Source organism: Roseburia sp. AM23-20 (genome assembly GCF_003470905.1).
Taxonomy (GTDB): domain Bacteria; phylum Bacillota; class Clostridia; order Lachnospirales; family Lachnospiraceae; genus Roseburia; species Roseburia rectibacter.
Map to the genome: position 1 here is coordinate 1 of NZ_QRHS01000019.1, position 57,671 is coordinate 57,671.

Annotated in this window: 48 protein-coding genes, 1 tRNA gene, 2 pseudogenes and 1 riboswitch (1 of these 52 running past the window's edge); of the genes and pseudogenes, 45 read left to right on the forward strand and 6 right to left on the reverse strand. The window is 41.9% G+C overall.

Going from position 1 to position 57,671, the window contains the following annotated elements; genetic code table 11:
* Window positions 1–75: 75 nt before the first annotated feature.
* Entirely contained in the window at window positions 76–429 is a 354-nt protein-coding gene (locus DW650_RS13785; RefSeq protein WP_118210241.1) for a cupin domain-containing protein, read from the reverse strand.
* A 142-nt stretch (window positions 430–571) separates the two neighbouring features.
* Between DW650_RS13785 and DW650_RS13790 the strand changes: the two genes are divergently transcribed.
* The 29 genes and pseudogenes from DW650_RS13790 (at window position 572) to DW650_RS13950 (ending at window position 31,710) form a co-directional block, all read left to right on the forward strand.
* Window positions 572–904, forward strand: a complete 333-nt coding sequence (locus DW650_RS13790; protein ID WP_072522465.1) for a winged helix-turn-helix transcriptional regulator — start codon at window positions 572–574, stop codon at window positions 902–904.
* Window positions 905–970: 66 nt separating this feature from the next.
* Window positions 971–1,309 carry a hypothetical protein gene (locus DW650_RS13795; protein ID WP_117684373.1) on the forward strand — a complete coding sequence of 113 codons (339 nt, stop codon included), beginning with the start codon at window positions 971–973 and terminating at the stop codon, window positions 1,307–1,309.
* Window positions 1,310–1,439: 130 nt separating this feature from the next.
* Window positions 1,440–2,255, forward strand: a complete 816-nt coding sequence (locus tag DW650_RS13800; protein ID WP_117920226.1) for a class I SAM-dependent methyltransferase — start codon at window positions 1,440–1,442, stop codon at window positions 2,253–2,255.
* Window positions 2,256–2,585: 330 nt separating this feature from the next.
* Window positions 2,586–3,911, forward strand: coding sequence for an ABC transporter permease (locus DW650_RS20505; RefSeq protein ID WP_330414654.1), 1,326 nt, complete (start codon window positions 2,586–2,588; stop codon window positions 3,909–3,911).
* Window positions 3,892–4,707, forward strand: a complete 816-nt coding sequence (locus tag DW650_RS13820; protein WP_118210242.1) for an alpha/beta fold hydrolase — start codon at window positions 3,892–3,894, stop codon at window positions 4,705–4,707. The genes DW650_RS20505 and DW650_RS13820 overlap by 20 nt, the downstream gene beginning before the upstream one ends.
* A gap of 388 nt (window positions 4,708–5,095) precedes the next feature.
* Window positions 5,096–5,467 (forward strand): hypothetical protein, encoded by a 372-nt coding sequence (locus tag DW650_RS20110; protein WP_243102966.1) that lies wholly within the window; start codon window positions 5,096–5,098, stop codon window positions 5,465–5,467.
* Window positions 5,468–5,637: 170 nt separating this feature from the next.
* On the forward strand, window positions 5,638–6,831 hold the full coding sequence (locus DW650_RS13830) for an HNH endonuclease domain-containing protein (protein WP_243102967.1): 1,194 nt from the start codon (window positions 5,638–5,640) through the stop codon (window positions 6,829–6,831).
* Between the two features lie 109 nt (window positions 6,832–6,940).
* Window positions 6,941–7,189, forward strand: a pseudogene (locus DW650_RS20655) (ABC transporter ATP-binding protein); the annotation flags it as partial.
* A 55-nt stretch (window positions 7,190–7,244) separates the two neighbouring features.
* Complete coding sequence (locus DW650_RS13840; RefSeq protein WP_118210243.1) at window positions 7,245–7,478, forward strand: purine biosynthesis protein PurH; 234 nt, start codon at window positions 7,245–7,247, stop codon at window positions 7,476–7,478.
* Window positions 7,479–7,738: 260 nt separating this feature from the next.
* Window positions 7,739–10,471, forward strand: a complete 2,733-nt coding sequence (locus DW650_RS13845; RefSeq protein WP_243102975.1) for a response regulator — start codon at window positions 7,739–7,741, stop codon at window positions 10,469–10,471.
* Window positions 10,464–11,228, forward strand: coding sequence for a response regulator (locus DW650_RS13850; RefSeq protein WP_243102968.1), 765 nt, complete (start codon window positions 10,464–10,466; stop codon window positions 11,226–11,228). Before DW650_RS13845 ends, DW650_RS13850 begins: the two co-directional genes overlap by 8 nt.
* Before the next feature lie 221 nt (window positions 11,229–11,449).
* On the forward strand, window positions 11,450–13,390 hold the full coding sequence (locus DW650_RS13855) for an LTA synthase family protein (protein ID WP_118210244.1): 1,941 nt from the start codon (window positions 11,450–11,452) through the stop codon (window positions 13,388–13,390).
* A gap of 68 nt (window positions 13,391–13,458) precedes the next feature.
* Window positions 13,459–14,487, forward strand: a complete 1,029-nt coding sequence (locus DW650_RS13860) for an aldo/keto reductase (protein ID WP_117920215.1) — start codon at window positions 13,459–13,461, stop codon at window positions 14,485–14,487.
* Between the two features lie 139 nt (window positions 14,488–14,626).
* Complete coding sequence (locus tag DW650_RS13865; protein WP_117920213.1) at window positions 14,627–15,280, forward strand: HAD family hydrolase; 654 nt, start codon at window positions 14,627–14,629, stop codon at window positions 15,278–15,280.
* Between the two features lie 42 nt (window positions 15,281–15,322).
* Window positions 15,323–16,225, forward strand: coding sequence for a PdaC/SigV domain-containing protein (locus tag DW650_RS13870; protein WP_118210245.1), 903 nt, complete (start codon window positions 15,323–15,325; stop codon window positions 16,223–16,225).
* 160 nt (window positions 16,226–16,385) lie between these two features.
* A complete protein-coding gene (gene larE, locus DW650_RS13875) occupies window positions 16,386–17,195 on the forward strand; it encodes an ATP-dependent sacrificial sulfur transferase LarE (protein ID WP_117920306.1) in 810 nt (269 codons plus the stop codon).
* A gap of 37 nt (window positions 17,196–17,232) precedes the next feature.
* Window positions 17,233–17,985, forward strand: coding sequence for a tRNA threonylcarbamoyladenosine dehydratase (locus tag DW650_RS13880; RefSeq protein WP_118210246.1), 753 nt, complete (start codon window positions 17,233–17,235; stop codon window positions 17,983–17,985).
* Window positions 17,986–18,330: 345 nt separating this feature from the next.
* The gene (locus tag DW650_RS13885) at window positions 18,331–20,046 is read left to right on the forward strand and encodes a peptide ABC transporter substrate-binding protein (protein ID WP_118210247.1); all 1,716 of its coding nucleotides are present in this window, start codon (window positions 18,331–18,333) and stop codon (window positions 20,044–20,046) included.
* 272 nt (window positions 20,047–20,318) lie between these two features.
* On the forward strand, window positions 20,319–21,254 hold the full coding sequence (locus DW650_RS13895) for an ABC transporter permease (protein ID WP_006857403.1): 936 nt from the start codon (window positions 20,319–20,321) through the stop codon (window positions 21,252–21,254).
* A 1-nt stretch (window position 21,255) separates the two neighbouring features.
* Window positions 21,256–22,326 (forward strand): ABC transporter permease, encoded by a 1,071-nt coding sequence (locus tag DW650_RS13900; protein ID WP_006857402.1) that lies wholly within the window; start codon window positions 21,256–21,258, stop codon window positions 22,324–22,326.
* A gap of 16 nt (window positions 22,327–22,342) precedes the next feature.
* Window positions 22,343–23,434 carry an ABC transporter ATP-binding protein gene (locus DW650_RS13905; protein ID WP_117920198.1) on the forward strand — a complete coding sequence of 364 codons (1,092 nt, stop codon included), beginning with the start codon at window positions 22,343–22,345 and terminating at the stop codon, window positions 23,432–23,434.
* Window positions 23,421–24,356, forward strand: coding sequence for an ABC transporter ATP-binding protein (locus tag DW650_RS13910; RefSeq protein ID WP_118210249.1), 936 nt, complete (start codon window positions 23,421–23,423; stop codon window positions 24,354–24,356). The genes DW650_RS13905 and DW650_RS13910 overlap by 14 nt, the downstream gene beginning before the upstream one ends.
* 210 nt (window positions 24,357–24,566) lie before the next feature.
* Window positions 24,567–26,288 (forward strand): methyl-accepting chemotaxis protein, encoded by a 1,722-nt coding sequence (locus DW650_RS13920; RefSeq protein ID WP_118210250.1) that lies wholly within the window; start codon window positions 24,567–24,569, stop codon window positions 26,286–26,288.
* A gap of 170 nt (window positions 26,289–26,458) precedes the next feature.
* Entirely contained in the window at window positions 26,459–27,841 is a 1,383-nt protein-coding gene (locus DW650_RS13925; RefSeq protein ID WP_117920305.1) for an alanine/glycine:cation symporter family protein, read from the forward strand.
* Window positions 27,842–27,907: 66 nt separating this feature from the next.
* Entirely contained in the window at window positions 27,908–29,263 is a 1,356-nt protein-coding gene (locus DW650_RS13930) for a sodium-dependent transporter (protein ID WP_117920192.1), read from the forward strand.
* A gap of 123 nt (window positions 29,264–29,386) precedes the next feature.
* Window positions 29,387–30,487, forward strand: a complete 1,101-nt coding sequence (locus tag DW650_RS13935; protein ID WP_118210251.1) for a Fic family protein — start codon at window positions 29,387–29,389, stop codon at window positions 30,485–30,487.
* A gap of 63 nt (window positions 30,488–30,550) precedes the next feature.
* Window positions 30,551–30,979: a DUF4317 family protein gene (locus DW650_RS13940; RefSeq protein ID WP_243102969.1), complete on the forward strand. Its 429-nt coding sequence runs from the start codon at window positions 30,551–30,553 to the stop codon at window positions 30,977–30,979.
* Between the two features lie 183 nt (window positions 30,980–31,162).
* The gene (gene rhuM, locus DW650_RS13945) at window positions 31,163–31,351 is read left to right on the forward strand and encodes a RhuM family protein (protein ID WP_408639574.1); all 189 of its coding nucleotides are present in this window, start codon (window positions 31,163–31,165) and stop codon (window positions 31,349–31,351) included.
* 20 nt (window positions 31,352–31,371) lie between these two features.
* Window positions 31,372–31,710, forward strand: coding sequence for an NAD(P)-dependent oxidoreductase (locus DW650_RS13950; protein WP_243102976.1), 339 nt, complete (start codon window positions 31,372–31,374; stop codon window positions 31,708–31,710).
* A gap of 420 nt (window positions 31,711–32,130) precedes the next feature.
* Here DW650_RS13950 and DW650_RS13955 read toward each other — a convergent pair whose 3' ends face one another.
* Window positions 32,131–32,589 carry an Lrp/AsnC family transcriptional regulator gene (locus tag DW650_RS13955; RefSeq protein ID WP_118210253.1) on the reverse strand — a complete coding sequence of 153 codons (459 nt, stop codon included), beginning with the start codon at window positions 32,587–32,589 and terminating at the stop codon, window positions 32,131–32,133.
* A 216-nt stretch (window positions 32,590–32,805) separates the two neighbouring features.
* Here DW650_RS13955 and DW650_RS13960 point away from each other — a divergent pair, with 216 nt between their 5' ends.
* The 6 genes from DW650_RS13960 (at window position 32,806) to DW650_RS13980 (ending at window position 38,999) form a co-directional block, all read left to right on the forward strand.
* The gene (locus DW650_RS13960) at window positions 32,806–34,149 is read left to right on the forward strand and encodes an MATE family efflux transporter (protein ID WP_118210254.1); all 1,344 of its coding nucleotides are present in this window, start codon (window positions 32,806–32,808) and stop codon (window positions 34,147–34,149) included.
* Window positions 34,150–34,181: 32 nt separating this feature from the next.
* Window positions 34,182–35,138: a 2-hydroxyacid dehydrogenase gene (locus tag DW650_RS13965; RefSeq protein WP_118210255.1), complete on the forward strand. Its 957-nt coding sequence runs from the start codon at window positions 34,182–34,184 to the stop codon at window positions 35,136–35,138.
* A gap of 167 nt (window positions 35,139–35,305) precedes the next feature.
* The gene (locus DW650_RS13970) at window positions 35,306–35,899 is read left to right on the forward strand and encodes a VanZ family protein (protein WP_117920180.1); all 594 of its coding nucleotides are present in this window, start codon (window positions 35,306–35,308) and stop codon (window positions 35,897–35,899) included.
* Between the two features lie 51 nt (window positions 35,900–35,950).
* The gene (locus tag DW650_RS13975; RefSeq protein ID WP_005342549.1) at window positions 35,951–36,553 is read left to right on the forward strand and encodes an alpha/beta fold hydrolase; all 603 of its coding nucleotides are present in this window, start codon (window positions 35,951–35,953) and stop codon (window positions 36,551–36,553) included.
* Window positions 36,554–36,694: 141 nt separating this feature from the next.
* Window positions 36,695–36,859, forward strand: a complete 165-nt coding sequence (locus DW650_RS19775; protein ID WP_006857209.1) for a hypothetical protein — start codon at window positions 36,695–36,697, stop codon at window positions 36,857–36,859.
* Between the two features lie 928 nt (window positions 36,860–37,787).
* Window positions 37,788–38,999: an HD-GYP domain-containing protein gene (locus tag DW650_RS13980; RefSeq protein ID WP_118210256.1), complete on the forward strand. Its 1,212-nt coding sequence runs from the start codon at window positions 37,788–37,790 to the stop codon at window positions 38,997–38,999.
* 145 nt (window positions 39,000–39,144) lie between these two features.
* On the opposite strand, the gene DW650_RS13985 is transcribed toward DW650_RS13980, so the two are convergent.
* Window positions 39,145–40,926 carry a methyl-accepting chemotaxis protein gene (locus DW650_RS13985; RefSeq protein ID WP_118210257.1) on the reverse strand — a complete coding sequence of 594 codons (1,782 nt, stop codon included), beginning with the start codon at window positions 40,924–40,926 and terminating at the stop codon, window positions 39,145–39,147.
* 184 nt (window positions 40,927–41,110) lie between these two features.
* A tRNA-Ser gene (locus DW650_RS13990) sits at window positions 41,111–41,196 on the reverse strand.
* Between the two features lie 176 nt (window positions 41,197–41,372).
* A riboswitch (cobalamin riboswitch) is annotated at window positions 41,373–41,557 on the forward strand.
* A gap of 175 nt (window positions 41,558–41,732) precedes the next feature.
* Between DW650_RS13990 and DW650_RS13995 the strand changes: the two are divergent.
* The 8 genes and pseudogenes from DW650_RS13995 to ilvD all read left to right on the forward strand — a co-directional run.
* Window positions 41,733–42,968, forward strand: a pseudogene (locus tag DW650_RS13995) (sirohydrochlorin cobaltochelatase); the annotation flags it as partial.
* Window positions 42,969–43,403: 435 nt separating this feature from the next.
* Entirely contained in the window at window positions 43,404–45,035 is a 1,632-nt protein-coding gene (locus DW650_RS14000; protein ID WP_243102970.1) for an ABC transporter substrate-binding protein, read from the forward strand.
* Window positions 45,036–45,063: 28 nt separating this feature from the next.
* The gene (locus DW650_RS14005; RefSeq protein WP_022113111.1) at window positions 45,064–46,068 is read left to right on the forward strand and encodes a FecCD family ABC transporter permease; all 1,005 of its coding nucleotides are present in this window, start codon (window positions 45,064–45,066) and stop codon (window positions 46,066–46,068) included.
* Window positions 46,069–46,074: 6 nt separating this feature from the next.
* Window positions 46,075–47,256 carry an ABC transporter ATP-binding protein gene (locus DW650_RS14010; RefSeq protein ID WP_015521041.1) on the forward strand — a complete coding sequence of 394 codons (1,182 nt, stop codon included), beginning with the start codon at window positions 46,075–46,077 and terminating at the stop codon, window positions 47,254–47,256.
* A complete protein-coding gene (locus DW650_RS14015; protein WP_118210260.1) occupies window positions 47,253–50,291 on the forward strand; it encodes an AAA domain-containing protein in 3,039 nt (1,012 codons plus the stop codon). The genes DW650_RS14010 and DW650_RS14015 overlap by 4 nt, the downstream gene beginning before the upstream one ends.
* A gap of 78 nt (window positions 50,292–50,369) precedes the next feature.
* Window positions 50,370–51,074: a FadR/GntR family transcriptional regulator gene (locus DW650_RS14020; RefSeq protein ID WP_006857388.1), complete on the forward strand. Its 705-nt coding sequence runs from the start codon at window positions 50,370–50,372 to the stop codon at window positions 51,072–51,074.
* 225 nt (window positions 51,075–51,299) lie between these two features.
* Window positions 51,300–52,655, forward strand: coding sequence for a GntP family permease (locus DW650_RS14025; RefSeq protein ID WP_118210261.1), 1,356 nt, complete (start codon window positions 51,300–51,302; stop codon window positions 52,653–52,655).
* Between the two features lie 92 nt (window positions 52,656–52,747).
* Window positions 52,748–54,535: a dihydroxy-acid dehydratase gene (gene ilvD / locus DW650_RS14030; protein WP_015559689.1), complete on the forward strand. Its 1,788-nt coding sequence runs from the start codon at window positions 52,748–52,750 to the stop codon at window positions 54,533–54,535.
* Between the two features lie 62 nt (window positions 54,536–54,597).
* Here the strand turns inward: ilvD and DW650_RS14035 are convergent, their stop codons facing one another.
* The gene (locus DW650_RS14035; RefSeq protein ID WP_118210262.1) at window positions 54,598–55,275 is read right to left on the reverse strand and encodes a GntR family transcriptional regulator; all 678 of its coding nucleotides are present in this window, start codon (window positions 55,273–55,275) and stop codon (window positions 54,598–54,600) included.
* Between the two features lie 67 nt (window positions 55,276–55,342).
* A complete protein-coding gene (locus DW650_RS14040) occupies window positions 55,343–56,365 on the reverse strand; it encodes an alcohol dehydrogenase catalytic domain-containing protein (protein WP_118210263.1) in 1,023 nt (340 codons plus the stop codon).
* A 263-nt stretch (window positions 56,366–56,628) separates the two neighbouring features.
* On the opposite strand from DW650_RS14040, the gene DW650_RS14045 reads away from it, so the two are divergent.
* Window positions 56,629–57,657, forward strand: a complete 1,029-nt coding sequence (locus tag DW650_RS14045; RefSeq protein WP_118210264.1) for a TRAP transporter substrate-binding protein — start codon at window positions 56,629–56,631, stop codon at window positions 57,655–57,657.
* 13 nt (window positions 57,658–57,670) lie between these two features.
* Window position 57,671, forward strand: partial view of a TRAP transporter small permease gene (locus DW650_RS14050; protein ID WP_118210265.1) — a 1-nt sliver only. It continues 593 nt past the right edge of the window; just 1 of its 594 coding nucleotides falls inside the window; its start codon straddles the right edge of the window (only 1 of its three bases is visible, at window position 57,671); the stop codon falls past the right edge of the window.

Sequence of the window (57,671 nt, forward strand, 5' to 3'; positions counted from 1 at the left end):
CGGTACGCACGGTGGTGTGAGAGGTCGGGAAATCACTCAGATTTCCCTCCTACTCGATTAAATAAATACTTTTAATTAGCCGATTACGGCATCCTCTGCTGTAAAATGTTCCAGAGAATTTTCTTTTACCTGTATGCAGATATAAGTAATTCCGGAAATATCGGATGCAAAAAACTGACGCTTTGCAGCAGGTGCGATTTTTAGCCAGTCTCCAGTTGAAAGGCTGATTTCTTCTCCATCAATTACGGCTTTGCCGTTACCTGAAAGAATTCCATAGATTTCTTCATTTTCTTTATGAGAATGAACAAATGGGACATTTGCTCCTGCAGGTAGTTCGTTTAAACTGATTTCTGCACCTGTTAAAGACAACTTTTCATGCAGTTCAATTCGGTTTTCCTTTCCAATAGTTGTTTTTGTGTAATTTGTCATAATAATACCTCCATAGTTGATTTGTAGTTTCTGGTTGCTTGGTATTAGTATAGTGTGAGACACATACAAAAACAAGTACGCACCTTTTTGTAACTGTACACTCAAAATTGAATGTGTTACAATAGACTCGGAGGTGAGAATTATGCGAGCAAAAGAAGAATTACCGGAATGCCCAGTTGCAACAGCGGTATCTCTCATCGGAGGAAAATGGAAACTGCTGATTTTGCGTAACTTGAAAGAGCGCCCATGGAGATTCAATGAGCTACAACGAAGTATAGATGGTATTTCACAAAAGGTTTTGACAGATAGTTTAAGACAAATGATGAGTGATGGACTGGCATATCGCCACGATTACCATGAGCAGCCACCGAGAGTCGAATACGGATTAACGGAACTCGGAACAAAAATGCTTCCAATTGTTAATTCACTTGCTGACTTTGGTAACTACTATAAATCACTTATTGAACAGAATTAAGTACGTTAGTATTTGAAAAGCTCGAACAATCGGAATTTACAGAACTACAAAGAAAGGATACATATTATGGAAGGAAGATTAATAGCATTTGTTATTTGGGTAATAATCGGCGTATTATTTATTGTAATGGGCATTTATGATTTTAATTCCAAGAAAGCAAAACCTTTCGGTTTTTGGGCAAATGCTGAGGTAGCGCCCATAGAAGATGTGAAAGGCTATAATCGTGCTTTGGGCATATTGTGGTGCGTGTATGGTGTTTTGTTTACGTTAATTGGATTGCCTTTATTAGATGGGCAGAATTCGGGTTTGATTATTATACCTATATTGGGTGCAATGCTTATTAGTATTGCGGCTATGGTAGCGTATGTAGTAGGTATTGAACCCAAATACCGCAAAAAGAAATAAATGGAAACTTCCAGTTTAAGAAGTTTATGGGGGCTGTCTCCAAGACACGTCAATTTGAATTGTTTATTTTCATAAAATGTGTTACAATCAAGTTAGTCGAAACTAATTATATTGCAAAAAAGGTAAATGTATGAGTGAAAGAATAAAACCTACTATCAGTGGTAGTGCTGAGACAATGCTCCAGAGCTTTTATGCCAGAGCCCAATATTCCAAAAGTAAGCATAATAAATTCTATGATGCAAAGGCGGTAGAATTAGTCGACAGAATTGATTATGATTTTTCTACAGCGGCTAGGGATTCTACGATGGGGAAAGGGGTAATTGCTAGAACGATAGTTTTTGATGAATTAGTAAAGAATTTTATAGAGAAAAATCCTGATTGTACGGTGGTTAATATTGCCTGTGGTCTGGATACGAGATTTTATCGCATGGATAATGGTAAAATCACCTGGTACAATCTGGATCTGCCAGAAACGATAGCAATCCGCAATCAGATTTTCGAGGAATCAGGACGTGTTTCTACGATAGGAATTTCTGCACTTGACCCTGCATGGTCAAAAGAAGTAAAAGTGCGGGGGAAAATGCTTTTTATCATTGAAGGATTATCAATGTATCTGACAGCAGAAGAAAACGGTAAGATATTAAAAATAATAAAGGACAACTTTGATAATGCCTGTATTCTTATGGAATGTCTGGCAAAGGCATGGGTAAAGAAAGAAGGAATAGAAAAATCCATACAGCAAACAGGCTCAAAATTTGTCTTCGGTGCAGATCATTTTGAAGACCTTGGGAATATGACAACAGGGTATCATAAAATAAAAGATGATAATATTCTTCGTGGCATGGAGTTATTTTCATCTGCATACAGACTTTTGTCGTTATTACCGATTGCAAAAAAGGTTACGCAGAAGATTCTGATATTTGAAAAAGACGATCAAAGCATGTGAAAGAGTCTTTATACGTGAATGTAAAGAGGCGGTGCAGATATGAAGGTTGAAGCAGCGAAAGAAGTGCCAATGGTAAGGACAGATAAAGCCAGATAGTAATTGGGGCGTGGGAGTAATCCTGCGTCCTTTTTGTGTTTTAATGCATCTTGGTTCATATATTATGCATCTTAGTAATGCTCATATAGACATTGAAGCAACAAAGCTTATAGTTAAACATCAGGATATATTTAGAGATTACGAGGTAGTAAAGGGCGGAATGGATGATGTATTTCTTGCGGTAACAGGCAAGACGCTGGGAGGTGAAAACGAATGAAGACAGTTATTTCTCTTATGAACAGGAATAGGAAATTATTTTTCAGAGATAAAGGAATGTTTTTTTCTGCACTTATCACACCATTTATTTTGATTGTATTGTATGCAACATTTTTAGCAAAGGTTTATAAGGACTCTTTTACATCAGCATTTCCGGAAGGATTTACGATTGCGGAAAAGTTGATTGATGGGACAGTTGCATCCCAGCTAGTTGCCGCTCTCTTAGCAGTAAGCTGTGTAACAGTTACATTCTGCGTGAATCTTACAATGGTTCAGGACAAGGTGAATGGTATAAGGAAGGACTTAAATGTTTCACCGATAAGTCGCTCAAAGATATATCTTGGATATTTCCTTGCAACAGTGCTGAATTCATTGCTTGTAAATGGGCTGGCACTTGTGATCGGACTTCTTTACATAGGAAAAATGGGCTGGTATTTAAGCTTTGTGGATGTGCTTTGGATTATTATTGATGAGATTCTTCTGGTGCTATTTGGAAGTACACTTTCAAGTATTATAAGCTATCCGCTTACTACACAGGGGCAGATGTCAGCAGTAGGAACGATTGTCAGCGCAGGCTACGGCTTTATCTGTGGAGCATATATGCCAATCTCTAATTTTGGCTCTGGATTGCAGAAAGCATTGTCATATCTTCCGTTAATCGGTCAACGGGTGTATACTCGCATTAACCCAATTGGTCAACGGAGGTGGCTTATGAATTATAAATTTTATGCTTTGCCTGTAGAAAAACAATCTCAAATATTGAATGCAGCATATAAAGTATTTGCAATGAATCAATATAAAAAGGCACCAACCTCAGAAATTGCAGCAGAAGCCGGAATTTCCAAGTCACTTTTGTTTCATTATTTTCATAACAAGCAGGAGCTGTATATTTTTTTATGGAATCATGCAGCGGATTTAACAAAAAAGTACATGTGTAAATATAAGGTATATGAAACAGATGATTTTTTTGAAATGATGCGTCGAGGTCTGATGGCTAAGTGTGCAGTGATGAGAAAATACACATTTTTGTCCTTATTTTCCATAAATTCATACTTTGAAACAGAGCCGGATATTCAATCAACTATCCAACCGTATGTACAGGATGTTACCCAAACGACATTAGAAATGCTTTTGTCAATTTTGAATCTCGATTTCATCCGTAAGGATATAGAATTTGTTCGTATATATAAAGAAATTCTATATGCTTCAGAAGGGATGCTGAAGCATTGGTACAGAACAGGAAATTATGATGTAACTGTTTTTGAGCAGGAATATCTGGAAATGATAAATCATTGGGAAATGGTTTATGGAAAGGGGACGGAAAATGATAGAAAACAGTTATAAGACATCCTGTGGCTGCATCCGTTATTTTGTAAATATAATAGACAAGGAGAAAATTACGTTAGTATTTTTACCGGGACTTACAGCAGATCACAGGCTTTTTGAGAAGCAGATAGAATATTTTGAGAATAAACAGAATGTATTTGTATGGGATGCACCATCACATGCATTATCCAGACCATTTACGAATAATTACAGTCTGGCTGACATGGCAGAATGGCTTTATGAAATCTTAGCAAAAGAAGAAATTTATCATCCGATCATTATTGGTCAGTCTATGGGTGGATATCTGGCTCAAATGCATATGGAATTATATCCGGATAAGATAAAGGGGTTTATTTCTATTGATTCTGCACCGCTTCAAAAGTCTTATATGACTGCAATGGAAATATGGCTTCTTGAAAGAGCAGAGCCATTATATAAAATATATCCATGGAAAGCGCTTCTTAGGGCAGGGTCAAGAGGGTGCGCTGAGACAGATTATGGTCAGAATCTTATGCGGAAAATGATGATGTCCTATGATGCAGACCCTAAAGAATACGCAAGGCTTGCCGGCTTCGGGTACAGAATGCTTGCTGAAGCAATCAAAGCAGATCTGCCATATCGTATCAGTTGTCCGGCGTTACTTATCTGTGGAGAAAAGGATAAAGCGGGCTCAGCAAAAAGCTATAATAAGAAATGGCATCAGAGAGAAGGGTTACCGCTTAAATGGATAAAAAATGCCGGTCATAATTCCAATACCGACCAGCCGGATGAAGTAAACAGGCTTATAGAAAAATTTATCAGCGAGGTAGATTAGGAAGGAAATTCACAGATTGCACTATTTTGTAGTAAATATAGGCATAAATAGTTTACTTGCTGTATAATAGAGATATCTTAAGAAAGAAGGTATTCTCTATGTCATTTAAGGAAAACGCTTACCAGCAAATGTCATTTACAGATAGTTTTTCCGGATTAACTGCCAGAGAACAGAAAGCACAGGAAAAATCCTGAGGAAAAATCCTGGGGAAAAATCCTGGGCAAAAATCTTTGCCGATAAAATATTTCCTGCTATTGATGAAAAGCGCTTTTCTGTATTATACAGTGATAAGGCATCCAGACCGAATACTCCGGTAAATGTGATCGTTGGCGCGCTCATCATCAAAGAGCTTTTTGATTATTCCGATGATGAGATAGTTGAAAATCTTATGCTGGATTTTCGAATTCAGTATGCCCTTCATAATAAGGATCTCTACCATGACTGTGTGAAAGATCTAAGTGCTTCCATTGTAAAATTGATGGAAATCAGCGGCAAAGTCAGACGAATGGATTCCATGATGGTTGAATCCAACATCCGCAAACTAAGCCGGATGGAACTGATATACACCTGCATTCTCCGTAATGGAGTGGAAACTGTTCCGTCAAATATTCGAAAGAATTACCATTTGGAAAAGATGCCCCGTGGAAAACAGCGTGGCAAGTTCTCTTTCGGTTCCAAAATAGCCGCATTGAATTTCCGGAAACTCTTCAATTATGTGAAGGGCTTAGGACATTACACTCAAAATCCGGTACTTGCATAAAACAAGGCAGGAAAGCCCCGGCATATATCTTCTAAAATCCGGCGACATACTACAAATTATGAATTTTTCAAGGTACTATAGAAATAGGGGCAAAGTTATTTATGGTTTTGCCCCCAACATCATGATATTTTAAAATTGTAATAAAAAAAGTTACAATTTTAAAAGACGAATTGAAACAGATAATCAAGGGAGAAGGTGAGATATTGGCTGATTTACCCATCGACAAGAAATACTACAACAAGCTTGACATAGATGGATTTTCTAAAATGATGAATTCTCCAACGTGCAGCTATAAGTTTTATTGGCTCGAAGCAATTGTGCAGCTGATATCTGCTAATAAAAAAGAAGCTGCCTACGATGAAATCATCAACAAAATGATATCAAATGCCTGGTATCCGGTTCTTGAGTATCACATCCACTTAAGTGGAATCTATGGGGAAGGAATTATTAAGGATAATCTTGAAAAAGCCGTATTAAGATTACAGAAATTAAGCGGACTTGCAAACAATGCAAGTGACGTAGAAATCATAAATAAATTGCTGGAGTTTTCGGAGGATAAAGAACTTGGCACTTACAAAAAAGACCTCACGAAAAATGTTCCTTACAAGGCTTTGTCTGGATTTGCAAATCGTGGAGTCGAGAAGATTAATCTGGAAAGCAGTGCCGGAAGAATGATGGAATATTATAACAAACTAAGCCAGACCGAAATCTTATTGCCCTATACATTTAATGATGGTAAAAGTCTGAAAAGAGTGATTACCTTTCAAGATGACTGGTTTCAAATGATTCGGGACAATACCGTAAACATTCTCGGTTGGATTCAGTTGGAAAAGGTTAGGTGGCTGCAGAATAATAATCCGGAAGTTCCGGGATTGGTATATAAACTTACCTCCGCAGATGAAAAAATACGCAAGTTGGAAAATGCAAGAAAGCTTTGGGACGCGGTGATGGAAATTACGCCAATTATAGATGTATTTAAGGGTGAACCAATCAATACACAAGAATATGATCTGGATCATTTTATTCCACACTCATTTGTGATGAATGATGAACTCTGGAATCTCATGCCGATGGATTCCATTTGGAATTCTAGGAAAAATAACAAGCTCCCAAAATGGGATTTGTTTTTTTCTAAGTTTGCAGATAATCAGTTTATTTTATATGAAAAGATGCATGAAAAGCCTGGAATTTACAAGTTATATGAAGCCTGTTACAGAGACAATTTACATTCCATTTGGGCAAATCAGGAACTTTATCGAAAAGGAAATTCAAGAGAGGAGTTCTGTAAGATATTGGATAAAAATATGCATCCCGTATACGATTCGGCAAGAAGGCAAGGTTACCAAATTTGGAATCTTGCATGAAATATATTGGATTGGCTACCTTTATAGATATTTTGCATTTATTTACGAAATAAGTTCCGTTCAGGTATACAAAATCGTAAAGCCGAAAGAGTTAAGAGGTTTATTTTTGCCTTATGCGTGGAAACTGTCATCAGAAGAACTGACACTGTTAAAGGGAGATGTGCGTTTCCATGATGTCGTGTTCGGCTATGTGCCGGAGAAAACGGTGCTGAACGGAATATCATTGTTTGCAAAACCGGGACAGATCACATATGATGGGATCGACGTCAAAGATATCAGGAAAGATGACCTGCGGCGTTCTCTTTCCATGGTAATACAGGATACACATTTGTTTACAGGCACGATCGCACACAGGCTTTCCACCGTAAGAAATTCCAATGCGATCATGGTACTTGAAAAAGGAGAGAATGACAATGGGATATTTAATTTCCGAGACAACAAAAGAAGAACGTGAAAAGATCGTGGCAGAATCATTAGGAAACATGGATGCAGCCTGCGATGGCTGCATGTCAGGACTTGTGGAAATGTATCAGGATTATATTGATGGGAAAAAAGAATTGCGCGAGATCAATATGGAGTTCAATGCCCGCTATGTGAAAAGTGAGGATATGCCTGGAAGAGAAGGCTGCGGGTATCAGGGAAGGTAAGTGTTAAAAAGGAAAAACGGAAGGATAGATGTTCAGATAAGAAGGAGGACAATAAAATGAGTTTAGTAAAAGGAATCCATCCTGTATGTTTGAAAAGCAGCCGGATTTGAAAAAAGAGAGTGCGGGCAGCTTTGGCAACAGATGTTGAAAATTAAAGTCAACTAAAATTTACGAAAAACCAGTTATCAAACCCACCAGGACATGATATAATGGTAAAAATGTACTAGTTATGTGCAGGAACAGAAGGGGGAGCGTAAGTGATGACATTTGCGGTTTTGTGGCTGTTACTTCATATATTTGGTGTTCTTGTGGCTTTTGATTTACTGGTGATTGTTTTCCGGAAGGAAGATACAAACTATAGAGGGGAGCTTATCTTAACGATTGCCTGTTGTCTGGTGACACTTGTGGCAAAAAGTATTTACATTGTGGGCGGTCAGAAAGAAACTATGGTTGTGATCGGGAAAATGGAATACCTGGGAAAATGTTTTGGTAATTTCTGCGCTCTCATGTTTATGATACGCTGGAAAAATATAAAAATCCCACAATGGGCAATTCATCTGCTTCTTGTGGTAAACATGGGATTTTATGTTATGATCGCAACCGTTGATTATCATCATCTATACTATAAAGATTACTGGCTGGCTCCTTCGAAGGCAAACCTGAACGGATATACGCTGGAAATCTCTCCAGCACCAATGTACTATGTCTATATGGCTTTCTTACTGGCAGAAATCATGACCACGATCGGCATCATCATCTCTTCCTACTGCTCTCAGAGAAGTATGCCCAATAAAGGAAAAATCCATTTCCTTATGATCGCAGCGATGCTTTCACCAATGCTCCTGTTGTCTCTGCGCATTTTAAAAATTCTAAAAGGAGATGATCCAACACCTCTTGGAATTCTGTTGTCCTGTATCTTTATGAGCATTGCCGTTGTAAAATACGGCTTGTTTGATCCTGTAAAAAATGCAAAAAATTATATTATTGATAATCTGAAAGAAGCTGTCATTGTAACAGATGCGGATCACCGTTTCCTTTTTTTTAATTCGATGGCGGATAAAATTATTACTTCTATAAATAAGGAACAGGGATATTGCACGGATGATAAGATATATACATTTATTCAGGGCAGTCAGGATTTTTTTGACTGGAAAGACCGGCATTATCAGGTGGAAGAAACGGTGTTAAAGGACAATGAACTGATACAGGGATATATGATGACAATTGTCGACGTGACAAAGATCATAGAGCAGAACCATCTGATGAAGCGTCTTGTATTACAGACGGAAGATGCCAACCGTGCCAAAACCAACTTCGTTTCGAATATGTCACATGAGATACGTACGCCGATGAACTCTATTGTGGGAATTACAGAGATCTTACTGCGTTCCCGGCATTCACCGAAGGAGCAGGAATATTTGCTGAATATCCAGAGTTCCGGGCGTGTGCTTCTTACGATCATCAATGATGTGCTGGATTGTTCAAAGATGGAAGCCGGTAAAATGCAGCTGTTTGATGAACCGTATGATACATGTTCAATGTTTCATGATCTGAGGATCAGTATGGAAAACAGGATCGGACATTCCGGTCTGGAACTGATCTATGATATTGATCAGGATATTCCATGTAAGCTGAAAGGGGATATGGGGCGTATCCGTCAGGTCATCATAAACCTGGTGAATAACGCCATTAAATATACAGAGAAAGGCAGCGTCCGCTTTTCCGTGCATGTCAGACAGAAAAATACGGATAAAGTAATGCTTTATTATGAGGTGGCAGATACCGGGATCGGAATCCGCAAGGAAGATCAGAAAATTCTGTTCGATGCGTTTCAGCGCGTGGAGATGGACAGAAACCGTTATGTGGAAGGAACCGGACTGGGGTTGACAATTTCCCAGAATTTAGTCAATATGATGGGAGGAGTCATTGAAGTAGAAAGCGAATATGGCAAGGGAAGTAAGTTTTACTTTACGATAGAACAGACCATTGTTGATGCGACACCAATGTCTGCTGTTAATTACGAGCAGCAGAAGGAGAGTGTGATCGAAAAAGAAGCAGAGAATCTGTTTATTGCGCCGGAAGCTCATATTTTGCTTGTAGATGATAATGATCTGAATCTTGTGGTTGCGCAGGAGCTTTTAAAGCCGCTTCAGATGCAGATAGATACCGCGGAAAATGGTATGCAGGCAGTTAAGATGGTTCGGCAGGAACAATATGATCTGGTATTGATGGATCATATGATGCCGGTTATGGATGGAATAGAAGCTACAAAAGAGATTCGTGCATTGCCGGATGAAAAACGAAAAGAAGTGCCGATCATTGCACTCACTGCAAATGCAATGGTAGATGCGAGAAAAGAATTTTTGAATGTGGGGATGAATGGTTTTGTTGCAAAACCGATTGAGTTTACACGGATCTGTAATCAGTTAAAGTTATGGCTTCCGAAAGAGCTTATACACGAGATTTCTAAGGAAGAGGCAAAAGAACTTATTACAGAGGATGATATGGATGCTGCGGCAGAGACAGAAAGATCACAGGAAGTAACAGACGGATTTTCGTTTGAAGAGGGGGTAAAACGTTGTGGTTCAAAAGCAGCCCTTATGAAAACGATCCAGATTTTTTACCGTACAATCGACAGCAAGGCAAATAAGATCGAACAGTGCCTGAAAGAAGGTCTGATCAATGATTATGTCATTGAAGTACATGCGTTAAAGAGTTCCGCACTTCTGATCGGTGCAGTACCGTTATCAGAGGCGGCAAAGGAACTTGAAAGTTGTGGTAAGCAGGCAGACACATCAGTGCTTGAGGAAAAAACACCGGATCTGCTTACGATGTACCGTGGTTTTAAAACGATACTCCGTCCTTATGCAGATAAGGAGGAAGCTGCCAAAAAAGAAGTTTCGGATGGCGAGTGGATCGATGGAAGAGATTATGGAATTGACAGATACCATGACGGAGTTATTGCGGGACTAAAGGAGGTTTATTATGCTTGAGGACAAAAGAGAATTTCTTATTTTGATGGAAGAACAGAGTTATCTGACGAAGTCATTTGAGAGTACATTTGAAAAAGAAAAGGTTAAAGCAAAGGTAGTAAATATCGCAATGGCAACAACGCTTACCACAAAAGAACAGCCACAGGGCTATCTGATCTGTACAAGTGCAGAACTTTTGAAAAAGGCGGTAGGTGTCAAGGTAATTGTCGATCATGCGATCAAGCATAAAACGCCTGTATTTGTTATGGGAAACGTGGAAGAGCTTGAGAAACTCTGGGAAACGCTTGCAAAGCAGATGTTTACCGATATCTTTATAAGACCGATCAATGTTGTGGAGATGGTGGAAAACATCAAACGGCAGGTCGATGAATATTACAGGATGAAAAAAAGAACGATTTTAGCAGTTGATGATTCGGGGGTAATACTTCGAAATATTAAGACACTGTTAGAAGATAAATATCAGGTGATCCCGGTCAATTCCAGCGAGATGGCGATCAAATACCTTGCCTTAAATATACCGGATCTGATCTTATTAGACTATGAAATGCCGATCGTCGACGGCAGGCAGTTTATGCAGATGATACGTGAAGATGCAGAATTTCAGAATATTCCGATCATTTTCCTGACGGGAAAAAATGATGCACAGACAGTCATGAACGTGATGTCATTAAAGCCGGACGGTTATCTGTTAAAGAGCATGGATGCACAGAAACTGCATGTAGCAATCGATGATTTCTTTAAAAAGCGGACAAAATAATATGGAAAATACCTCCTTTGCAGGCATGATATAAATCTGCTCAGGGGGTATTTTATTGATATTGAAACCCACCATTTACCGGGACCTGTAATATCAGAAGAATAAAAATCAAAGAAAAAAATAAGAAAAGTTTAATCTTCACAAAATTGACAAATCTGTATGTAATGATAGAATAACTTTGTTGAAAAAGAGACTATGAGAGATTGAATTATGAGGAAACCATGAAGATAAAGTTATATTTTGAAAAAGAGAATCTGATCCGGCTTGCAGTTGCAATGGTGTTTGCAGCAGTGCTGTTTGCAGTCATTCGATTTCCGATATGGGTGCTGCTTGGTTTTGGAGTACTTTATTTTGGAATCAAGAGCTTAAAGATTGAATTAAATGAAAAACTGTCATGGCTGTGGAGTGCGCTTATGCTGGGAAGCGGCGGTATTTTTACGGCTTATCATATCCAGTACCTGCTTTTGGATGCAGAACTGAGAGCTAAGATTTCAGATAACAAAATGCTGTTAAACGTATTATGCTGCCTGGTAGTTTTTCTGGTCGTCCAGGTATTTACGAATAATACAGGCTTAACCTGCCTGATCTCGCACATTGTGCTTTTATCCTTTGCAGGGATCAACTATTTTGTATATTTGTTTCGGGGAAATGAATTTATTTTCAGTGATTTAAAGTCCATTCAGACAGGACTATCCGTGGCAGGCAATTATGAATTTGTCATGGATGCAAGGGCAGGGTATGTGATACTTCTTTCCACGCTGTATGTTGCACTCATCCGGAAATTGCATGTTTCCTTCAAAAAAAGGATTCCAATGTCGATCGTCTGTATTTCACTTGCCGTGCTTTGCTGTGTATATATAGGAAAACATACGCAGACTGTAGTGACAGAAACATGGGAACAAAAGGGAAGTTATAGAAACGGTTACATCTTAAACTTTGTGTTAAGTATCCGTGACTGCTTTATTGCGGAGCCGGAGGGATATTCGAAAGAGGCAGTGCAGGAACTGGAAAAACAGTATGCAAAAGAGACGGATACCGATAATGGGGGGAAAGAAAAGAAGCCGACGATCATTGTTGTTATGAGTGAGTCTTATGCGGATTTAAGCGTGGTGGGTAATTTCTCAACGAATATCGATCTGACGCCGTTTTATGATTCTCTGGAAGATAATACGATCAAGGGACACGCGCTTTCTTCAGTATTTGGTGCTAAGACACCGAACTCGGAGTGGGAATTTTTAACCGGTAACTCCATGGCATTTCTTCCGAGCGGTTCGGTTGTCTATCAGCAGTACATTACCGATACGCCGACGTCGCTGGTGTCAGATCTGAAAAATATCGGATATACCTGTGTGGCAATGCATCCTTATTATGAGACCGGATGGAGCAGGAATATTGTATATCCGAATATGGGATTTGATGAGTCACACTTTATAGATGATTTTGACCAGACCAAGATCTTACGTGATTATATTACAGATCAGGAACTGTATGAAAAGATCGTTGACCGTTATGAGAGCAAAAAGTCCAATGAAGATTTATTTATCATGAGTATTTCCATGCAGAATCATGGTGGTTATACGGAAAAATATGATAATTTTGATGAAAAGGCACGGATGCTCGGTATCAATTATCCGGATGTGAACCAGTATCTGTCATTGATTCATGAGAGTGATTCTGCATTAGAGTATCTGATCTCCTATTTTGAAAAAGTGGATGATCCGGTGGAGATCGTCTTTTTCGGAGATCATCAGCCAAGTTTATCATCCAGCTTTTATCCGTATCTGAATGGAAAAGGTCTGGGGGGACTGACGCTGTCGGAACTTGAAAATCTCTATACAGTACCATTTTTCATCTGGACAAATTATGACAGCGAAAAAGAAAATGTTGAGTTGACAAGTCTTAATTATCTGTCTACATTGGCATTAGAGCGTGCGGGCATCACGCTTCCGGCATATAACCAGTTTTTAGCTGACATGATGGAAGAAATTCCTGCAGTCAATTCCAGAGGTTTTTATTCAAAATCACAGGGAAGATTTTTGCATGTGGAGGATGCGGCCGGTGAGGATGCCAGATGGCTGAAAAACTATGAGATACTGCAGTATAACAATATGTTTGATAAGCGAAATAAGAGTGAGTTATTTTTCCCATATCTAAAACAATAGAATGCATAGATGAGGCTGGGAGCAAATAGTGGTTAAAATACGATTTAAGGAGGAAAACAATAAGAGTTATGGAAGCGGTAGTACTAGGAAGTACAGGGATCAAAGTAAATAAAAATGGATTCGGTGCGTTGCCGATCCAGAGAGTCAGTACGGAGGATGCGGTAAAACTGGCGAGAAAAGCGTATGAAGCGGGCATTACATTTTTTGACACAGCGCGTTTCTACACGGACAGCGAGGAAAAGTTAGGTGAAGCATTTGATGGAATGCGTGAGAAAGTTTATATTGCAACGAAAACAGCGGCAAATAATGCAGACGAATTCTGGGAGCAGCTTGGCATTTCTTTGCATAATTTAAGAACGGATTACATTGATATTTATCAGTTCCACAATCCGTCTTTCTGCCCGAAGCCGGGGGATGGAACAGGACTTTATGAAGCAATGCTCGAAGCAAAAGCACAGGGAAAGATCCGTCATATCGGTATTACAAACCACAGACTTGCAGTTGCCGAGGAAGCGATCGAATCCGGATTGTACGAGACATTACAGTTCCCGTTCTGCTATCTGGCAACAGATAAAGATATTGCTCTGGTGGAAAAATGCAAAAAGGCAAATATGGGCTTTATTGCGATGAAGGCACTTTCCGGTGGACTGATCACAAATTCGGCAGCAGCCTATGCATTTGAAGCGCAGTATGAAAATGTACTGCCGATCTGGGGCGTGCAGAGAGAAAAAGAGCTGGACGAATTTATTTCTTATATTGATAATCCGCCAGCTATGACCGATGAGATCCGTGCACTGATCGAGCATGACAGAAAAGAACTTGCGGGAGATTTCTGCCGCGGATGTGGTTATTGTATGCCGTGTCCGGCGGGTATCGAGATCAACAACTGTGCCCGCATGTCATTACTGCTCCGTCGTTCCCCGTCAGCGCTGCAGCTCACACCTGAGGTTCAGGCTAAGATGAAGAAAATTGAAAACTGTTTACATTGCAATAAGTGTAAGAGCAAATGTCCGTATGGGCTTGACACACCTGCGCTTCTGGCAAAAAATTATGAAGATTACAAACAGGTGCTTGCCGGAAACGTGAGTGTTAATTAGAAGATCACAAACAGATGCCTGCGGGGAACGTGAGTGCTAATTAGAAGATTACAAACAGGTGCCTGCGGAAACCGTAAGAGTCAATATCAGGAAGATAATGGCAGTGTGAAATATAAGCTGTCTGGAAATGAGGTTCATTATGAAAAAGTATGAAACAGTCGTTTTTGACCTGGATGGAACTTTATTGAATACGTTAGAGGATTTGGCGGATGCCACCAATCATGCACTGCGCACGATGCAGATGCCGGAGCGCACGATCGGTGAAGTGCGTTCATTCGTTGGAAACGGTGTGCGTCGTCTGATGGAACTTTCCGTTCCGGGAGGATTTGATAATCCAAAATTTGAAGAAACATTTTCCATATTTAAAAAATATTATGGAGAGCACTGCAATGACAAAACCAGAGCCTATGATGGTGTGGTTCCGCTGCTTCGTGAATTAAAAGAAAAAGGTTATGCCCTTGCGATCGTTTCTAATAAGATTGATTTTGCCGTCAAAGAATTGAATGAAATTTATTTTGAAGGAATCGTGCAGGCTGCGATCGGAGAACGCGAAGGTGTGGCGAGAAAACCGGCACCGGATATGGTAAAAACTGCACTGGAAGAACTGGGTAAATCTGCTGATACAGCCGTCTATATCGGGGATTCAGATGTGGATGTCATGACAGCAAAAAATTCCGGACTGCCATGTATCTCGGTACTCTGGGGATTCCGTGATAAGGAGTTTCTGATCGAACATGGAGCAACACATTTTGCAGAGAAACCAGAGGATATTGTAAAATTTTTAGAGCAGTAGAGGATGGCAGATTAGTCTGTCTGCAGAGGAAAGGAAATTTGCATGAAAAAAAGAAACTTTATATTGATTGTAGCATTGTCACTGTCATTGATGTTTGCAGCAGGCTGTGGTGAAAATAAGAGTACCGGTGCGGACAATAGCGCAGACCGTCAGGAAACGAGTGAAAGCACGGTACAGAATGAGGCACAGGCAGATGACACAGAATCTTCTGGAGATACACAGCGGGCAGAAACAACAGACATTGCCGATGGGACAGAAGCAGAACAGGAAGCACAGAGTGATTATCAGGTAGAGATGGTAAGTTATAAAAAAACAGAGCTGGTTGATATTTCTTACCCGAAGATCACAGGATGGAGTAATACCGACAAGCAGGAAGAATGGAATAACTACTTTGAAACTACTGCGAAAGAGGCTGCCGGGGAAATGACAGGAGATACAGAGGAGATGAGCCTTGGCGCAAACGATTCTGTAATGCTTACCTACACCGTACAGGAACAGACGCAGGATATATTGTCATTGACCTGTCAGGGTTATTATAATTATGAGGGAGCGGCACATCCGTCCGCAGCACTTACATCCGTTAACATTAACATGAAGACCGGCGAAAAAATGACATTTTCTGATTTTGCCGATCCGGATCAGACAGCAAAAATTTTATTTGCCGGGAAAGAGGATGGAGGCAGCGCGCAGGGGTATACGGTACTGGATGCAGATGGAAATCCTTCTGCAGAAATCACGATGAAGGATATTTTGGAATTTAATTTTATCTGGATGGAACCGACAGAGGAATCACTTGCAGCAAGCCTTGCTCATTTTGATGGCGATCTGGAGGATTATGGAACAGATGAGACAACAGGAGAATCTTACATGCATGATGGAAAAGTATATGTGATCTTTTATGTCAATCATGCTATGGGTGATTATGCAGTGGTAAGACTGGATTAGACGGAAGCGGGCGCTGGATGCAGAAGCATTTGACGTCCGCTTTGTCATATCTTTTGACACTCACATCATATCATGTTAAAATACATAGAACCTATGAGAAAACTAGGAATTAATGGAAAAATATAGTTTTTATAAAAAGGCAGTAAGAAGAAGGATTGTTATGCAGTCAGTACAGGAAAAATATAAAAATTTACAGGAATATTTAAAATCATTGGGCAGTGTTGCCGTTGCATTTTCCAGCGGAGTGGATTCTACATTTCTGCTTGCCGCTGCTAAAGAAACACTTGGTGCAGATCATGTGATCGCAGTTACCGCATCCTCCTGTTCTTTTCCGAAAAGGGAGTTAGAGGAGGCAAAGCAGTTTTGCAAGGAACAGGGAATCAGACATATCGTGTGCAAGTCAGAAGAACTTGATATCGAGGGATTCCGGCAGAATCCGAAGAACCGCTGTTACCTTTGCAAGCATGAGCTGTTTGAAAAAATACTTGAAATCGCAAATGAATATCAGATCAATGCCGTAGCAGAGGGTTCGAATATGGATGATAACGGCGATTATCGTCCGGGACTTGTAGCCGTAGCAGAACTTGGAATCAAAAGTCCGCTCAGAGAGGCCTTATTGAATAAAAAAGAGATCCGCACACTTTCCAAAGAAATGGGATTGCCGACATGGGACAAGCAGTCATTTGCGTGCCTTTCCTCCCGGTTTGTTTATGGAGAGACGATCTCTGAAGAAAAACTTGGTATGGTAGATAAGGCAGAACAGTTATTGCTTGATCTGGGATTTCATCAGGTGCGCGTAAGAATCCATGGGGATATTGCGCGTATTGAAGTGCTGCCGGATGAGATTGAGAGACTGGTTTCCGGGGAAAACCGGGAAAAGATTTATTCTTACCTGAAACAACTGGGATTTTCCTATGTGACACTTGATCTTGGTGGATACCGTATGGGAAGTATGAATGAGACACTATAGTGAAATAGCAATAGAGATAACAGGAGATATACAGGATATGTTAAATCAATTTTCGAGAACCCAGTTATTACTTGGGGCGGATAATATGGAACGGCTTGCCAATGCGAAAGTTGCGGTCTTTGGGATCGGCGGAGTTGGCGGCTATGTTGTGGAGGCACTTGCAAGAAGCGGAGTCGGATCTTTTGTGATCGTGGATGACGACAAGGTCTGCCTGACCAATATCAACCGTCAGATCATTGCAACCAGAAAGACAGTTGGAAAATATAAAGTTGATGTGATGACAGAGCGCGTCTTAGAGATCAATCCGGATGCGAAGGTGGAAGCAAGAAAATGTTTTTATCTGCCGGAAAATGCACATGAGTTTGATTTTTCCGAATATGATTATGTCGTGGATGCAGTAGACACAGTTACAGCCAAATTAGAGATCATCATGCGGGCAAAAGAGTGTAACGTACCGGTGATCAGCTGTATGGGAGCCGGCAATAAATTAGATCCGACCAAATTTGAAGTAGCAGATATTTATAAGACGACAGTCTGTCCGCTTGCCCGTGTCATGCGTCGTGAGTTAAAAAAACGTGGCGTCAAAAAATTAAAAGTTGTATATTCTAAGGAACAGCCGACAAGACCGATCGAAGATATGAGTATCAGCTGCCGTTCACATTGTGTCTGCCCGCCTGGAACAGTCCATAAATGTACAGAACGCCGAGATATTCCGGGAAGTATCGCATTTGTACCGTCTGTGGCAGGTCTGATCCTTGCAGGGGAAGTTATAAAAGACCTTACAAAATAATTCTTACAAAAATATTTAAAATATTGATGCAGGGAACATGAGGAAGATTAAAAAAGTTATGGGTGAAATACATGAAAAGGTATTTCACCTATTTTTTTTGTGTGTGAATTTGCCTGTTTTTAGAAAAAAATAGACAAAAACAGAATATAATAAAAAAATTAGTACAAAAGTACAAAATGTATAACATAATACTTGCATTTTACAATGCAATGTGCTAAAGTGTTATCAGCGTAAAGGGGCGCAGAGAAAAAGAGCCATCTTTGCGCATTTTTATTAAGGAGGAAAGTCCTCTCCTCGTCAGAGGACTCGGATTTTTGCTTCGCAAAAACAAGGAGGATTACTATTATGAAAAAAACCAAAGCAGTTTTGGCTATGTTGATGGCCGGAACAATGATGCTTGGTCTTGCAGGCTGTGGCGGGAACAGTTCTTCTGCAACACAGGGAACGACCACAGGCACAGAGACAGGCAGCGCAGCAGGTGATGCTGCAGGAACAGATGCCGCAGCAAGCGCATCAGACATGAATGTTATGCTTGAAACTCCGGTCGAGTCACTCGATCCGCAGCAGGCTACCGACGGAACATCCTTTGAGGTAATCGCTGATTACACCGACGGTCTGATGCAGATGGATGCAGACGGACAGGCAGTTCCGGCAATTGCAGAAAGCTATGATTTATCAGACGATGGTTTAACTTATACATTCCATCTTCGTACCGATGCAAAATGGAGCAACGGCACACCGGTTACCGCAGCAGATTTCGTATTCGGATGGCAGAGAGCTGTTGATCCGGATGTCGCATCAGAGTATGCATATATGTTAAGCGATATCGGTCAGATCAAAAATGCAGCAGAGATCATCGCAGGTGAGAAAGACAAGAGTGAACTTGGTGTGACAGCAGTAGACGACAATACACTTCAGGTTGAACTGAATGTACCAGTCAGCTATTTCACTTCTCTGATGTATTTCCCGACTTTCTATCCGGTAAATGAGGAGTTCTTTACTTCCTGTGGAGATACATTTGCAACAAGTCCTGAGACAGTATTATCAAACGGTGCATTTGTGCTGGATTCTTATCAGCCGGCAGCAACTGCATTCCATTTAACAAAAAATGCAGACTACTATGATACCGACAGAGTAAAACTTTCCGGATTAAGTTATCAGGTAATCCAGGATTCACAGCAGGCATTAATGAGCTACCAGACAGGAGCGCTTGATACAACATTAGTAAACGGTGAGCAGGTTGATCAGGTAAAAGATGATCCTGAATTCACAACCGTTGGTGCCGGTTACTTATGGTATGTCAGCCCGAATATGAATTCTGTTCCTGAACTCGCAAACTTAAATATCCGTCTTGCAATGACAATGGCAATCGACCGTGATTCCATCACAGCAGATGTATTAAAAGATGGTTCTGCTTCTACATACACAGCAGTTCCAATGCAGTTCGCAGCAGGTCCGGACGGATCTGACTTCTCCGAAGATCAGACAAAATTCTCTGATGTATGTGCTTATGATACTGCAAAAGCAGCAGATTACTGGGCAAAAGGTTTAGAGGAACTTGGTGAATCTGAGATCACTTTAGACATGGTAGTAGATGCAGATGACGCACCTCAGAAAGTAGCGCAGGTATTAAAAGAGCAGTGGGAGACAGCTCTTCCGGGACTGACCGTAAACTTGGTTGTTGAGCCGAAGAAACAGCGTGTGGAAGACATGCAGAACGGTAACTTCCAGTTAGGTTTAACACGTTGGGGACCGGACTACGCAGATCCAATGACATATCTTGGAATGTGGGTAACAGATAACTCTAACAACTACGGTCTGTGGAGCAACGCAGATTACGATGCAATCATTGATGAGTGTACAACCGGTGATCTTTGCACAGATGCAGAGGGACGCTGGGCAAGACTCTACGATGCTGAGAAGATTGTTATGGATGAGGCAGTTATTTATCCGCTTTACACACAGTGCAACGCAGAGATGCTTTCTTCTAAAGTAACGGGCGTTGAGTATCATCCGGTAGCTATCAACCGTGTATACAAAGATGCTGTAAAGACCGAATAAAAAAGTGTTGAAACAGTAAATATTCTGTTTTGCAGGAAAATGAATATAGCCGCACTAAAGTGCAAAACTTTGGTGCGGCAATTTCATCATATTGTTGACGCTATAGGAAATGAGGCAGGAATTTCCTATGTCGTGAACGCAAAACTAAAGGAGGAAAATCCTCTGCTCCTGCAAAGGCAGTCGCATTTTCCTTCGGAAAACAAGGAGGAAAATCCTCTGCTCCTGCAAAGGCAGTCGCATTTTGCTCCGCAAAACTAAAGGAGGATTAGAACGTGAAAAAATATGCACTTAAGAGAATTGTAACGTCTTTGTTTACGTTGCTTGCAATTTTGCTCGTTCTGTTTATTTTGATGCAGCTGATGCCGGGTTCTCCATTCAACGATGAGAAGTTAAATGCAGACCAGAGAGCAGCGCTGTATACGAAATATGGACTGGATCAGCCGTTGCCGGTACAGTTTGTGAAATATGTAGGCAATATGTTAAAAGGAGACCTTGGCGTAAGCTACAATATCTCAAAGAATACACCAATTTCCCAGTTGATAAAGACAAGACTTCCGATCTCCATCAGTATCGGAGGATATGCGGTGTTGATTGGTGCCGTGGTCGGGCTTTTGCTTGGACTTCTCGCGGCATTAAAACATGACACGATATGGGATTCGTTAGCGACGATCATTTCAGTTATCGGTGTGTCGGTACCGTCGTATGTGTTCGCGCTGGCACTCAGCTATAACTTCGGATTTAAATTAGGGTGGTTCCCGATGCTGTTTTCGGAGAGCGATATTTTCGGATCAAGCGTGCTGCCTAGTATCTCACTTTCGATGTTTACGATGGCGTCGATTGCACGTTTTACACGAAGTGAAATGCTTGAGGTACTCGGCAGCGATTATATGCTGCTTGCGGAGAGCAAAGGAATTTCGGGTTCAGCGCTGATTTTTAAACATGCACTGCGAAATGCACTGATCCCGATCATCACCGTGCTTGCACCGCTGATTGTCGATCTGATGACCGGTTCTCTGGTTGTTGAAAAAATATTTGCAATACCGGGTGTCGGAAGTCTTCTGGTAAATGCCATTCAGTCGAACGACTACAACGTGGTTATCGCATTAAGCTTTATTTATTCTGCAATGTACATTGCCATCATGCTTGTGGTAGATATCCTTTACGGAATCATTGACCCGAGAATTCGTCTGGCAAAGAAAGGAGACTGATATGGTGTCACAGGAAAATACCATGAATGTGGGAAATGATGCTGCCGGCTACATACCGGTCGAGGCGGATTTTAAATTTAAACATACGGATGGCGAACTTGCGTTAGATGACAACTTTGCAGCACAGAGTTTCTGGAAAGACGTATTGATCCGCTATTTCAAAAAAATCAGTGCAGTGATCGGTCTGATCCTGATCATTATCATTACGGTATTTGCAATTATTGGCCCGGGGATGAATGATTTCAGTTACTCCGAACAGTCACTGACACAGAAAAACTTTGCACCGAGGGTAAAAGGTCTTGAAAAACTTGGCATCTTCGATGGCAGTGAGGGCATGAAAACAACGACCGGAACAAAAAAGATCAATTACTATGAAGAAAAAGGCTTAGATGATCTTTACTACTGGTTCGGAAGTGATAACTTCGGACGTGATATCTGGACACGTACCTGGTCCGGCGCACGCGTTTCCCTGATTATCGCCGTAGCAGCCGCTATCATCGATATGGTGATCGGTATGAGCTATGGACTGATCTCCGGATATTTTGGCGGGAAAGTCGATATGTTCATGCAGCGGTTTCTGGAGGTCGCGAACGGTATTCCGCGTCTTGTTATCGTAACTCTTTTATTATTAGTACTGCAGCCGGGTATGCTTACCATTATTTTTGCATTGATGCTGACAGAGTGGGTCGGCATGAGCCGTATCGCAAGAGCTGAGATGCTCAAATTAAAAGAGCAGGAATTTGTACTTGCATCACGGACACTTGGAGCAGGAAATTTCTTTATTATCTTTAAAGAAGTTCTGCCAAATATCATTGGACCGATCATTACACAGGTAATGTTCTCCATCCCGACAGCGATCTTTACCGAGGCGTTCTTAAGTTTCGTAGGTCTTGGTATTCCGGTGCCGCAGTGTTCACTTGGTTCACTGATCTCCGAAGGATTTAACAGTTTTACCACACATCCGTACCAGATCATTCCGCCGATCGTTGTAATGGCGCTTCTGATGTTAAGCTTTAACCTTGTAGCAGATGGTTTACGTGAAGCATTAGATCCGAAGCTGAAAGAAATGTAAGAAAGGGGATTCGTATATGTCAGAGACAAAAGAACAGATTTTAAAAATACGGGACCTGGATATTACGTTTCAGACGACTGCAGGAAGCGTGCACGCTATCCGTGGAGTCAATATTGACCTGATGAAGGGCGAGACAGTTGCGATCGTTGGTGAGTCCGGCTCCGGTAAATCCGTAACAATGAAAGCTGCCATGGGTATTTTGGCATCCAATGCGAAAGTAACAGGCGGTACCATAGAATTTTCCTATCATCATGCGGATGGAACGCCGCAGACGGTAGACATTTTAACAAAAGATAAAAAGTGGATCAGACGCCATATCAATGGAAAAAGAATTGCCATGGTATTCCAGGATCCGATGACAAGTCTTGATCCGACCATGACGATCGGAAAACAGATCATGGAAGGTATGATCTGGCATTTTAAGACACCGAAGAAAGAAGCCTGGGATAAGGCAGTAGAACTTTTAAAAGAGGTTGGCATCGAGGATGCGGAAAAACGTATGAAAAACTATCCGCATCAGCTCTCCGGTGGTATGAGACAGCGTGTGGTCATTGCCATCGCGCTTGCCTGTAACCCGGATCTTCTGATCTGTGATGAGCCGACGACTGCACTGGATGTTACGATTCAGGCAAAGATCATCGAGCTGATCCGCAGAGTACAGAAAGAGAGAGGCATTTCCGTTATTTACATCACACATGACCTCGGCGTGGTTGCCAAAGTTGCAGATTACGTCAATGTCATGTATGCCGGAAAAATCGTCGAGAAAGGTACGATCAATGAGATATTCTATGATCCGAAGCATCCGTATACATGGGGACTGCTCTCCGCAATGCCTGATCTTGATACCGCGGACGAGAGGCTTTACACGATCCCTGGTTCGCCGCCAAACTTGTTAAACGAGAAACCGGGCGATGCGTTTGCACCGCGTAACCAGTTTGCGCTTGAGATCGATGACAAGGCTGAGCCGCCAATGTTCCAGATCACAGATACGCATTATGCGGCAACCTGGCTGTTAGATCCGCGGGCACCGAAGGCAGAGATGCCGCTTGAATTAAAAGAGCGTATTGCGCGAATGAAGAAGGAGGCTAAGATCGATGACGGTGAATGAAAACAGTAAGCCTCTTCTTACCGTGAAAGGCTTGAAACAATATTTTAAGGTAAGTAATACATATACCGTGCATGCGGTAGAAAACGTAAGTTTCCAGATCTATCCGGGTGAGACATATGGTCTGGTCGGCGAATCCGGTTCCGGAAAATCAACGATCGGAAGAAGCATCATAAGACTATATGATCCGACTGCCGGCGAGATCAATTTCAATGGAATGGACATCAGCGGAAAGATCAATAAGGCAAACAGCCAGGCACTGCGCACACAGATGCAGATGATCTTCCAGGACCCGATGGCATCTTTAAATCCAAGAAAAAAAGTGCGCGACATCATTGGCGAGGGCTTAGATATCCATCACATGTACAAGACACGCGCGGGGCGTGAGGAAAAGGTCAAAAATATTCTGGCAAAGGTTGGACTTGCGCCGGAGCATGCGAGCCGTTATCCGCATCAGTTTTCTGGTGGACAGAGACAGCGTGTCGGAATTGCGAGAGCGCTGATCATGAACCCGAAACTGATCATTGCAGATGAGTGTATCTCTGCGCTGGACGTTTCCATTCAGGCACAGGTTGTAAACCTGATGAAGGATATCCAGCAGGAGACCGGAACTGCTTATCTGTTTATCGCACATGACCTTTCCATGGTCAAATATATTTCGGATCGCATCGGGGTACTTCATCTGGGACATCTTTTAGAGACCGGAACAACGGAGGAAATCTTTGAGAATCCAATCCACCCATATACGAAGAGCCTTCTTTCTGCGATACCTGCACCGAATCCGGTCGTGGAAAAGAATCGTGTGGCATTGAGCTACGATTACAAGACTTCCGGCATTGATTACAATAAAGGAACGGATCATCTGGTGTCCGGGACACATTATGTGAAATGTACGGATGAAGAATTTAAGAAATGGACAGAATAATATAATAGGAAACCATCACAAACCGGGAGCCGGGGTGTGGTGGTTTCCTTTTTTGGTAAAAGTGCTGAATTTTTTGGGGATGGGAGTACTGAATATTATGTGAAAAATAGAATATAAAATTTAAACCGAAACCTTATTGACTTTGAAAATGGATTTTGGTATATAAGAGTAAAAATTCAAAAAATTCAAAGAGAAAGGAAATAACAATCTATGTTGTCACAAAAGAGTACAATGAAAAACAAATTGGAAAATATGCGTTTGAAGGAAAGGATAAACTATGGCTACAGAAAAGTCATTATTATGATGTTGATTTCGGGGCTGTTTTCTATCGTGGTCATAGGTGTGTTATTTGCTAATATGTTACATTATATAGATGATGTCAATGCTGCGGATCAGGCGGTAAAAATCTGCAGGATCAATGTGAATGCGTCAGCGAGAAATATCAGGGAAATGGCATTAAATAATGATACATCTGCTTATGACAGTTATGAGCAGACTGTAAAAAAGCAGCTTACAGAAGTGGATTCGCAGCTGGAAATATTAAAGAAAACCAAAGTCTTACCGGATGAGGAATATAATGAGTATGCATCTGCTCTTTCTGATTGGGGAAACATTGGTTATTCGATTATAGAAGAAATTAAAAATGGCGAAAAAGAGAAAGCGATTGATGAAATTTTTAATAGTTGTACACCTGCATTAAATAAACTTGTGGAAATTGCCATAAGATTAGATGAGATCACAGATGAAGTAAGTGAGCAGTCTGCAAGAACTACAATTATTTTTGCTGTTGCAGGAATTGTGTGTATTATTATCTGTCTGGTTTATGCATGCACACTGGCTAAGGTAACAAGTAAAAAGGTACTTGAAACAATTCTGGATCCGTTACGTGCAGTGGAAGACGTTGCAAAGGAACTGACAGAAGGAAATTTACACAGTACGCTGGAATATCATTCGGAGGATGAGATTGGAAGACTGGCGCACAGTATGCGCAAATCAATTCGTATTTTGGGAACTTATGTAGATGATATTGATCGTGCAATGAAACTGTTCTCAGAAGGAAATTTTGATGTTCAGCCGGAAGTAGAGTGGAAGGGAGATTTTGTCGGTATTTTAAATTCTTTCATGTCATTTGAGAAGAGTATGGCAGAAACGATCAAAGGAATTAAAAATGTTTCGAGTGAGGTTTCAAGTGCAGCAGACCAGGTGGCATCAAGTTCCAATGATCTTGCAGATGGAGCTACGAATCAGGCAGCGGTTGTAGAAGAACTGACGGCTACAGTTGCCGGAGTTTCTGAACAGGTAGAAAAAAATTCACAATCTGCAAAAGCAATCAGTGGAAGAGTGGATGAACTTGGAAATGCCATTTCAGACAGCAATGGTAAGATGCATGAAATGGTTGCTTCTATGCATGAGATTAATGAGGCATCAAAAGAGATTGATAAGATTATTGCAACAATTAATGAAATTGCTTCCCAGACAAATCTGCTGGCGTTGAATGCTTCTATTGAAGCGGCAAGGGCCGGAGAGGCAGGAAAAGGATTTGCAGTTGTAGCGAATCAGGTAAATTTATTAGCTGAACAGAGTGCCCAGGCGGCAAAGGAATCAGCATCACTGATCGAAACATCTGTGAATGCGGTAGAAAAAGGTATGATAATCGCGGAAGAGACTGCGGCACAGCTGGAGGAGGTAGCAGAGAACTCCAAGCTGATTACGGAAGACGTTACACATATTGCGGATACATTAGAGACACAGACAACAGAAATCCAGCAGATCAATGAGGGAATTGAGCAGATCAATGATGTTGTGCAGACAAATTCTGCAACATCTGAGGAGTGTGCGGCTGCCAGTCAGGAGATGAGCAGTGAGGCAGAGAGTCTGCAGGGAATGATCCAGAAATTTAAAGTTCCGGAAACTGAAAATTTAACAGAATAAAAATATCAGACATAAAATGGAGTGCACTTTATTTGTAAAAAATGAGTGGTATAAACGGTAGACAAGATCCGTGGCTTATGCTGCGGATCTTTTTTTTGTTTATTGCATGAAAGAGACAATCTATAGTATGATAGAGAAAGTACAAACTAAGGATGGAAAAGGTATATACTATGATAGTCTCGGTTATTGAAAAGGTCTACGCATTTTTATGGGGAGATCTGATTACGATCCCTTTGCCGCAGGAAAGCAGCATAGGTATTTCTTTACTTGTAATTCTTCTGATTCCGACAGGAATCTATTTTACGATCCGCACAAGATTTTTGCCGGTCAGGCTTTTCCCGGATATGATAAAAGCACTTATGGCAAAAAAGGAAAATAAGGACAGTCTTTCCACATTCCAGACGCTGATCGTATCGACGGCTACCAGAGTCGGCATGGGAAATCTGGTAGGCGTTGTAGCGGCAATCTCAGCAGGCGGTGCCGGTGCTGTGTTCTGGATGTGGGTGACAGCGCTGATCGGTTCCTCGACCGCATTTGTGGAGGGGACGCTCGCACAGTTACACAAGGAGAAAGATCCTTTGTATGGCGGATATCGCGGAGGTCCCGCATATTATATCCATCATTTCTGTGAAGAAAAATTAAAAAAGAAGAAAAAGCATGTGCTGATCGCGGTACTTTTTGCAATTTCAGGACTGATCTGTTGGTGCGGCATCAGCCAGGTTATCAGTAACTCCGTGGCATCATCCTTTGAAAATGCATTTGGCATTCCGCCACTCTACACAACAATCGTACTGGTTGCGATTGCGGCGGTGATCGTCCTTCGGAAAAATGCGACGGTAAAAGTGCTTGACGTGGTCGTGCCGGTTATGGCGGTCTGCTATTTTGTAATTACAATATTTATTATCCTGAAAAATATTGGTAGCATTCCGGCGGTTTTTGGTCGGATTTTTGAGGAGGCGTTTGGACTCAGGCAGGCAGTCTCCGGCGGCTTCGGCGCTGTCCTTATGAATGGCGTAAAAAGGGGATTGTTTTCAAATGAAGCCGGTTCCGGCTCTGCACCATGTGCTGCCGCAGCAGCCGAATGTGAGACGCCGGTCAGCGCCGGACTGACACAGGCACTTGGTGTATTTATTGATACGATCGTGATCTGCAGCTGTACTGCAATGATCATGCTTACAGCACCGGAAAATGTCGTGGCGGGAAAAGAAGGCATGGATCTGCTTCAATCGGCAATGCGCTATCACCTGGGTGAATTTGGCGTGATATTCATCGCAGTGACCCTGTTTTTATTCAGTTTCTCCACATTCTTAGGTATTCTGTTTTATGCCAGAAGCAATGTTGCTTATCTGTTTGGTGACAAATGGATCTGGCAGACATTGTATAAGATACTTGCCTTGGTCATGCTTTTTATTGGAGGAATTGCGGCATATACTTTTGTATGGGATCTTGGCGATGTAGGAATCGGACTGATGACCATTTTTAATACAGGAATCCTGTATCTGCTTGGCGGACAGGCACTTGCGGCATTAAAAGAATTTGAATCCTCAAAATAATAAGTGTATCATATCATTTAAAATCCACCTTAATAACAATAAAAAACCAGAAATGGAGTAAAAAATATGAAAAGAGAATCTTTCAAATCCCGTTTGGGATTTTTACTCGTGAGCGCAGGCTGTGCAATCGGAATTGGAAACGTATGGCGATTCCCTTATGTGGCTGGACAAAACGGTGGCGGAATCTTTGTATTATTTTACCTGATCTTTCTCGTTGCAATGGGACTTCCTGTGCTTACAATGGAGCTTGCTGTGGGACGGGCAAGCAGGAACAGCGCTGTATTAGGATATAAGACACTCGAAAAAGAAGGCAGTAAATGGCATATTCACGGCTGGATCGCAATGTTTGGCTGCTATATGCTGATGATGTATTACACGACAGTCTCTGGCTGGATGGTATCTTATTTTTTCAAATTTTTAAAAGGTGAATTTCTGACCGGAATGACAGCGGATGACACGGCAGCAGCATTTGGAAATCTTCTTGCGGATCCCTTGCAGATGGCATTCTGGATGATCCTTACGGTAGTACTCGGATTTTTTGTGTGCAGCAGGGGATTGCAGAATGGACTGGAAAAAATAAGCAAGTTTATGATGAGTGCATTGTTAATTTTGATCGTTGTTCTTGCGGTGCATAGTATCACATTGCAGGGGGCAGCTGAGGGTGTGAAATTTTATCTTGTACCGGATCTGGATACAGTTGCAGAGACAGGACTTAAAAATGTGATCACAGCGGCTATGAACCAGGCATTTTTCACCTTAAGTCTTGGTGTTGCGGCAATGGAGATCTTTGGAAGTTATATGGGAAAAGAACATTCACTTGCCGGTGAGGGAGCACAGATCTGTGGACTTGACACTTTTGTTGCGATCATGTCAGGACTGATCATTTTCCCGGCATGCTTCAGCTATGGTGTGGAAGTGGATGCCGGTCCCAGCCTGATCTTTATCACGCTTCCAAATGTATTTGTCAATATGGCGGGTGGACGTATCTGGGGATGTCTGTTTTTCCTGTTTATGACGTTTGCCAGCTTTTCAACAGTCATGGCGGTATTTGAAAACATCATGTCATTTTGTATGGACATGTTTCAATGGAGCAGAAAGAAAGCTGCGTTCATCAACGCAGTGATCATTCTAATCGCAAGTATTCCGTGCGTATTAGGCTATAATGTGTGGAGCAGCCTGCATCTGATAGGCAGCCGCGATATACTTGACAGTGAGGATTTTATCGTCAGCAATCTGCTTTTACCGATCGGTTCACTGATCTATCTGCTGTTTAGCGTAACGAAGTGGGGATGGGGATTTGACAAATATATCGACGAAGCAAACACGGGAGAGGGACTTAAGATCTCCAAAAAATTAAAACCGTATTTTCAGTTTATATTGCCGCTGCTGATTCTGTTTATCCTGATTCAGGGGCTTGTGTAAAAAAGGAAAGCAATTAAGAGAAAAATAGTGAAAGAATAGTGAAAAATAGTGTAAAAATAGTGTAAATTTAATGGAATAAATTACGGAAATCCGGTATAATAGAATGATGCAGGAGGGAGCAAAATGATCCATGTTACACTTACGAACAATATTCTAAAGAGGATATCACAGATTGATAAAAATAAATTCTCAATGGGCAATGTTCATATACCGAGTATTACCGCAAATAAGTTAAGAAAAAATTCCAAGAAGAAAAGTTCCTATGCATCCAATAAAATAGAGGGAAATCCGCTCACAGAGGGACAGGCAGATGCCGCAATCGAAAGTGATCCGCACAGACATTTCTTAAAGCCGGAGCAGGAAGTAAGGAATTACTTCATGGCATTGTGTCTTTTAGAAAAGAAGGTAAAAGATAAAGTCCCGTTTTCTAAGGAATTGATTCTGGAGATTCAGGCGTTAGTGGAAAAAGGAGCATCTAAGGAAAAAATTGGGCTGAGGGGAGCCATGCCGCCGGGATTTTTGTTTGCAGTGTATGATTCGGAGACGGGAAATGCCGATTATATACCGCCGGAATATATTGATATCCCAGAACTTTTGGATGAATTGGTCAATTATGTGAATACAACAGACGATCATCCGCTGATCGTTGCTGCAGTTGTCCATTATCAACTGGTGGCGATCCATCCGTTCGAAGACGGAAACGGAAGAACGGCAAGACTGATGTCCGGGTATATATTAGACCTGAATGGATATGGGTTTTATGGGATCGGTTCTTTAGAAGAGTATTTTGCATATGATGCCGAAGAGTATTACCGATCCTTGCAGATGGGACTTCCGGCACTGTATTATTCCGGGAGGGATAATCCGCCGCATCCGGAGATATGGGTAGATTATTTCCTGCGCATGATGGAATTATATTCCGCGAAAGTATGCGAGTTGTCCAGGGAATCCAGTGAGGAGGATCTGCTTGTCGGATTGTCTTATCTGAATGCGAAGGAGAAAGAGCTGTTGGTATTTCTGATAAAAAAACATTTGTATGAATTTGCGCCGATTGATGTCAGCAAGTTGGTGGGAGTGACCAGTAAAACGATCATAAACAGGTGTGCAAAACTCTCGGCAAATGGTTTTTTAGTACCGGTGATCGTGAAGGAGAGAATACGCTCATACAGACTGAGCGATTTTACGAGAATGAATGAGAAAAAGATATTAAATCAGTTAAAATAGCTATTATGATATGGAGATTTGTGCCCCGGCACAAACTGGATATGTGCAAAAAACAGCGCAGGAATGGGGATTAAAATGGTCAATCGCGACGACATGCTAGAACTCACCAGACGGATGACGCCCGCACGGGCATCCATAGACCGGATCGCAGGCGCATATTTTGATGAAGAGGGATATGTGGATGGAACATTCAATACGCGTTTCTTAAAATTGTCTGCATCAGACAGGGGAAAAAACTTAGAACTTGCGAAAGCCGTGCTGATCTCAAAGACAAATGAACAGTTAAAAGAGTACAGGATTCCAGATGAAAGCAGAAGACCGGGAAGTATCTGGCAATTATTTGAGGGAATCAAAGAGACCGGATTTTTGTATCCTGCATTTAAGGATCACAGCACAGATTGGTCAAGCAGCCATAGCACCATTGATACAGTCTGCCTTTGTCTTGGCTTCTCTGAAGATGTTTTGAGACTTCTCGTTCTCCAGAATGTCTAGCATGTCTTCCTGACATTTGAAAATCTTCATGATCTCCTCTAAAGTATCCTGTAATTCGTTCATATAACATCCGTCCTTTCTCCATAATGGTTTTCTGTAATTCCTTCACCGTAAGAAGCCATCTTCCTTTTAATTCATTCAGCCCGTGCCAGCGAACGCAGAATATGGCAACAGATAACTGATATCTTTGCAGAGTGCAGCATTGATTATGATAGAGATTCTGATACTGCATATCATTTTTATGCCACCATACAGAATAAATTCCACTATGCCATTACCGGTAAGACTGCGGCTGAAATTGTGTATAATCAGGCAGACCACACCAAGGAGAATATGGGCTTGCGGGAACTGAAATTGAAGGAAAAACCATAGGAATTATTGGCTGTGGACAGATTGGGTTCAAGACAGCAAAACTGTTTCTGGCATTTGGTGCCAAAGTACTTGCATATGCGCGTCATGAACGAGAGGAAGTAAAAGAACTTGGAATTAAATATGTCAATTTGGATACATTGCTGTCAGAAAGTGACATTATCTCTGTGCATACTCCGGCAAATGCAGAGACCAATGGATTAATCAGTGCGGAGAAAATTGCTAAGATGAAGCCATCAGCAATATTGATCAACTGTGCAAGAGGTCCGATTGTAGATAATCAGGCTCTCGCAAAAGCACTTAATGAGGATAAGCTTGCAGGTATCATACGTGCCAATGGAAGTCCTAAAAGTATAGTTTGATTGGTATGTTGATAGGCTGCATCGCAAACATTATCCTTGATCCGATATTTATTTTTGTTTTTCACTGGGGGTAAAAGGTGCTGCATGGGCTACTAACATAGGACAGATTTTAACGTTCATCATCTATTTTGTATATATTTGGAAATTTAAGAGTGTTAAGATCCACAAAGAGAGTTTTGCTTTGTCGTCAAAAATCCTGAAGAAAATTGTGGGACTTTCTACTGGTGCACAGCCCATCTGGGGCTATAATTACGGCAGTAATCGTTGCTGCTTTCTGTGTTTTTCAATTCGCACCTATGAGCATTGTCCGCCTGTTTGGAACCGAATCTGATTTGTACAGTATTGAAGGCTGTGCTAATCTGATTTATAATGTGTTGCAATAATAGCAAAATGTAATATAAGTAATTGTTTAGCAGGTTTCTATAGCCGTAATCCTTTAATATCTTTAATACGTGATAAGATCGTATTGCAGCTACAGCTGATAACGCCGGGAAGTGTATCAATGACTGTGCGCAGGAAGTGTTCCATTTCATCACTTGATGAGGCAACGGCATGTACATGCAGTTTGTCTCTTCCTGTGACACGGTAAATCTGCGTGACGGTATCATTATTATGTAATATATCTGTCACCTGCGACAGATGGTCTGGTTTTGTCTCAATTTCAAAATAGCATGAAACAGCACCGCTGATCTTTTGAGGGTTTATTATAGTTGTATATTCTTCAATTATGCCTTTTTTCTCCAGAGCCTGAATCCGGGCTTTTATTGCCACTCTGGAAATACCGGTTTCTTTACCGATATCAGAGTAAGAAATACGTGCATTTTCTATAAGCAACTGGATGATCTTCTGATCCAGTTCATCTAAACCGTTCAGGTACATAAGTGTCCCTCCTGTAAAATAATATCCTTCGGATAGTAATTTTTCTTAAATATCATATCATTTATGTTACTGAAAGTAAACGTTGGCTTGACTTGGCAGCTGTAAATACATATAATTATTTCGTAACGTAATTTAAAACTTGCGTTTTGAATGCATGGAATAAATTCTGGCGAAGGAGAATAAGTGAAATTATAAAGGCTGTGGAGGAATATGATAATGTCAAAAGATGAATATTTGATCACAGATACGCCTCTTAAAGCGTTGACGGTTTTTGCAATGCCAATGATTTTGGGCAGCTTTTTTCAACAAATATACAATATGGCTGACTCTATCATCGTCGGTCAATTTGTTGGCTCTTCTGCACTTGCAGCTGTCGGGGCCTGCGCAGCGCTGACCAATGTTTTCATTTGTGTGGCACTGGGGGCAGGTGTCGGTGCCGGTGTGCTCGTAAGCCGCTATTTCGGTGCCAGGGAGTATGGAAAAATGAAGACCATCGTGTCAACGTCCTTGTTTAGCTTCTTAATTCTAAGCATAGTCCTTGGTGTTTTTGGCTTTTGCTTTTCCCACTCGATGATGAGGGTATTACAAACCCCTGGCGATATACTGAATGATGCAGTGTTATATCTGCGGGTCTATTTTGTGGGCTTTCCGTTTCTGTTTATGTATAACATTCTTTCCAACATGTTCACTTCAATTGGTGAATCAAAAATCCCACTGGGACTTCTGGTATTCTCGTCAATCTTAAATATTTTTATGGATCTTTGGATGGTGGCCGGACTTGGGCTCGGGGTGTTTGGGGCAGCCCTTGCGACTCTTATAGCACAGGGGATTTCTGCGGTGTTTTCACTTTTTCTTTTCCTTAGCCGGATGCGTCGATATAAAAGTCGATTTGATTGGTTTGACAGGAAGGAGTTATATTCCATGCTTCAAATTGCTGTACCTTCGGTTCTTCAGCAGTCTACAGTGTCTATCGGTATGATGATCGTACAGGCTGTTGTAAACCCTTTCGGTACACAGGCACTTGCGGGGTATGCGGCGACGATGCGGGTAGAGAATGTTTTTTCATTGATTTTTGTATCCATTGGCAATGCGGTTTCCCCATATGTTTCCCAGAATCTTGGTGCAAAGAAAATTGAACGGATCAAAAAAGGATATCACGCTGCACTGGTGTTAGATGTATGTTTTGCAGTTCTTGCTTTTATAGTCATTGAAACATTGCATACTCAGATTTCCTCGCTATTCCTTGGTAAAGATGGAACTGCCCTGGCTTATCAGGTATCCGAGGGTTATATGAGATGGCTCGGTTACTTCTTCATCTTTATGGGAATCAAAATGGCAACCGATGGGGTTCTTCGAGGCATTGGAATCATGCGTCCGTTTCTTATTGCAAACATGGTGAACCTGGCGATTCGTCTGTCGGTTGCTTTGATTTGTGCACCGCGTTTTGGCATTGCATTTGTCTGGCTTGCTGTACCGGCTGGTTGGTTTGCAAACTTTTTAATATCATATATGGCTCTTCGGAGATCATGGCCGACTGATAAAGAAGCGCAATCCCGATAGACTAAAGTAATTCAAAAGGAGGAATTTATAGTATGAACGATAAATGTGTGGTATTGAATGCAAAGAAAATGAATTTTGATGGGAAGCTGGATTTTTCCGTTTTATCTTCTGATGTTACAGTATATGATGATACAACAGAACAGCAGCTGTCAGAGCGTATTCAGGGTGCAGATGTCATTGTAACAAAGGAGATGCCTGTAAGTGCAGAAATGATACAGAAATTCCCGGAATCTGTTAAACTGATCTGCGAGGCAGGTACAGGATATAATAATATTGATCTTGAAGCAGCACGGAAGAAGGGGATTACAGTCTGCAATATCCCGGCATACAGCACAGAACGTGTGGCACATACTGCGATCATGATGATATTGAATCTGAGTTCTGCAATGCAGGCACAGATGAAAATGCTGGCATGCGGAAATCATGACAATTTCACCAGAAATCTTCAGGTTCCGCATGTTGAGGTAAATGGAAAAACACTTGGTGTTATAGGTGCAGGACACATTGGCAGGAAGGTTATCCAGATCGCACAGGCTTTGGATATGAACATACTTGTATATACAAGGACACCGAGAGAGGATGAGAATGGAATCCGCTATGTATCGCTTGAGGAATTACTCAAGAATAGTGATTATGTTTCCATGCACTGTCCATTGACGGAAAGTACAAAACATATGATAAACAAAGAGTCTTTATCACTTATGAAGCCCTCAGCGTTTATCATTAATACTTCAAGAGGTGCACTTATTGATGAGGCTGCTCTTATAGAGGCATTGGAAAATGGTACGATTGCAGGAGCCGGACTTGATGTTCAGGAAACTGAACCACCGGAAGAAACCAACCCTCTTTATACTATGGATCAAGTCCTTTTGACACCACATATGGGATGGAAAGGACTTGAGACAAGACAGCGGTTGGTTTCTATTCTGGCGGATAATATAAAGCAGTTTATGGAAGGGAATCCGATCAATGTTGTATCAGGTATATAGCATCTGGCAGCAAAGTGATGATATAACTTCCGGGTTTGCAGAGTGAAAAAAATATAATTACAATCAATAAGTCAGTGCTTTGATATCTTCTTCCGATACAGCAGGAACAACATAAACAATAGAATTACTGGAAAAATAGAAATCGGAAGTTGTGGAGGTAGAAAAATATGTATAGAATATATAGTGCACTTATCGAAATTGTTGCGGCAGCTGTTTTTATAATTCCTATTTGGTGCATATATAACAAGTTATGTTTTCATAGCTGGAAACGAACTATTATTTATATGGTATTTGGGTTTTATTTTACTGCAGTCTTAGCACTTGTAGGCTTCCCTAATATAGCATCTCTGAAAATTGATTTTGCAGTGAACGTTATCCCGTTTTTGGATATGGTTTCGGATTTCATTAATGCTTGTTTGAATATACTTTTATTTGTTCCATTTGGTTTCTTTTTGCCGATATTGTGGGATAAATTTAGAAATATTAAAAATATTGCCTTAATGGGATTTATAGTTACAAGTTTAATTGAAATATTACAGATTTTTACTTTTAGAACCAGTGATATAAACGATATTATTACAAATACTGTTGGTACTATAATTGGATATTTTATTGTACATAGGATAACTGATAATTTTACGAAGCGAATCTTTTCAAATTCAAAAATGAGTGACTTTTACATAATATGTGTATCTGTAGCACTTATTATGTTCTTCCTTCAACCATTTATTTCATCATTGTTATGGAAAATGGTGCTGTAAATTCAAGTTTGTTTGTGCATTGATGGTTATCTTGAGCTTAGGAGGCGTTTAATGAAAACTGTTTTTTTACATGGGTTGGGACAAACTGCACAGGACTGGAAAGAAGTAGTCCAACAACTATCAATTTCTGATGTCGATTGCCCAGAACTTTTTTCTTCAACAGAAGATGAAATATCCTATTCGCAGATTTTGGGTGATTTAGAACAGCGGTATTCAGAAGTAAAAGAGCCGCTTCGTATCTGCGGTCTTTCGTTAGGTGCGCTTCTTGCGATTGATTTTGCTATTCGACATGAGGAAAAAGTGGATTCGCTGGTTTTGATTGGCGCACAATATAAAGTTCCAAGTTTACTGATAGATTTTCAAAATCTTATCTTCCGTTGTATGCCAAACAAGGTTTTTGAAAGTATGGGACTATCAAAAAGCAGCACCATAAAATTGGCTCACTCTATGCGGTCATTGGATTTTACTTTGCAATTAAATAATATTCGTTGTCCAGTAACAATTTTGTGTGGAAAAAAGGATACTGCCAATCTAAAGGCTTCTAAAAGGCTAAAAGAATTGCTACCCCAAGCTACTTTGCACATCGTTCCAAATGCAGGACATGAACTCAATAAATATGCACCAAACACGATTGCAGAGATATTAAATCAGTAAATTTATCGTGCAAAAAATATAGTAAGATAAATTGTCTGACAGGTAAGCGATCTCTCTCACTTTCATCACAACATCCCACTGTCCTTAGAGAGATGGACGAAGTATAATGTAAGCAACAATCGGAGTTTCAGGAGGAAAATCATGAGCAGTAGGGGAATTTTTATTTTAGCGATTACATGGATTGTTATGTCACCGTTTTGGTTCTGGGCAGAAAATATTGCGTTAGGTATCATATGGCTATGTGGCGGAGTCATTGAACTATTTATCGCATTAGTGAGACGCAGCAAAGAGAAGAAAAGCAAGTAAATTCAAGTTTGCCAAAATGACTACAGACAGGAAACTTGATCTTTTTACAAGAAAGATATCAATATATATTCCATAATTCCCATAAATTTATGGAATTAAAATTTTATGATACTTATAAGACAGTTCCGATTTTCTTTCGGATTTCTCCTATTAGTGAGACAATAATTATTTTTACACAAACCAGCTTATTCGTGGTAGAATAAAACCACAGATAAGCTGGTTGTTTGTTTTGAATGAAGCAGAGTTTATCGAAAAGGTTCGCAGTGCTACGGAACTTCAACAGGAAAGTGAAACATGGGGAAAGCGTGTGGCAGAAATTGTTGGAATGATAAAGTGAAACATGAAATGTGAAAAATTAAAGAAAAAATCCTCATAAAATGTGAGAAAATATAAAAATAAAGCTCATAAAATGTGAAATAAATAATATTTATGGCTCATAAAATGTGTTATAATGAGCAGCGAAACGTGGGAATATCGTATGAAGAAAAAACTTTAAAATGAGGATTTGTATGTATTAAAAAAATAGATCAGTATTTAATTGAATGGAAAAGTGATCCGGATCATTTACCGTTGATTATCAAAGGGGCAAGGCAGATTGGAAAAACAGAATCGATCCTCTATTTTGCCGAAAGCAATTATAAAAGGAGTATCCCGATATGGCGACAGCGTTGAAAGCGTTTAAGCTGGATGGAAAATATGACGGAATGCAGACCTTTTTCTGATACAGAAATGAAAGTTTACAAAGACAGATAAATATTGATTATGAAGAGGATCTTCGGGCAAATAAAAATCTTGGAATTTATAAAGGTGCATTATTTGAAAATTTTATAGCAGAAGCATTTGTAAAACAGGGGTTTGGTCTGTATTATTATAAAAAGTCATTTTGGTGTGCTAAGATAGAAAAAATAAAAAAGAAAGTGAATGGGAAATGGAATTAGACATTATTGGTTTGCTTGGTGCATGCTCTTATGCACTCGACTGTGTCGAAGCGGAACTGACCCATGTTGCGACAAAACATGGAAAAAGAGTTGCATATATGAGCGTATGTACCGCACAAAAAATGGGAATTACAGGAGATGCCCTGCAGGATCTTGCGGCATGTTCGCTGTTGCATGACAATGCGCTGACGCAGTATATTCATGAGGAATTTCACAATGACCTTACAAAAAATAATACGGAAAATATAACGTCAAAGCAGCTTGGCATCCACTGCATTTACGGGGAAGAAAACTTAAAAATGTACCCGTTTCTGACGGATGTGAAAAATGTGATTTTATATCACCATGAAAATGCCGATGGAAGCGGACCATTTGGAAAAAAGTGGGAAGAGATCCCTCTTTTTGCAAGGATCATTCATCTGTGTGATATTTTAGATGCGTTCTGCCGGACGCCGGTATTTGATGATGCCGTGTGGCAGCGCGCAAAAGATTATCTTTTGAAAAATAAAGGGACAAAATTTGATGATGCATGTGTGGATGTTTTTTTGGACGTTTTTGGGGAAGAACATTTTTTAAGCCTTGGAGATGCAGATTTAGAAGAGCGGCTGTGGAATATTGTTCCGAGAAAAAAGCGGGATTTCAGCGATGAAATGTGCAAAAATTTTGCCAATCTGTTTGCAAAGATCATCGACTACAAATCTGAATTTACAAGCCGTCATTCACTTGGTGTTGCAGAAAATGCAGCCAGATTATCCACATATCTCGGTGATGACGAGGAGACGGTGCTAAAAATGTATCTGGCAGGTGCACTGCACGATATCGGAAAAGTTGCAATCGGAAATGATATCTTAGAAAAACCGGGACGCCTTACGGATGAGGAATTTTCCAAAATGAAAAATCATGCGGGATACACATATCTGATCTTATCACAGGCGGAAGGAATGGAGGATATCCGCGATTGGGCGGCGCTCCACCATGAAAAACTCGATGGCACCGGGTATCCGTTCGGTAAAACTGCCGACGAGCTAAACCGGCAGGAACGCATCATGGCGTGCATTGATATCTATCAGGCACTGACAGAGAGCAGACCATATAAAGCCGGAATGACGCATGATGAGGCATGTGCGATACTGGAAAATATGGTACAGAAAGGATGGATTGACGGCGGGATCACGGAACAGATCAAAAAATGTTTTGCGTAAGAGGAAGCGGCATTGAGCCTGCTCCACTCGTTTTACTGCTGGGGCTGCACGGGTGTAGTCCTGCTTTAGTTATAAAAACCGTGCGGTTTAAAATTACCGCACGGTTTTTTTGACCAAATATTAATTTGTATATAGTTCATATGATTTACAGCTTAAACTGTTTCATATCTGCAGAAAGTTTTTCAATATCATCTGCTAAAGCAGATACCAGATCCGAAGATTTCCGGACAACGGTATCGAGCTCAGTTGCCATTGCGGAAGTTTCTTCTGTGGAGGATGCATTGTCGGTTGCAAGCTGTGTCAAGGTATCGATACTCTCTGTGACAAGCTCACGCTGAGAATTGACATTCTGGATCTTTCCGGTAATGGTCTGGATGGACGCCATACAGGAATCAAGAGCACCTTTTAAGTCTTCAAACATCTGCTGTGTACTTTCAAGAGCTGCAACCTGTTCGTCGGAAGCCTCACTCATTTTCTTCATCAGTTCCATAGATTTTTCGGAATTCTGGCTCAGTTCACTGATGATATTGTTGATCTCACTGACTGTCTGCGCAGACTGGGTTGCAAGTCCGCCGATTTCTTCTGCGACAACTGCGAATCCACGTCCGGCTTCACCGGCTCTTGCTGCCTCAATGGAAGCGTTTAAAGAAAGCAGGTTGGTCTGGGATGCAATTTCGCTGATCAGGGTAGCTGCCTGACTGATCTTGTTGACGGAATCATTTGTCTGGGCAGTCTGGTTATACATAGAATCAATATCAGTCTTGGTTGTAGAATTGACATCAATCAGTCTGTGTAAAGTTTCCATGGACTTATTGGAACGATCCTGCATCAGCTGTGCATTCTGATCAAGGGATTCCATTTCTGAGGAAGTATCTGCGATGCCATCGGCAATCTCAGCAATATTTTCAGAGGCACTTGAAGTTGATGCTGCCTGAGAGTTACTGTTTTGGGCAATTTCATTGATTGCAGTCGAAACGTTCTGGATAGATTCGTTCATGCTGTCAAAATTCTTTTTGAAATCCGAAACGGCGGACTGTAAATGAGAGGAAACTCCATCAATGTTGGAGATAAGTCCGACAACCTCCTGCTGTGCAAGATCAAGTGCACCGGCTGTTTTTCCAAGTTCATTTTTACTTGAAACATTGACTCCGGTAGTCAGGTCTCCGGTCGACATCCTGTTTGCAAAATTCTGAATCTCGATCAAAGGTTTGCAGATCGTATTACCGAAAATACGGGAAGCAATGAATACGATAACTGTAAAAATCAGATCAATTATGATTATGACTGTGATCATAGTATGGTATTTCGCCTGAACTTCGTTTTTGGAACTATTCATTTCCGCTTCCATATCATCTACATAGTTACCGGTGGAAACAACCCAGTTCCATGGGGTAAAGATTTGAGAGTACGCGATCTTTGGTGCTACGGTAACACCGTCGGCTTTCGTAAAATAAAATTCATTGAAGCCGCCGCCGTCAGAACCGGTCGAGACTTTCATGATCTCCTGAATGATCTTGACGCCATTCTGATCTGTCAGATCGTAACGGTTATTACCTTCCTGATCGGTTAAGATCGGATGCATAATGAGGTTGTAGTCGGTATCATCGATCCAGAAATAGCCGCTTCCATCATCCCTGTAACGCATGTTGCGGACGATCTCTGCTGCTTCTTTTTTTGCTTCGTCTTCAGTCAGATCACCGTTTTGGGATTTGTCGTATTCTGCCTGTAAAATAGCGATGACAGACTGTACCTGACTTTTGATCTCAGTATTGTACCCATCTAACCTGGCATTTTCATAATTCTTGTTTGCCGTGGAAGTCATAGTGCTGATATTTGAAATTGAAATACCGCCAATGACTATGACAGATACAAGAACAATCATAAGACACATTAGTGTCAGTGAATTTTTTACGCTTTTGCTTTTCATGGATATCAAGCTCCCTTTCCTATAGGTTAATTACACTTATTTTACTATTTTTTGACAAAAAATGGTAGACATAAATTAAAAAAAATATGGTACTTTAGCTATGAAATTGTGGGTAATCACGAAAAAGTGTGAAAAGAAAAAGGAAACACGAATATAAAGCAAATTGTGTTTCCTTTTGGAAGAGCGGAGACGGAGGGATTCGAACCCTCGTGCCCCGGAGGGCTAACGCATTTCGAGTGCGCCCCGTTATGACCACTTCGATACGTCTCCAGATATGTTTTTGCAAATACTTGATTAGTATACCATATTTTGAATGATTTGCAAGAGAAAAGTGGTTGTTGTAAATAGGGAGTGGATATGCTAGTATATTAAAAGTTTCATAGAGAAGATAATTGGTGCCGGCTGTTTTTATCCGGGAAATGGAGCAGTACATAAAGTACAGTATATTTTTCATATTAAAAATAGGTTGGTTAAAAGGGAAACAGGTGCGATTCCTGTACGATCTCGTCACTGTGATTAGGGAGTGCAGATTCCAAAGATAAGTCACTGATGTACTTTGCAGTATGTTGGGAAGGCGGAATCTGTGTGATGATCTTTCAGCCAGGAAACCTGCCAGTTGTCTGGTACAGGGAAATATTTCCCGGATCACGAGTAATTGGTCGTACCGTAAATGTAGGCTGTCAGATTGTCAGCTTATTTATGCAGACTTATTACTCCGCCCTCAAATAAGGCGGAGTGTTTCTTTGTGTGGAAAAATTCCACTGTGTACTATGAACGATACATTATATTATAATAAGGAGAGCATTATGAAGAAAAGAACTATCGCGTTACTTACCACATTAGCGCTTGCAACAGGTATGGTCGCCGGATGCGGAAGCAGCAACACAGCAGCAACAGACACAGCAAAAACCTCTGAGACAGTATCTTCAGAGAAAACAGAGGCAACAGAAACCGTAGAGAGCACGGAAGTTGACGATCAGGCGGCAGCCGATCACGTCGCAGAACTGATCGATGCGATCTATGTTCAGACAAGAAATGATGATACGGACGCACAGTGTGCAGAGGCAAAAGAGGCATGGGATGCATTGACAGATGCACAGAAGGAATTAGTTTCCGGCGAGAACGCAGATCTGGATTATTTCGGAAGAGATACAGGAGATGCCGCAAAGGATGATCCGTTAAATGAAGATAATATCGGAGAAAATGAACTTCTTGTAGTAAGTTTTGGTACCTCATTTAACGACAGCCGTGCTGAGGATATCGGTGGAATTGAAAAAGCACTCGAAGCAGCATATCCGGACTGGTCTGTAAGAAGAGCCTTTACAGCACAGATCATCATCAACCATGTTCAGGCAAGAGATGATGAGAAGATCGACAATGTGGATCAGGCATTAGAGAGAGCTGTTGACAATGGAGTAAAAAATCTTGTTGTTCAGCCGACACACTTAATGCATGGTGCAGAGTATGACGAGCTGGTAGAGACAATTGACAATTACAAAGACAAATTTGAGACAGTTACCGTTGCAGAACCGATGCTTGGTGAAGTAGGATCTGACGCAACTGTGGTCAATGAGGACAAGGCAAAAGTTGCAGAAGCAATTACAGCAGAGGCAGTAAAGACAGCAGGATATGATTCTTTAGATGCAGCAAAAGAAGATGGTACAGCATTCGTATTTATGGGACATGGAACTTCTCATTCTGCAAAGGTAAGCTACAGCCAGATGGCAGCACAGATGAAAGATCTTTCCTATGATAATGTATTTATCGGAACTGTTGAGGGTGAACCGGAAGAGACAGCATGTGAAAATGTGATCGAAGCTGTAAAAGAAGCCGGTTATACAAAAGTTGTTTTAAGACCTCTTATGGTTGTTGCAGGAGATCATGCAAACAACGATATGGCAGGCGACGACGAAGATTCCTGGAAGAGCCAGTTCACAGCAAGTGGATATTTTGACAGCGTTGATACACAGATTTCAGGACTTGGAAGAATCGAAGCAATCCAGCAGATCTATATTGATCATACAAAAGATGCAATCGATTCCCTTGGAGACCTTGAGTCAACATCCACCACAGAGAGTACCGTTGGTACTCTCGAGGATGGTGTTTACACCGCAAAGTTTGATACAGACAGCAGCATGTTTCATGTAAATGAGGCAGATGAGGGACGTGGTATCCTTACCGTAGAAAACGGAAAAATGACGATCCATATCAGCCTTGTTTCAAAAAAAATTGTAAATCTGTTTGTCGGAACAGCAGATGATGCGAAAAAAGACGGTGCTGCTATTTTAGAGCCGACAACGGATACCGTAAAATACAGTGATGGAACTACCGACGAGGTATATGGTTTTGATGTGCCGGTAGAAGCATTAGATGAAGAATTTGATCTTGCAATCCTCGGCACAAAAGGCGAGTGGTACGATCACAAAGTAAGCGTTTCTGATCCGCAGGAGACAGATAACTAATAAATGGAGATTTGTATGAATAAAAAGAGAGTGACCGCAGTAATCTTATCCGCAATGATGTGCATGCAGATATTCACGGGATGCGGTGCAAAAAATAATGCCGCTGCAGTAGAAGGCGGGGCTGGTCAGACAGCCACGGAAAGTGCACAGGGAGCGGCAGGTACAGTCACAGAGGAAAATGCACAGACAGCAGAGGAAAATGTGCAGGGAACGGCAGATCAGGATGGAACAGAAGAAAGCATGACAGGAAATGATGCCGCAGAACAGGCAGACAGCACAGAAGTTTCAGTTCCTGAGGATGGCGAATATACGGTGGAAGTCACATTAGAAGGCGGCAGCGGAAAAGCAACTGTGGATTCACAGGCGAAAGTTACTGTGAAGGATGGAGTGGCATATGCGACGATCACATGGAGCAGTACGCATTACGATTACATGATCGTGAACGGGGAGAAATATCTCAATGAAAATGAAGGTGGAAACTCTACATTCACATTTCCAATTGATGGAATCCCATGTGAGATGGATGTGATCGGTGATACGACGGCAATGAGTACGCCGCATGAGATTGATTACACCCTGACTTTTCAATTTCCGGAAACGGCAGGTTTTAAAGACTTAGACTGCAATGGGCGTATGGAGTTATCCTACGCCGACCAGTTTGAAGTAGAACAATATGGTGCTTATAAGCTGATTACGATCGTGGATAACGGTCGTTTTTTGCTTGTGCCAAAAGGTGTCAAAGTGCCGGCGGATGTTCCGGCAGATGTGACAGTTTTACAACAGCCGCTTGAAAATGTATATCTGGTGTCGAGTGCGGTGATGGATTTAGTCTGCCAGATCGGTGCTGTCTCCGATCTGAAATATACAGGAGTAAAAGAAAAAGACTGGTATGTAAAAGAGGCGGCAGATGCGATGGCAGCGGGAAATCTGATCTATGCCGGGAAATACAGTGCGCCTGACTATGAACTTTTACTTTCCGGTGGATGCACGTTTGCGATTGAAAATACGATGATCACGCACAACCCGGAAGTGAAAGAAAAATTAGAAGAACTTGGAATCAAGGTCATGATCGAGCGTTCCAGCTATGAAAAGCATCCGCTTGGAAGACTGGAATGGATAAAACTTTTTGGCGTTTTGTTCGGGAGAGAACAGCAGGCCAAAGCGTTTTTTGATGCGCAGGCAGCACATATTGAGCCGATTTTGGAAAAAGAAAAAACGGGGCTGTCGGTAGCATTTTTTGCAGTTGCATCGGATGGAACGATTACGGTACGGAAACCAAATGATTATGTATCATCAATGATCGAACTTGCGGGGGGCACTTATTCCTTAAATGGTTATGTCCCGGAAGAGGAAAATGCACTCTCCACATTAAAAATGCAGATGGAAGATTTCTATGCGGCCGAAAAAGATGCTGACATTCTCATTTACAATGGTACAATAGAGGGAGAACTGACATCGATCGCTGAACTGGTACAGAAAAACAGTCTGTTTGCCGACTTTAAAGCAGTAAAATCAGGACAGGTCTACACAACCGGAAACAATTTTTACCAGCAGACCAGTGGAACCTGTGATTTCATTGAGGATCTCAATAAGGTACTGAATGGGGAAACGGATGCAGAGTACCGGTTTTTGAAGAAAATCAACTGACAGGAATTCATATAAACCAGAGGAAATCATGAAAAAACGTTATATCATCTCTTTTGTTGTTGCAATTATCATATTATCGGTATTGTTTTTATGGAATGTCGGGGCGGGAAGTGTGGACATATCCACATCGGATCTGTTTGCAATCCTTGCGGGAAGTGGAAAAGATGAGACATTTTCACAGATCGTGTGGAAAATCAGACTGCCGCGCATCCTTGCTGCGATCTTGTTAGGAGGAGCACTGTCAGTGTCGGGATTTTTACTCCAGAGCTTTTTCCAGAATCCGATTGCAGGACCGTATGTGCTTGGAATTTCATCCGGCGCAAAACTGGTGGTGGCACTTACCATGATTTTCCTGCTGGAAAAAGGCATTATGATCAGTTCCTTTGGCATGGTTATGGCTGCGTTTGTGGGTTCCATGCTTGCCATGGGATTCGTGCTTTTAATTTCATTTCGCGTGTCAAAAATGTCGCTGCTGGTGGTCTGTGGGATCATGATCGGTTATATCTGTTCCGCCATCACGGACTTTGGCGTCACATTTGCCAGCGATTCGAATATCGTCAATCTTCACAACTGGTCGATGGGAAGTTTTTCCGGCATGACATGGGAAAATATAAAAATGATCGTCGTGATCGTCGGTGTAGCAGTGCTTGTGACTTTTTGTCTGGCAAAACCGATCGGGGCATATCAGATGGGGGAGGCATATGCCAGAAATATTGGTGTCAATGTAAAAGTATTGAGGGTCACGATGATCCTTTTATCAAGCCTTCTGTCTGCCTGCGTGACTGCATTTGCGGGACCGATCTCCTTTGTCGGAATTGCAGTGCCGCATCTGGTGAGGATGGCGACAAAAACAGCGCGCCCGATTATCCTGATTCCGGGGTGTTTTTTGTGTGGTGCAGTTGTGACACTTTTTTGTGACGGAATTGCAAGAACCGTGTTTGCGCCGACGGAAATCAGTATCAGCTCGGTTACGGCACTGTTTCTGGTGCCGGTCGTGATCGCAGCAATGTTGAGAAAACAGGAGGGGAGGTAGTCATATATGCAGGAGATCCGCACAGAGCATCTGACTGTCGGCTATGATAAAACACCTTTGATCGGGGATGTGAATCTTTCTGTCCGGCCGGGGGAGATACTGACACTGATCGGGCCGAATGGTTCCGGAAAATCCACGATCTTAAAGACGATTACAAAGCAGTTAAAGAAACTGGATGGAACCGTATTTTTGGGCGAAGCATCCATGGATGAATTAAAAGACAGCCAGATTTCCAGACGATTGTCCATGGTCATGACAGAACGCCTCCGCACGGAGCTGATGAGCGGCAGGGAAGTGGTTGCCTCCGGGCGTTATCCTTATACGGGAAGATTTGGCATCCTGTCAAAAGAGGACTGGGCAAAAGTGGATGAGGCGATCGCGCTTGTCCATGCAGGTGAAGTGCAGGATCAGGATTTCATGAAGATCAGCGACGGACAGCGCCAGCGTCTGATGCTTGCGCGGGCAATCTGTCAGGATACAAAAATCCTGATCTTAGACGAGCCAACCTCCTATCTGGATATGGGCTTTAAGATGGATATACTTACAAATATCCGCATGCTTGCAAGAGATAAAAAGATGGCGGTCATTATGTCACTACATGAGCTTGACCTTGCGCAGAAAGTTTCCGATACGGTCGCCTGTGTCAGAGGCGACCGCATCGACCGCATCGGAACACCGGAGAAGATTTTTGCCGGAAATTATGTGCAGGAATTATACGGGGTGGCGGATCAGAGTTTTGATCCGGTGACGGGACAGATTTTTTTGTGCACGGGACATGAGAAGGCAGTTGTTTCGAGAGATTTTAGTGCAGAGAATTGCAGCAGTAAAGATTTCTGCAGTGGCAGTCAAGTCCCAGATCCGGTCAGTTCACAGATTTTTGTGATCGGCGGTGCGGGCAGCGGCATCCCGGTATACAACAGGCTGTGGCGCGAAAACATTCCGTTTGCAGCGGGAATCTTGCAGGAAAATGATGTGGAGTACAAAGCGGCTGTGGCACTTGCTTCAGAAGTTGTGGCAGAAAAGGCATTTTACCCGGTTGGACAGGATAAGGTGCAGGCGGCAAAGCAGCTGATTGACAGCTGTAAAAAATGTATCTGTGCGGTGGAAGAGTTTGGGCCGTTAAATGAGGCGAACCGGGAGCTGGCGGAGTATGCGAGGAGGATTGGGAAGACTGGCAAAAACATATGAACAGTATACACAGAGATATCTTCAAAGCTATCCACGAAGGAAAATGGCTGAAAATTGAATATCTGAACAAAGAGGGCAGGCACACGAACTACTGGATCGGAATCCGGGACTTAGACCCACGGAACAAGACTTTAAAAGTGGACGGACTTCATCTCAACCGGTGCTCGATTGAGGGATACGATAAGATCTATATCGATTCCATCCTCTCGACCGAGATCGTGGAAGGCTCGTACTGCCCGGAGAATGAGCGGCTGATCGAAGATATCGCGCTGCACCCGGAACGCTACCAGAACCTTTTTGCAAACACGGCAAATTTAAAAATACTGAATTATCTGGAAATGTGCAGCAAACTGGATGCCACGCCGTATACGACCGATTATGAACTGGTGCGCTATATCGACGGAGATCAGGTGCGTGACGGGGAGTACCAGTTGTCGGAGGAACAGTTTAAAGAGATCGTGACAAATTTTCAGCGGCGCATGAACCGGGGCACGAAACAGGGGAAAACGCTTCATATTCAAAAGCTGGCACTAAATATTTTAAGCATCCATACAAAAAATGGATTGTATGTGCTGGCATACCGGAATCTGAATCTGGATGTAAAAAACAAGGCATTTAAACCGGATGAAGATATCACGATCTGCACGCAGTTTACCATAGGGGGAGAGCAGGAAAATATCCGAAGGTATTTAGATGCGGATGAATATGAGCTGTTATCCGATTTTGAAAAAAATCTTGAAAAAATAAAAGATGCGATTACAGAAAAAAACGGTGCACGGGCGGTTGTGGATGACATGCCCTATGTCATCGGACTTGGCATGGACTGTGCATTAAATCTGCATGAAGAGTATAAGGCGATTCTTGACATGTACGAAAAAGAGCAGGTGACTTTTCCAATCCGGGCATTTTTCGGCGATCTTTTGGAACGTCCGCGAAGAACGAAGGCATATCCGATCGCACTGTTAAACCAGAACATCAATCTCGACCAGCTTCTTGCAGTCAACAATGCCATGAAATATCCGCTTGCCTATATTCAGGGACCACCGGGAACCGGCAAGACGAATACGATCTTAAACACGATCGTGACGGCATTTTTTAACAATATGACGGTACTGTTTGCGTCTTACAACAATGTACCCATAAACAATGTATTTGAAAAATTAAGTTCCCTGACTTATAAGGGAAAACGGGTCGCATTTCCGGTACTGCGCCTTGGAAATCAGGAAAAAGTAAAAGAATGTATCTGTTACATCAACCAGCTGCGGAGAGAGGTGCATGGCATTAAAGTATTTTCTTCCACGTTAGATCGTCGAAAAGGTGATAGAATTGACCGGGCGAAACAGCTTTCCGGCAGGTTAAAGGAATATGAGGAGGTCTTAGACCTGACGGAGCGCAAAGAAACGTTAACGCAGGTCATGGAGTATCAGGAACGGATGAAAAATGTGGCGACGCTCTTTCATTTCCATACGGATCTGCAGGGGCGTCAGCTGCGGAATCTGGATGAAAAAATCCAGAAGATCGGTGAGATATCTGAGCGGGATGCAATGGCTCTATTAGACCGCAATGAGGATGAATTTTACAGTTATCTGTATTATACCTCCGCAAAATACATCAAGGAGCTGGAAAGTAACAGGTTTCAGGATTTACGGAAAATTTTAGATGATGATGAAGATGTGAATGAGCAGGCAGCAGCATTTAACAAGTATCTGCAGAAATCGGAGAATGTAAAGAAGCTGCAGAGGGTATTTCCAATCATGATAACGACCTGCATTTCTTCCCATAAACTGGGTGAACCGGAACCGCTGTTTGACATGACAATCATGGATGAGGCGAGCCAGTGCAATGTTGCGGTCTCACTTGTGCCAATCATCCGGGGTGAAAAACTGATGCTGGTGGGAGATCCGCAGCAGTTAAAGCCGGTTATTTTATTGGACGAACTCACGAACCGGAAACTGCGCAGAAAATACCATGTTGCGGATGAATATGATTACCGTGAAAATTCCATTTATAAGACGTATCTTGCCTGTGATGCGGTCAGCGATGAGATACTTTTGCGAAATCATTACCGCTGTAATAAAAAAATCATAGACTTTAACAACAAAAAATATTATAACTCCAAACTTCAGGTGCAGTCCGACAGCAGGGAAAGACAGCCGCTTGTCTATGTCAATGTGGATGGCGGACCGAGTGACATGAAGAATACCTCTCCGGCAGAGGTGGAGGAGATCATGCGTTATGCGGGGGAAAATCCTGATAAAAGTATTGCTGTCATCACACCGTTTGTGAATCAGCGGATACTGATCGAGCGCGGGATCAAAGAAAACGGATTTGAGCATGTTGTATGCGGAACGGTACATGCATTTCAGGGAGACGAAAAGGATGTGGTGCTGTTTTCCACGGCGTTAAGCGACCGGACTGGAAAGGGAACTTATGACTGGCTCAAAAATAATAAGGAACTGATCAATGTCGCAACGTCGCGGGCGAAGGACAAGCTGATCCTTCTTGCGGACGGGAAAGAATTGGAGCGCCTTCATCAGGGAAATGAGGACGATGATCTGTACGAGCTGGTGCAGTATGTGAAAATGAACGGGGAATCCAAAATTACGGAAAAACATATCAGTTCGAGAGCACTTGGAATCCAGCCGTTTTCCACGGAAACAGAAGCGGCATTTATGAAAAACCTGACACATGCGCTGGAAAATATCTGGCTCACCCGGAATAAATATACGATCCACAAAGAGGTTGCCATATCCCAGGTGTTCCATGATAATGTCACTTATGATAATCTGTTTTATATGGGAAGATTTGACTTTGTTGTCTATGAAAAGAGGGGAAAAAGCGAGCTGCCCGTTTTTGCGATCGAACTCGACGGCAAGGAGCATTTTGAGGATGAAGTGGTACGGGAGCGGGACAGACAGAAAAATGAGATCTGTAAGGCGCACCATATGCAGATCATCCGTGTGGAAAACTCTTATGCAAGACGCTATCACTACATCAAGGAAATTTTGAATGACTATTTTGCGAAGGCGCGATAAAAGTTTTTCCCAACATCCGGTAAAAAGTGGTATGATGTCTTTATGTATCACACAGGACAAAGGAGAAAATAATACAATATGGAAAAAAAGAGCCGGGAATTATTAGCACCGCATGTGGAAGAAGAACTGATGGATTATATTTTGCATACGCCGGTGAAAATAGGTGAGAAACTGCCAAATGAGTTTGAACTGGCAGAGCTGTTCGGCGTTGGGCGGAGCACAGTGCGGGAGACGGTAAAAAGCCTGGTTTCCAAAGGTGTGCTTGAGGTCCGCAGGGGTTCCGGGACTTATGTGATCGGGACGAACCGCTTAGAGGATGATCCGTTAGGGCTTTCAGGGTTTACGGACAAATATGAACTGGCGTTAGACCTCTGCAATGTGCGCCTGATGTTAGAGCCGGAGATCGCCATGCTGGCAAGTGAAAACGCGACGGACGAGGAAAAGGCGGAGTTAAAGCGGCTGTGTGATGAGGTGGAAAATCTGTATCTTGCCGGGGAGAACCATCTGCAGAAAGATGTGGAATTTCACACTTACATTGCGCGGTGCAGCAAAAATAAAGTCATTGAGAAACTGGTACCGATCATTCAGTCGGCGGTCATCACGTTCGTGAACCTGACACACCGCCAGTTAAAAGACGAAACGATTGATACCCACCGTGCGATCACGGATGCAATCTTAAATGGAGACAGTGCGGGTGCAAAATATGCGATGATCATGCACCTCAATTATAATCGTCAGATGATTTTGAAAAAACAGGCAAAGGCGCAGCAAAAAAATGAGTAAGGGACAAAAACTCCAAAAACTGGTAAGACGTCATATGACATGATGCAATATCGGAAAAATATACAAAAAACAAGGTGCTTTTTTAGGAAAACACCTTGTTTTTTTGTCTAAAAGAGAGGTTTTAACAAACTATACATCAGATGTATTGACAAAAAATGATCAATAAAATACAATAATCGCAATAAAACATCAGACGTCATACAAATATCAATAAGGAGGTATATCATGGGTAACGTCGCAGAATTAGATACAACCCGGCTGGTTATCGCAGCAATTATCGGACTGGCATTGTTGTTAGTTTTGATCATCAAATTTAAGGTTCACGCAATGCTTTCAATCTTAATCGGTGCGATTGCAATCGGACTGATCGCAGGAATGCCGTTTGAAGAAATCGTAACGGCGGTGGACGATGGTATAGGAAACACGCTAAAGGGAATTGCCCTCCTGGTAGGACTCGGTTCCATGTTCGGTGCGATACTTGAAGCATCGGGTGGAGCACAGACTTTAGCAGTTACAATGGTAAAGAAATTTGGGGATGAGAAGGCTGCATGGGCGCTTGGAATCACCGGACTTGTTATTTCTATCCCGGTATTCTTTGATGCAGGACTTATCATTTTAATTCCACTTGCATTTTCTCTTGCAAAAAGAACAAAGAAATCTTCCCTGTTTTATGCGATCCCGCTTTTAGCAGGACTTGCCGTAGGACACGCATTTATTCCGCCGACACCTGGCCCGGTATTAGTTGCCACAATGTTAAATGTGGAACTTGGATGGGTTATTTTAGTCGGTGTATGCTGTGGATTTTTTGCAATGATCGTTGCAGGTCCGGTCTGGGGAGCTGTCTGCGGAAAGAAATTTTATGTTCCGGTTCCGGATCAGATCGCAAACCAGGAAGATATTGATGAATCCAAACTTCCGAGTTTTGCATCGGTCGTTATCATCATCATGATCCCTCTGGTACTTATCATATTGAAATCTGTTGCAGGCGTGGTTCCGGCATTGGCAGGAGTGGCACCGTTATTTAACTTTTTAGGACAGCCGTTTGCCGCACTTCTGATCGCAACATTAGCCGCAATGTTCATCCTTGGAACAAGACATGGATACACGATGCCGGAATTAGAGAAGATCCTCACAAAATCTTTAGAGCCGACAGGACTGATCCTTCTTGTGACAGCATGTGGCGGCGTGCTCCGTTATATTTTACAGTATTCCGGCTTAGGTGAGATCATTGGTAATGCTGTGGCATCCATAAATCTTCCAATCGTTGTTGTAGCATTTTTAGTTGCAGCACTGGTAAGAATCTGTGTAGGTTCTGCAACCGTAGCAATGACCATGGCAGCAGGAATTGTAGCAGCAATGCCGGAGATCGCATCCTTATCACCGATGTATCTTGCATGTGTGGTTGCAGCAGTTGCCGGTGGAGCGACAGTCTGCTCACACTTTAACGATTCCGGATTCTGGCTGGTGAGATCACTGATCGGACTTGACGAGAAGACAACGTTAAAAACCTGGACGATCATGGAGACATTGGTTGGTGGAACCGGATTTATCGTTGCACTGATCATTTCTTTCTTCGTGTAGAAGAAACGGTAATGACAGAGCAATCACAGAGCATGAAATTTAGTATATTATAGATTTTCACGGTAAAAAGCAGCGCAGGAATGGAGGCTATTATGGAATTAAGAAGTCAGAAAGTAAGAGAACTTGCACCGGAGATGGACCCGCTTCGCATGGGTATGGGATGGAAGGCGGAGGAGCTTTCCAAACCACAGATCATCATTGAGAGTACTTATGGAAACAGCCATCCGGGTTCAAGCCATTTAAATATTTTTGTGGAAGAAGCAGTAAAAGGTGTTGATGAAAACGGCGGAAAAGCAGCGCGTTATTATGCAACAGATATGTGCGATGGAATGTCCCAGGGACACGATGGAATCAATTATTCTTTAGCACACAGAGATGCGATCACAAACCTTGTGGAGGCGCAGGCAAACGCTACAACGTTTGATGGTGGTGTTTTTATCGCAAGCTGTGACAAGGCAATGCCGGCGATGCTTATGAGTATCGGCCGTTTAAAAGAGATGAGCGCGATCGTTGTGACCGGTGGTGTTATGGAAGCAACGGTTGTAAAACCGGAATATGTGGAAAATGATCCGGGCTGTAAGATCAATGAGCTTTTAACCTTAGAGCAGATCGGAAAATTCAGCGCGCAGTATGAGCGTGGTGAGATCCCGGAAGAGCAGCTCCGCTATTACAAACACAATGCATGTCCAAGCTGTGGCGCATGTTCTTTCATGGGAACCGCTTCCACAATGCAGGTTATGGCTGAAGCACTTGGACTGATGCTTCCGGGAACAGCACTGATGCCGGCAACTGCGCCGGAATTAAAAAAGGCTGCCTATGATGCCGGAAAACAGTTAATGAAATTAGTTGAGATGGGAATTGCTGCAAAAGATATCGTCACAATGGAAAGTCTTGAGAATGCGATCATGGTACATGCTGCAATCTCAGGTTCCACCAACGCGGTCATGCACATTCCGGCAATCGCACACGAATTTGGTTTTGAAATTGATGCGGATACTTTTGACAGAATGCACCGCGGTGCACATTATCTGCTAAACATCCGCCCGGCAGGAGACTGGCCGGCACAGTATTTCTACTATGCAGGCGGTGTGCCGAGAGTCATGGAAGAAATCAAGAGCATGCTCCACCTTGATGTGATGACAGTTACCGGAAAAACACTTGGTGAGAACTTAGAAGAGTTAAAAAAGAACGGTTTCTACGAGCACTGTGATGCGATCTTAAAAGAGAAATCCGCACTGATCGGAAAAGAAATCAAACGTACCGATATCATCGCTGATTTTGACCATGCGATCGGTACAGAGGGAAGCATCGCAATCCTGCGCGGCAACCTTGCACCGGAGGGAGCAGTCATTAAACACACTGCCTGCCCGAAAGAAATGTTCCATGCAAGATTAAACGCAAAACCGTATGACAGCGAGGAAGAAGCGATCGATGCGATCCTGAAGGGAAAAGTAGTACCGGGAGATGCCGTATTTATCCGCTACGAGGGACCGAGAGGCAGCGGTATGCCGGAGATGTTCTACACCGGCGAGGCAATCTGTTCTGACCCGAAACTTGCAGCCAGCGTTGCACTGATCACAGACGGACGTTTTTCCGGCGCATCCAGAGGACCGGTCGTAGGACATGTATCTCCGGAGGCAGCAGCCGGCGGCCCGATCGCATTCGTGGAAGAGGGAGATCTCATTGAACTTGATGTTGAGAACCGCCGTCTTGCGATCGTAGGTGTCAAAGGCGAGGAAAAGACCGGGGAAGAAATTGCACAGATCCTAGAAGAACGTAAAAAGAACTGGAAAGGTTTTACCAGCAAATATAAGAGTGGTCTGTTAAAATTGTATGCACAGCATGCGACCAGCGCGATGAAGGGTGCCTATATGGACTAAGTATCCAGAACATAAAAAAATCCGGGTGTTGATGCCCGGATTTTTTGTATTCATGATATATATTAATTCGTAAAATAATCAGGATACAGGTTCAGCAGTTCTTCTTTTTCGGACAAATGCCTTGTTAAATGCCTTGTCATAAGCATCTCAGCCATTTCTGTATCATGTCGTCTGATGGCATATAAAATATCTTCGTGGTCTTTTAATACATAATCATGCTGCTTTGATTTGGTGGAAAGGGAACGGAGACGGTCAAAATGCACCATCTGTTCCTTAATAATATGGTAGGACCACATTTTATCTGCGGCGCGGAACAACAGTTCGTGAAATTCATTGTCTAATTCCAGGAAAGTTTCACGATCCTGCTGTTCAAGGCTGCGCTGCTGTTTCTTTACATTATATTCCAATGCATCCATATCAGAATCGCTAATTTTATCACATAAAAGTTTTAAGATGGCATTTTCTGTCACCAGTCGTAAAAACCGCGATTCTTCTACAATATTATAATCAATTTTTGAAATATAACTGCCCCGCTGTGGGAGTATTTCAACAAGTCCGATACGGTTTAATTCGATTAACGCTTCACGGACAGGTGTTCTTGATAAAGACAGCGTGCTGGAAAGCTCATTTTCACTGACTGCGGTTCCAGGCTGTAACTCCAGGTGAATGATGTTGTATAAAAGAACCCTGACAGCATAGGATCTGGCATTCTCAGAGCGTTCTTTTTCAAGAATAATCATTGTTATTTCCTCGTTTCACTAATAATATACTAGTATACTATTGGAAGAAAACTTTTTCCAGCTATTTTTAAAAATCAAAAGTAAAAACGATCTTGCGGATGGAAGGATCTCTGCTGTCCACAAAATCAAAGGCTTCCTGGGCTTTTGTAAGAGGAAATGTATGTGAAATGGAATTGTTCAGATCAAGCGTTCCTTCTTTGATCATTTCAATTGCTTTTCCAAACATTTTGTTCTGCAGGCGTGAACCTCTTACGTCCAGTTCTTTTGAGGTAATCAGGAACTGGTTTACTTCTGTCGGTGCAGTGGAGAAGCCCATTGTGATAACACGGCCGGCATTTCCGGTAGCCTGAAGCAGTAATAAGAGAGAATTTTTTACACATGCAGCATCAATGGAAACTGTAGCACCTCTGCCGTGTGTGTATTCGAGGACTTTTGCCTGAAAATCTTCGGTTGCTGCGTTGATCGTAAATTGTGCGCCGTGTGCTTTGGCTTCTGAGAGTTTGTCATCCATAATATCTGCTACAATAATATGGTCACAGATCGTGTGCGCGATTTTTAAAATAGAACTTCCAAGTGCGCCTGCGCCATAAATGAGAAGCATATCATCCTTTTCGAGTTCGGCACGCGTGCAGGACTGGATAGCAATTGTGGTTGGCTCGATCATCACGGCATCCTGATCAGAAAGTGAATCTGGAAGAAGATAACAATCCGATTCAGGAACAGCAATATATTCGCGGTATCCACCGTCAATATGTACACCTCGTACTTTAAGGCTGTCACACACATTGCCACGGTTTTTGGAGCATGGATAGCAGTGACCACAGCTTGTAACCTGGTTGATGATAACACGGTCTCCTTTTTTTAAAGAAGAAACAGTATCACCTGTTTCGGCAACGACACCGACCATTTCATGTCCGATAATACGCGGATAGGTAGCTGCGGCATTGGTGCCATGGTAAATTCCAACATCAGATCCGCAGATTCCGGCAGCGGTCATTTTTACTAATACATTATTTTTGGAATCAATGACAGGTTTTTCAACATCGATAACTTCTAATTGATTTGGTTTTATAATTTGTACGGCTTTCATAATAGTCTCCTTATCTGAATATGTGATAGATTATTTATGAACACCATAAAGGTAACTTACATACTAGTATTCTACACAAAAGAAAAAAGAAGTCAATATAGAAAGAAAAAACAAATGATAATTATGCAAAATAGACAAAAATATGGTTGATAATATGTTAAAATATACATCTTGAAAAAATAAAACAGATATACTACCATACTAGCATGCAAACGAAACACCAGAGATAACTTACAAACATTTCATTTAGGAGGAAAGTGATTATGGGACTTGCAAATGCGGTAAAAAGAGGCGCAAGTGCATTACTGATCGGTTCAATGATGACAGGACTTTTTACAGGCTGTTCATCGACCGGTGAAAATAGTGGAGGTAAATTAGTAAAAATCGCGGTCTGTGTATCAGATCAGACACCTGCCGCACAGGCATTAACGGATGTATTTAAACCGATGGTGGAAGAGGCGACAGATGGACGTTACGATATCCAGATTTATAATTCCGGCGTTCTTGGAAGTGAAAAGGTGACGTATGACTATACGAAAAGTGGAATCGTGGAAATGTGCGTAGTCGGAACAACCATGTGGTCTGAAACACCGAAAATGTCTATCCCGGATTTTCCATTCCTGTTTGACGGCGTAGAACATGCAAGGGTTTGTTATCAGGGAGAACTTGGGGAATATATTGCAGAAGACCTTGAGAGTACACAGCCATTGAAGCTGCTTTCCTGGTATCCAAACGGGGCCAGAGCGTTTACATCTAATAAGAAGCTGGAAAGCCTTGATGATTTCAACGGACAGAAGCTTAGGATGCCCAATAACCCAATTCATGTAAAACTTGCCGAAAGTCTTGGAGCCAACGTTGTTATCATGGATATGGGAGAAGTGTTTACGGCATTGGAGCAGGGAGTGGCAGATGGACAGGACAATCCGCTTGCCACGGTAAAGACAGAAGGCTGGTATGAAGTTCAGGATTATGTTTATGAGACAAATCATATTGTTTCATCACTGGAGCTGTTTGCAGGCGATGAGTTCTGGAACAGTCTGAGTACAGACGATCAGAAAGCATTTGAAGAGGCTTCACAGGCAGCATCAGATTATGCATGGGATTTGTATGAGGAGCAGCTTTCAGATGACAAGCAGTTTATGAAAGATAACGGGCTGGTCGTTACAGAACTCTCCGATGAGGACAGAGAAGCGATGAAAGAGAAAATACAGCCGGTTTATGATTATTTGAATGCACAGTATGACTGGGTAGATGATGTCAGAAAAATGGTAGATGACATTAAAGTAGAGTAAGGAGAAGCAGACTA

Excerpts from the sequence above, each read along its gene's own strand:
- DW650_RS14035 (WP_118210262.1), bottom strand. The coding sequence starts at position 55,275 with ATGATTATTCTTGAAAAAGAACGCTCTGAGAATGCCAGATCCTATGCT.
- DW650_RS13820 (WP_118210242.1), top strand. The coding sequence starts at position 3,892 with ATGATAGAAAACAGTTATAAGACATCCTGTGGCTGCATCCGTTATTTT.
- DW650_RS14020 (WP_006857388.1), top strand. The coding sequence starts at position 50,370 with ATGGAAAAAAAGAGCCGGGAATTATTAGCACCGCATGTGGAAGAAGAA.
- DW650_RS13965 (WP_118210255.1), top strand. The coding sequence starts at position 34,182 with ATGAACGATAAATGTGTGGTATTGAATGCAAAGAAAATGAATTTTGAT.
- DW650_RS14045 (WP_118210264.1), top strand. The coding sequence starts at position 56,629 with ATGGGACTTGCAAATGCGGTAAAAAGAGGCGCAAGTGCATTACTGATC.
- DW650_RS13960 (WP_118210254.1), top strand. The coding sequence starts at position 32,806 with ATGTCAAAAGATGAATATTTGATCACAGATACGCCTCTTAAAGCGTTG.
- DW650_RS13845 (WP_243102975.1), top strand. The coding sequence starts at position 7,739 with ATGACATTTGCGGTTTTGTGGCTGTTACTTCATATATTTGGTGTTCTT.
- DW650_RS14005 (WP_022113111.1), top strand. The coding sequence starts at position 45,064 with ATGAAAAAACGTTATATCATCTCTTTTGTTGTTGCAATTATCATATTA.
- DW650_RS20110 (WP_243102966.1), top strand. The coding sequence starts at position 5,096 with ATGCTGGATTTTCGAATTCAGTATGCCCTTCATAATAAGGATCTCTAC.
- DW650_RS13935 (WP_118210251.1), top strand. The coding sequence starts at position 29,387 with ATGATCCATGTTACACTTACGAACAATATTCTAAAGAGGATATCACAG.
- DW650_RS14015 (WP_118210260.1), top strand. The coding sequence starts at position 47,253 with ATGAACAGTATACACAGAGATATCTTCAAAGCTATCCACGAAGGAAAA.
- DW650_RS14040 (WP_118210263.1), bottom strand. The coding sequence starts at position 56,365 with ATGAAAGCCGTACAAATTATAAAACCAAATCAATTAGAAGTTATCGAT.
- DW650_RS13800 (WP_117920226.1), top strand. The coding sequence starts at position 1,440 with ATGAGTGAAAGAATAAAACCTACTATCAGTGGTAGTGCTGAGACAATG.
- DW650_RS14000 (WP_243102970.1), top strand. The coding sequence starts at position 43,404 with ATGAATAAAAAGAGAGTGACCGCAGTAATCTTATCCGCAATGATGTGC.
- DW650_RS13920 (WP_118210250.1), top strand. The coding sequence starts at position 24,567 with ATGTTGTCACAAAAGAGTACAATGAAAAACAAATTGGAAAATATGCGT.
- DW650_RS13870 (WP_118210245.1), top strand. The coding sequence starts at position 15,323 with ATGAAAAAAAGAAACTTTATATTGATTGTAGCATTGTCACTGTCATTG.
- DW650_RS14010 (WP_015521041.1), top strand. The coding sequence starts at position 46,075 with ATGCAGGAGATCCGCACAGAGCATCTGACTGTCGGCTATGATAAAACA.
- DW650_RS13925 (WP_117920305.1), top strand. The coding sequence starts at position 26,459 with ATGATAGTCTCGGTTATTGAAAAGGTCTACGCATTTTTATGGGGAGAT.
- DW650_RS13860 (WP_117920215.1), top strand. The coding sequence starts at position 13,459 with ATGGAAGCGGTAGTACTAGGAAGTACAGGGATCAAAGTAAATAAAAAT.
- DW650_RS13900 (WP_006857402.1), top strand. The coding sequence starts at position 21,256 with ATGGTGTCACAGGAAAATACCATGAATGTGGGAAATGATGCTGCCGGC.
- DW650_RS13855 (WP_118210244.1), top strand. The coding sequence starts at position 11,450 with ATGAAGATAAAGTTATATTTTGAAAAAGAGAATCTGATCCGGCTTGCA.
- DW650_RS13975 (WP_005342549.1), top strand. The coding sequence starts at position 35,951 with ATGAAAACTGTTTTTTTACATGGGTTGGGACAAACTGCACAGGACTGG.
- DW650_RS13970 (WP_117920180.1), top strand. The coding sequence starts at position 35,306 with ATGTATAGAATATATAGTGCACTTATCGAAATTGTTGCGGCAGCTGTT.
- DW650_RS14025 (WP_118210261.1), top strand. The coding sequence starts at position 51,300 with ATGGGTAACGTCGCAGAATTAGATACAACCCGGCTGGTTATCGCAGCA.
- DW650_RS13955 (WP_118210253.1), bottom strand. The coding sequence starts at position 32,589 with ATGTACCTGAACGGTTTAGATGAACTGGATCAGAAGATCATCCAGTTG.
- DW650_RS13785 (WP_118210241.1), bottom strand. The coding sequence starts at position 429 with ATGACAAATTACACAAAAACAACTATTGGAAAGGAAAACCGAATTGAA.
- DW650_RS13850 (WP_243102968.1), top strand. The coding sequence starts at position 10,464 with ATGCTTGAGGACAAAAGAGAATTTCTTATTTTGATGGAAGAACAGAGT.
- ilvD (WP_015559689.1), top strand. The coding sequence starts at position 52,748 with ATGGAATTAAGAAGTCAGAAAGTAAGAGAACTTGCACCGGAGATGGAC.
- DW650_RS13930 (WP_117920192.1), top strand. The coding sequence starts at position 27,908 with ATGAAAAGAGAATCTTTCAAATCCCGTTTGGGATTTTTACTCGTGAGC.
- DW650_RS20505 (WP_330414654.1), top strand. The coding sequence starts at position 2,586 with ATGAACAGGAATAGGAAATTATTTTTCAGAGATAAAGGAATGTTTTTT.
- DW650_RS13885 (WP_118210247.1), top strand. The coding sequence starts at position 18,331 with ATGAAAAAAACCAAAGCAGTTTTGGCTATGTTGATGGCCGGAACAATG.
- DW650_RS13905 (WP_117920198.1), top strand. The coding sequence starts at position 22,343 with ATGTCAGAGACAAAAGAACAGATTTTAAAAATACGGGACCTGGATATT.
- DW650_RS13940 (WP_243102969.1), top strand. The coding sequence starts at position 30,551 with ATGGGGATTAAAATGGTCAATCGCGACGACATGCTAGAACTCACCAGA.
- DW650_RS13985 (WP_118210257.1), bottom strand. The coding sequence starts at position 40,926 with ATGAAAAGCAAAAGCGTAAAAAATTCACTGACACTAATGTGTCTTATG.
- larE (WP_117920306.1), top strand. The coding sequence starts at position 16,386 with ATGCAGTCAGTACAGGAAAAATATAAAAATTTACAGGAATATTTAAAA.
- DW650_RS13865 (WP_117920213.1), top strand. The coding sequence starts at position 14,627 with ATGAAAAAGTATGAAACAGTCGTTTTTGACCTGGATGGAACTTTATTG.
- DW650_RS13795 (WP_117684373.1), top strand. The coding sequence starts at position 971 with ATGGAAGGAAGATTAATAGCATTTGTTATTTGGGTAATAATCGGCGTA.
- DW650_RS19775 (WP_006857209.1), top strand. The coding sequence starts at position 36,695 with ATGAGCAGTAGGGGAATTTTTATTTTAGCGATTACATGGATTGTTATG.
- DW650_RS13790 (WP_072522465.1), top strand. The coding sequence starts at position 572 with ATGCGAGCAAAAGAAGAATTACCGGAATGCCCAGTTGCAACAGCGGTA.
- DW650_RS13880 (WP_118210246.1), top strand. The coding sequence starts at position 17,233 with ATGTTAAATCAATTTTCGAGAACCCAGTTATTACTTGGGGCGGATAAT.
- DW650_RS13840 (WP_118210243.1), top strand. The coding sequence starts at position 7,245 with ATGGGATATTTAATTTCCGAGACAACAAAAGAAGAACGTGAAAAGATC.
- DW650_RS13980 (WP_118210256.1), top strand. The coding sequence starts at position 37,788 with ATGGAATTAGACATTATTGGTTTGCTTGGTGCATGCTCTTATGCACTC.
- DW650_RS13910 (WP_118210249.1), top strand. The coding sequence starts at position 23,421 with ATGACGGTGAATGAAAACAGTAAGCCTCTTCTTACCGTGAAAGGCTTG.